Below are 57,383 nucleotides of genomic sequence, written 5' to 3' on the forward strand. Positions count from 1 at the left end.
GCCGATCAAGTACGAGACGATCCTGCGCCTCGCCAAGCACCCGAACATCCTGGCCGTGAAAGACGCCAAGGGCGACTTCTCCGAGGTCAGCCGGGTGCTCAACCAGACCGACCTCATGTACTTCTCGGGCGACGACGCCAACGCGCTGCCGCACCTCTCGATCGGGGCGACCGGCCTCATCGGCGTGACGGCGAACATCGCCCCCGCGCCGTACCGCACCATCGTCGACGCCGTGAACCGCGGCGACCTCGCCGCCGCGACCGCCGCGCACCAGCAGCTCGAACCGCTCGTGCGCGCCGTCATGACGCACGTGCCCGGAACCGTCGCGGCGAAGTACATCCTGCACGGCCTCGGCCGCATCTCGAGCCCGCGGGTGCGCCTGCCGCTCGTCGGTCCCGAAGAGTGGGAGGCCGCGCTCATCGAAGACGAGATCGACCACGTGCGCGGCATCCCGGGCGTCGACTTCCGCAACTTCCGACCCGACCGCAACGCCGCCGCAGGCGGCGCGCTGCCGAAGGTCGCAGGCACCACCCGCTAGACGAGCGGATGTCGCGACGCGCCGCCGTGCGCGCCGACCTCCGCCCCGAGACATCCGCCGGTCACAGGGCCGGCACCGAACTGAACACCGAACGTGAAGGAGGGCACATGCCCGACGTCATCATCGAACCGAGCCCGCTCGACGCGGGAACGCTTCGCATCATCCCCATCGGCGGCCTCGGCGAGGTCGGCCGCAACATGACGAGCTACGAGATCGACGGCAAGATCCTCATCGTCGACTGCGGCGTGCTCTTCCCCGAGGAGCACCAGCCGGGCGTGGACCTGATCCTGCCCGACTTCGGGTTCCTCAGGGAGCGCCTCGACGACATCGTCGGCGTCGTGCTCACGCACGGCCACGAAGACCACATCGGCGGCGTGCCGTACCTGCTGCGCCTGCGCGCCGACATCCCCCTGATCGGATCGCAGCTGACGCTCGCGCTCGTCGAGGCGAAGCTCAAGGAGCACCGCATCAAGCCGTACAGCCTGACGGTGCGCGAGGGTCAGGACGAGCAGATCGGCCCGTTCGACCTCGAGTTCATCGCGGTCAACCACTCGATCCCCGACGCGCTCGCCGTCGCGATCCACACCGACGCCGGCACCGTGCTCGCCACCGGCGACTTCAAGATGGACCAGCTGCCGCTCGACGGCCGGCTCACCGACCTGCGCGAGTTCGCCCGCCTCGGTGAGGAGGGCGTCGACCTGTTCATGGTCGATTCCACCAACGCGGACGTCCCGGGCTTCACGCCCCTCGAACGCGCCATCGGACCCGTGCTCGACGAGGTCATCGCGCGGGCTCCCCGCCGGGTGATCGTGGCCAGCTTCTCGAGCCACGTGCACCGGGTGCAGCAGGTGCTCGACGCCGCGCACCAGAACGGACGCCGCGTGGCGCTCCTCGGCCGCAGCATGGTGCGCAACATGACCATCGCGGCCGAGCTCGGCTATCTCAAGGTGCCCGAGGGCGTGCTCGTCGACTACAAGAAGGCCGGCGACATCCCCGACGACAAGATCGTCTACATGTCGACGGGGTCGCAGGGCGAGCCGATGGCGGTGCTGAGCCGCATGGCCAACCGCGACCACCAGATCGAGGTCGGCGAGGGCGACACGGTCATCCTCGCCTCGAGCCAGATCCCGGGCAACGAGAACGCGATCTACCGCGTGATCGACGGCCTCACCAAGCTCGGCGCGAACGTCGTGCACAAGGGCAACGCCAAGGTGCACGTCTCGGGCCACGCGGCCGCGGGCGAGCTCCTCTACTGCTACAACATCCTGAAGCCGAGGAACGTGCTGCCGATCCACGGCGAGTACCGGCACCTGTTCGCGAACGCGAAGCTCGCGCAGGACACGGGCATCCCCGAGGCGAACACGTTCATCGGCGAGAACGGCACGGTCTACGACCTGCGCGACGGCGACATGCGCGTGGTCGGCCAGCTCGACCTCGGCTTCGTCTACGTCGACGGCTCGACCGTCGGCGAGATCACCGACGCCGACCTCAAGGACCGTCGCATCCTGGGCGAAGAGGGCTTCATCTCGGTCATCGTCGTGGTGGATGCCACGACGGGCCGCATCATCGTCGGCCCCGAGATCCACGCCCGCGGGTTCGCCGAAGACGATTCCGTGTTCGAGGACGTGAAGCCGAAGATCTCCGCGGCGCTGCTCGAGGCCGCGCAGAGCGGCGTGCGCGATTCGCACGCGCTCCAGCAGATCGTGCGCCGCACGGTGGGCACCTGGGTGAACCGCCGTCTGCGTCGGCGCCCGATGCTCGTGCCGCTCGTCATCGAGGCGTAGCCGAGACCGTCGCGCGGAGCACCGAGGCGTCGCGCGCGCCGCATGTGCAGTTCGGGGGCGGGCCGGGACATCCCCGACCCGCCCCTGAATCATCCCCGAGACGGATTCCGTCGGCGGCATGCGCGCCGATAGCATCGGGCGACCCTTCCGAACCCTACCGATGGAGGCGCAGCCGTGGGCGTCTGGCGCAAGTGGATCTTCCCGATCCTCCGCATGGTCCTGGTGGCGGCGATCGCCGTCGCACTCGTGAAGCTCGCGTTCTTCCCCGACGCCCCGCAGTCCGAGTCTTCGCTGCAACCCACGGGCACGATCGAGGAGCCCCAGGTACAGGTCGCCCGCGCCTCGATCCGCAACGACGTGGTGCTCGCGGGCACGGTGTCTCCCGATCCGGCGATCGCCGTCAAGGCGACGGCGAACGGCACCGTCGACGAGGTGTTCGCCAAGCCCGGCCAGCAGGTGGGGGCGGGCGACGTGCTCTTCGACGTGAAGGTCGAAGACGAGCCGGTCGAGAAGACCACGACGGGGCCCGACGGGCAGCCGATCGTGACGATGGGCGAGCCGACCCACCACTTCGAGCAGGTGCTCGCCCCGATCGCGGGCACGCTGACGGGGTTCGACGTGCTGCCCGAGCAGCCGGTGACCGTCGGACAGGCCGCGGGCCGGGTCGCGCCGCCCTCGTTCCAGGTCACCGCTCCGCTCAGCCCCGAGCAGCAGTACCGGCTCACGCAGCTCCCGGCCGAGGCCGAGGTGGTCATCGCGGGCGGCCCCGTGCCGTTCGCGTGCACGGGGCTCACGATCACGACGACGGATGCCGCGGCATCCGGTGATGCCGATGACACCGCCGGTGCAGGCGCGAGTTCGAGTGCGGGCGCGACCGTGCGGTGCGCCGTGCCCGGTGACGTGAAGGTCTTCTCGGGCCTCACCGCGCAGGTGACGATCGCCGCCGGGAGCGCCGACGACGTGCTGACGGTGCCGACGACCGCGGTCGAGGGCGGTTCGGAGTCAGGAGTCGTGTGGCTGGTGGGCGACGACGGCGAGGGCGCCGAGCACCCGGTGAAGCTGGGCCTGACCGACGGGGCGAACGTCGAGATCGTCGAGGGACTCGCCGAGGGCGACGCCGTACTGCAGTTCGTGCCGGGGGCGCCGGCGCAGCCCGACTGCTCGATCGACCCGATGGCCTGCAACGACCTGGTGATGGGCGCCGGCAAGTGACGTTGATCAGCCTCGAGGCGGTCGGTCGCACGGTCGAGTTGCCCGATGCGCCGCCGCTCCAGATCCTCTCGGCGGTCGATCTCGTGATCGACGACGGCGACCGGGTGTCGGTCGTCGGGCGGTCGGGCTCGGGCAAGTCGACGCTGCTGAACCTGTTGGGCCTGCTCGATCGGCCGACGCAGGGCGAGATCCGCTTCGACGGGGCCGACGTGCGACGGCTCTCCGACGGGCGGCTCGCGCGGCTCCGCGGCGCGTCGATCGGGTTCGTGTTCCAGCAGTTCAACCTGCTGCCTGGCCGTACCGCGATCGAGAACGTGATGACCCCGCTGCTGTACGACCGCGGTACGGCGTTCTGGCGGCGCGAGCGGCTCGCGACGGCGATGCTCGAGCGCGTCGGGCTCGGCGCGCGCGCGACCTCGATGCCCGATCGCATGTCGGGCGGCGAGCAGCAGCGCGTCGCGATCGCGCGGGCGCTCGTTCGGCGCCCGAGGCTGATCCTGGCCGACGAGCCCACGGGCGCGCTCGACCTCGAGACCGGCGCCGTCGTGATGGAGCTCATGGAGGAGGTCGCACGCGAGACCGGTGCGGCGCTCGTGACGATCACGCACGATCCGGCGATCGCGCGTCGCGCGGTGCGGCACCTGCGGCTCGAGGCGGGGCGCTTGGTTCCGCTCGACGGGGCGGATGCCGCGGGCGGCGAGCCCGAGGCATCCGGAACCGAGTCGGCGCGCGAGCCCGAGGCATCCGGAACCGACTCGATGCGCGAGCCCGAGGAGGTGCGCGCGTGATGCCGTGGTTCGGGCGCACGTTCACGGGCATCGTGTCGACGTTCGTCGAGTCGGCCGAAGAGCTGCGCATCCATCGCACGCGCGTGCTGCTCTCGCTCGTGGGCGTGGCGATCGCCGTGTTCGCGCTCACGACCGTGCTCGGTGCTGCGGCCGTCGCCCAGCAGGCGCTCAACGAGAGCAACGAGCGCAACTCGGGTCGCCCGGCGATGCTGAGCGCGAACGTGTACTCGACGTCGACGGACGGTGCGGTCGTCGACCAGCAGAGCACCACCGCGGCCTGGCGCGACGTCGTCGCCCGCCACGGGATCGAGTACGAGTCGCGCGTCGGATACGGCGCGCTCACCGCGCAGTTCGTCGACGGGGTGACCCAGGTCGACTCCACCGTCGTCGACGCCGACTACGGCATCATGCACCGCACTCCCATGCAGGAGGGCGCATGGTTCGACGAGGGCGACGCCGATCGGCTCGCCCCGGCGCTCGTGGTGAACGTGCCCTTCTGGCAGAGCCTCGGGTCGCCCGCGCTCGCGACGCATCCGACGGTCGAACTCCGCGCAACCGACGGGCCGGTCACGGCGGTCGTCATCGGGGTCGTGCGCACGTCGGACTACGAGACGTATCCGCGTTCGTTCGTGCTCGCCGACGCGGTCGAACGGCTCGGACTGGTGGGGCCGAACGAGAACGGCTACCAGTACGAGGCCTGGGTGCCGGTCGAGGTCGGCGACGCGCTCGCCGAGCGGCTGCGCGCCGAGCTGCAGTCCGCGGTGCCCGGCGCCCAGGCCGATGTCTACCGGCAGGACTCCCTCTCGTGGGGCGGCGACGACCCATTGCTCGTGCTGAAGCTCGTGGTCGCGGGCGTCGCCGTGGTGATCCTGCTGCTCGGCGCGCTCGGACTCGTGACGATCTCGCTCGTGACGGTGAAGTACCGCATCCGCGAGATCGGCATCCGGCGCAGCTTCGGCGCCACGAGCGGGCGCGTGTTCTTCTCCGTGATGATGGAGAGCGTGGTCGGCACCGCCGTTGCGGGCGGCATCGGCGTCGCGCTCGCGATCGTGGCCGTGAAGAGCCCGCTCTTCGAGCAGCTGGTCGGGCAGGGCATGGTCGAGGACTTCCCGCCGTTCCCGATCGAGGCGGCCCTCATCGGCATCGGCTCGTCCGTGCTCGTCGGGGCGCTCGCGGGCCTGCTGCCGGCGCTCACCGCGGTGCGGGTCCGCGTGATCGACGCGATCCGGTTCTGAGCCGAGCCGTGCCTCCGTGCGGCGGGCCGGTGCGGGCCGCCCGCGCGCGGCACAGGGAGCGGGGGCCGCGAAACATGCCCGAAACGGGTGTGGCCTAGCATCCGGCCATGGCGGACTTCACGATTCGCCCGGCTGTCGTGAGCGACGGATCCTTCCTCGCCGACATGGTGGTCGAGGCGGCGAACTGGCGGGCGGACGCGATCCGCCCGCGACCGGCGGTGCTGAGCGATCCGGTCTATCGCAACTACATCGCGGGCTGGCAGCGCCCGGCCGATCGCGGATTCGTGGCGGTCGACGAGCAGGAGCGCCCGATCGGCGCCGCGTGGTTCCGGCTGCTCGCAGCGGACGTGCCGGCGCACGGCTTCGTCGCGGCGGGCGTGCCCGAGCTGATCATCGGCGTGCGGCCCGTGTGGCGGGCGCAGGGCGTGGGTCGTGCGCTGATCCGGGCGCTGACGGATGTCGCGCGCGCCGCGGGGTACGCACGCCTCGCGTTAAGCGTGGAGCACGGCAACTTCGCCGAGGGCCTGTACCGCAGCGAGGGATTCGCCGTGGTCGCCTCCCGAGGCAACCGGGACACGATGGTCCGCCTGCTCGGGTGAGCAGCGACAGGCCGCGGATCGCGGACACTCGCGGCCTCCTGGCGGGCATCGTCGGCGGTCGGCCCTAACGTAGACGCATGGCAACGAGCACCAGGTCGAACGGGCGCGCCTCCGGCACGCCTGCGCGCGCGGGTTCGAGGTCGACGAGTGCCAAGGCGTCGAGCGCGAAGACCGCGCCGACGAAGAAGCTGCCCGCCACGACCACGCGCGCGACCTCAGCGAAGGCGGCGGCCGCGGCATCCGATCGTCCGAACGTCCTCGTGCGCATGTGGATGGGGCTGGCCCACGTCACCGGCGGTGGGGCACGCGCGCTCGGCCCCGAGACGCTCAGCAAAGAGGAGCGCCGCGACGGCCTGCCGTTCTTCCTTGTGCTGCTCGCGGTCGCGGGTGCCGTGGTCGAGTGGTTCTTCATCAACGAACCCGTGGCGCAGGCGTTCGACACGTGGACCTTCGGCGGGCTCTTCGGGAGGGTCGCGTTCGCCCTTCCCGTGATCCTGCTCGTCTTCGCGGTGTGGCTGTTCCGGCACCCGAGCTCGGTGCACGACAACACGCGCATCGGCATCGGACTCTCGCTCCTGTTGCTCTCGATCTCGGCGCTCTGCCACCTCTTCGGCGGGCGACCTGCGCCGAGCGAGGGCATGCCCGTGCTCGCGCGCGCTGGCGGCATCCTCGGGTGGATGCTCGCCGAGCCGCTCGCCATGCTCATCACGCAGCCGGGTGCGGTCGCCGTGGTGATCGTGCTCCTGCTGCTGTCGCTGCTCATCATCACCAAGACCCCGCCGAACCGCATCCCAGCGCGCTTCCGCGAGCTCTACAGCTGGCTCTTCGGGGCCCCCGAGCCCGACGACGGCGAGGCGGCGACCGCGGAGCGCACCGCCGAGAAGCCCAAGCGAGGCCGCAAGGCGGTGCCGGTCGAACTCGACGGGCTCGAGTCGCTCGACACCGACGGCGACGGCGACGCCGAAGGCGGCAAGTCCGGCCTGCTGCCGTGGTGGCGTCGCAACGACTCCAACCGCGAGGTCGACCCCGAGTTCGAGGCGCCAGGCGCCGACGGCCTGACCGCGGTGTTCGGCGAGGCCGCCGGGGCCGGTGCGTTCGACTCGCCCATCGACGGCGCGGGCGGCGGCACGGCCTACGGCGCAGAGGTGCTCGACGACCTGCAGCGTGCCGAGACCGCCCTCCGCGGGTTCACCGGCGAGGTCCATCCCGGCGGAACGGGGCTCAAAGACGACGACGCCGGTGCGACGGGCGTGCTCTCGGGGCTCGAGGCTGCGGCGCTCGGCGTCGCCGGCGGCGCCGGCAGTGCCCCTGCGGCATCCGATGTGCCCGCGATCGGCGAGGCCGAAGCCGAGCACGACCTGCCCGATCGCCCCTACAACCTGCCCGCTGCGTCGACCCTCGCCGCCGGAGCGCCCGCGAAGTCGCGCTCGGCCGCCAACGACGAGGTCGTGCGTCAGATCACGGGAGTGCTCGACCAGTTCGGCGTCGACGCCAAGGTCACCGGCTTCAGCCGAGGCCCCACGGTCACCCAGTACGAGATCGAGCTGGGGCCGGGCGTCAAGGTCGAACGCGTCATCGCGCTCTCGAAGAACCTCGCCTACGCCGTGGCGTCGAACGAGGTGCGCATCCTCTCGCCGATCCCGGGCAAGAGCGCGATCGGCGTCGAGATCCCGAACGCCGACCGCGAGATCGTCACGCTGGGCGACATCCTGCGTTCCGGTGCCGCAGCGCACGCGAAGCACCCGATGACCATCGGCGTCGGCAAGGACGTCGGCGGCGGGCACGTCGTGGCGAACCTCGCGAAGATGCCCCACCTGCTCGTCGCCGGATCGACCGGGTCTGGCAAGTCGAGCTTCGTGAACTCCATGATCACCTCGCTGCTGATGCGCGCGAAGCCCTCCGACGTGCGCATGGTGCTCATCGACCCGAAGCGCGTCGAGCTCGCGCCCTACGCCGGGGTCCCGCACCTCATCACCCCCATCATCACGAACCCGAAGAAGGCGGCCGAGGCGCTGCAGTGGGTCGTGAAGGAGATGGACATGCGCTACGACGACCTCGCGTCGTTCGGGTTCCGTCACATCGACGACTTCAACAAGGCCGTCGTGAACAACGAGATCGTGCTGCCGCCGGGCAGCGAGCGCAAGCTGAAGCCGTACCCCTACCTGCTCGTCGTGGTCGACGAGCTCGCCGACCTCATGATGGTCGCGCCGCGCGATGTCGAGGACTCGATCGTGCGCATCACCCAGCTCGCCCGTGCGTCGGGCATCCACCTCGTGCTGGCCACGCAGCGGCCGTCGGTCGACGTCGTCACCGGGCTCATCAAGGCCAACGTGCCGTCGCGGCTGGCGTTCGCGGTCACGAGCGTCACCGACTCGCGCGTCATCCTCGACCAGCCTGGGGCCGACAAGCTCATCGGTCAGGGCGACGGCCTGTTCCTGCCGATGGGCGCCTCCAAGCCCGTCCGCGTGCAGGGCGCGTGGGTCAGCGAGGCCGAGATCGAGAAGGTCGTCACGCACGTCACGAGGCAGGCCCGCCCCGACTACCGGCAGGACGTCGCGGCCGCGGTCGAGCGCAAGGAGATCGACGCCGACATCGGCGACGACCTCGAGCTCCTGCTCGCGGCCGCCGAGCTCGTCGTCTCGACGCAGTTCGGGTCGACGTCGATGCTGCAGCGCAAGCTGCGCGTCGGCTTCGCCAAGGCGGGGCGTCTCATGGACCTGCTGGAGTCGCGCGAGATCGTCGGCCCCTCCGAGGGCTCGAAGGCGCGCGACCTGCTCGTGACGGCCGACCAGTTGCCGGGCGTGCTCGCGCGGCTGCGCGGCGAGGAGCCCGCAAGCGGGAACACGACCGCGCCGGCCGCTGCGGCTGCGGCACCCGCTGCGGCACCGGCGCAGCCTGCCGAGGGCTTCGACCCAGACGATCGTTACGACGACGACCCCGTCGATCGGGCGACCCGAGGGCTGCCTGAGGTCGACGGCGACTCCGACGAAGACGCCTGGGGCCTGACCGGCCGCGATTGAGCCTGCTCGGATGCGCGATCGACTGCGCGTTCGACGGTGCGCTCGGGTGCGGGTCGCCCGGCAGGGCGCCACGCTGCGCGGCGGCATCCGGCTATCCTTGCCCGTATGACCTCCTCCGCCGGAAGCCCTTCGCGATCGGCGAACTGGAACCTGCCGAACGCGATCACGATCGTCCGCATCCTGCTCGCGCCGCTCTTCTTCTGGATGCTCCTGGTCGACGACGGAGCCGACGGCGCGCTGCGCTGGTGGGCTGCTGCGCTCTTCATCGTGGCGATCGCGACCGACGGCATCGACGGGCACATCGCGCGTTCGCGCGGCCTCGTGACCGACCTCGGCAAGATCCTCGACCCGATCGCCGACAAGCTCCTCACGAGCGGTGCCCTGATCTGCCTGTCGATCCTCGGCGAGCTGCCGTGGTGGGTCACGGCCATCATCGTGATCCGCGAGGTCGGCATCACGATCTGGCGGCTCGTCGAGCTGCGTCGCGGCAACGTCGTGCCCGCGTCATCCGGCGGCAAGCTGAAGACGCTCGTGCAGGCCGTCGCCATCTCGTTCGCGCTCGTGCCGCTCTGGACGGTGTTCGGCGAGTGGATCCATTGGGTCAACGGCGTGCTCATGACGGCGGCCGTCGTGCTGACCGTCTGGTCGGGCCTGCTCTACGTCCGCGACGCCATCCGCCTCGCGCGGGCCGACCGCACCGAGGGCTGACGCCTTGGGCGAGCGGAGGCCGGTTGCGGGCGCCGACCCGACCGCAGAGCTCATCGCGCTCCTCGCCGCTCGCGGGCTCTCGATCGCGGTCGCCGAATCGCTCACCGGCGGCCTCGTCGTGGCCGAGCTCACCCGGATCCCCGGTGCGTCCGCCGTCGTGCGCGGGGGAGTGGTCGCCTACGCGACGCCCGTGAAGCACTCGCTGCTGGAGGTGCCGGCCGAGCTCCTGGCGCGTGAGGGCGCCGTGCACCCGGAGGTCGCCCGGCGAATGGCCGACGGTGTCCGCAGCGCCCTCGCCGTCGACGGCGAGCCCGCCGCGATCGGGGTCTCGACGACCGGCGTCGCCGGTCCCGATCCGCAGGACGGCCGGGCACCGGGCACGGTCTTCATCGGCGTGGCGGTCGGCGACCGCGTCGAGGCCTTCGAGCTCGATCTGCACGGGGACCGCGACGAGATCCGCCGTGCGACGGTCGAGGCGGCGGTGGTCGCCGTGCTCGCCTCGGTGCTCGCAGAGGCGTAGCAGACGTCGTGCGACGATGCGAGGTCGTCGGCGAACGGCCCGCGCACGAGGCTCGGTCGCGAACTTCGCATCGCAGGAATACGCCACGTGAAGACCCTGTTACATCCTGCAGGTTCACAAGAAAGCCCCAGTGTGCGACGCTAAGTTGGAAGCACAGAGTTTCAGGTAGACTGACGCTCCCGTTTCCGGCTCTCGCGGAGTCGCAGGCAGATTGAAGGAGGTTCCCGATGGTTCTGGTTCGACAGGAGATCGGCGATGTGTTGAGGGACTTCCGACTGCAGAAGGGCCGCACGCTTCGTCAGGTCGCGTCCAAGGCCAGCGTCGCGCTCGGCTACCTCAGCGAGGTGGAGCGCGGCCAGAAGGAGGCGTCGTCCGAGATCCTCGCGTCCGTCGCCGAAGCGCTCGACACGCCCATCTCGGTGATCATGCACGAGGTCGGAGACCGCCTCGCGGTGCTCGAGAGCCTCTCGGTCGTGCCCGACAGCCTTCCCGACGAGCTCGTCGCAGAGTTCGACGCGGGCCTCATGGTGCGCTGACCCACGAATCCACATGCCGAGCGGCCGGTCGCGAGACCGGCCGCTCGTGCGTTCCCCCACGGTGGTGCGCACGCGCGTGCCCGCCCTCCGCCATTCCAGGAGATGCATGAAGCTCAGCGAGTTCCAGTTCGCGGTCGATCAGGAGTTCGGTTCGGCCTACGGCGCGGTCATCGTCAACGACCTGGCGCTCTCGGGCGTCGGCGGGCGCACGGCCCGTGAGGCCCTGTCCGACGGGGTGGCCGCGCGCACGGTCTGGCTCGCGCTCTGCGATGCAGCCGACGTGCCCGAGGAGCGGCGTCACGGCGTCGGGCGCCCGACCCCCGGAGACCTCTCGCGCGGGTGAACACGTGTTCGACACGCGGCGCGGCGTTCGAACATCCGTTCGGGTTCGGAGGTAGGCTCCTCAACAGCAGGAGGAACGACGCTGCTCTCCACATCGGCCACGACCATCGTGACGGATGTCGGTGGCCGGCCATACGGTCGATGCGTCGGAACACACCGCAACCGCCTTGTCGCCAGACGCGAGGGTCACGGCCCGCACGAGCAACGACAGCCTAGAGGCAGCCGCATCACCCACCGAAGGAGCCCCACATGCCATCCGCAGTAGACCGCGAGAAAGCCCTCGAGACCGCACTCGCCCAGATCGACCGCCAGTTCGGCAAGGGCTCGGTGATGCGGCTCGGCAGCGAAGACCGCGCTCCGGTCGAGGTCATCCCCACGGGCTCCATCGCCCTCGACGTGGCGCTCGGCGTCGGCGGCCTGCCCCGCGGCCGCATCATCGAGATCTACGGTCCCGAGTCCTCGGGCAAGACCACGCTCACGCTGCACGCGATCGCCAACGCCCAGCGCGCGGGCGGCATCGCCGCGTTCGTCGACGCCGAGCACGCGCTCGACCCCGAGTACGCCAAGAAGCTGGGCGTCGACATCGACGCGCTCCTCGTCTCGCAGCCCGACACGGGCGAGCAGGCCCTCGAGATCGCCGACATGCTCGTGCGTTCGGGTTCCATCGACCTGATCGTGATCGACTCGGTCGCGGCGCTCGTGCCGCGCGCCGAGATCGAGGGCGAGATGGGCGACTCCCATGTCGGCCTGCAGGCCCGCCTCATGTCGCAGGCGCTCCGCAAGCTCACGGGTGGCCTCAACCAGACGAACACCACGATGATCTTCATCAACCAGCTGCGGGAGAAGATTGGCGTGTTCTTCGGCAGCCCCGAGACCACCGCGGGCGGCAAGGCGCTGAAGTTCTATGCGTCGGTCCGCCTCGACATCCGTCGTATCGAGACCCTGAAAGACGGCACCGAGGCGGTCGGCAACCGCACGCGCGTCAAGGTCGTCAAGAACAAGATGGCGCCGCCCTTCAAGCAGGCCGAGTTCGACATCCTCTACGGTGTCGGCATCTCCCGCGAGGGCAGCCTCATCGACTACGGCGTCGATCAGGGCATCGTCAAGAAGTCCGGTGCCTGGTACACGTACGACGGCGACCAGCTCGGTCAGGGTAAAGAGAACGCCCGCAACTTCCTGCTGTCCAACCCCGACATCGCGGCCGACATCGAGAAGAAGATCCTCGTCAAGCTCGGCATCGGCAAGGCCGGCGCAGAGGCCGCCGGCGCAGCACCGGCCAACGTCGAGCCGATCGCGCCCAAGCAGGCACGCAAGGGCGCCTGAGCGGGCACGACATGACGAACGAGACCGGGGTGGGGAGCCGTGATGACTGACGCGTCGGAGCACCTCGCCCCGGTCTCGTACCTTCCGTGGGCGGTTCCCGGCGTGACCGGGGCCGACCAGGGCGAGCCCGATCAGGGTGCGGGCGAGCGTGCCCCCGAGCGATCCACCGCCGAGCGCGACGGCGCCGGTGGGGGCGCCGGTGACGGTGGCGGCATGGTCAGCGATTTCGGTCGTCCTCGACGGTCCGGTCGCGGCGAGCCGAACGCGCGATTCGGCGCGGCCGGCTCGCGCCGCGCAGCTTCCGACGTCGGCGCGACCGATGCCGACGCAGGCGGGTCCGGCGCGTTCGATGCCGACGTCGAACGCGAGGAGCGCGAGCTCGAGTCAGGAGCGCAGCGCGACGAACGCATCGATCGCCTCGTCGTCTCGAGGCTGCGACGCTCGGCCCTCTCGATCTCCGAGGTGCGAGGAGTGCTCGTCGAGCACGGGCTGCACGACATCGAGGTCGAGGAGTGGATCGAGCGGTACGAGCGGCTCGGGTACCTCGATGATGCGAGGCTCGCCGAGCAACTCGTGCACGTGAATGCGACGCGCAAGGGCCGGGGCAGCGGCGCGATCCTGCAGGAGCTCTCGCGGCGCGGCATCGAAGCCCAGGCCGCACGGCACGCCGTCGCCGATCTCGACCCCGAGACCGAGCTCGACAACGCCCGCACGACGGCCGAGCGGAGAGCGCGCCAGCTCCGCGGGCTCGACCGTCAGACGGCCGAACGACGGCTCTCGGCGTTCCTGCAGCGCCGTGGATACGGCGGCGAGGTCGTGCGGCAGGTCGTGACGGAGGTTCTCGCAGCCGACGGCTCGTAAACTGGTGCGATCATGAGCACCATTCACGAGCCCGCGATCGCCGATTCCGTCGAGGCAACGCTGCCCGCCGACGATGCCGTCAGCCCGCGCACCTACGAGGTGCGCACCTACGGCTGCCAGATGAACGTGCACGACTCCGAACGACTCTCGGGCTCGCTCGAAGCCGCGGGCTACGTGCCGGCCGACGGTGCCGAGCCCGACATCGTGGTCATCAACACCTGCGCCGTGCGCGAGAACGCCGACAACAAGCTCTACGGCAACCTCGGCCACCTCGCGGGCATCAAGCGTCGCCATGCGGGCATGCAGATCGCCGTCGGCGGCTGCCTGGCGCAGAAGGACAAGAACGTCATCCTCGAGAAGGCGCCGTGGGTCGACGTGGTGTTCGGCACGCACAACATGGGGTCGCTCCCGAGCCTGCTCGAGCGGGCTCGGCACAACGACGAGGCGCAGCTCGAGATCCTCGACGCGCTCGAGGTGTTCCCGTCGACGCTGCCCACCAAGCGCGACTCGACGTACAGCGGCTGGGTGTCGATCTCGGTCGGGTGCAACAACACGTGCACCTTCTGCATCGTGCCCGCGCTCCGTGGCAAGGAGAAGGACCGTCGTCCGGGCGAGGTGCTCGCGGAGGTGCAGGCGCTCGTCGACGACGGTGCCATGGAAGTCACGCTCCTGGGCCAGAACGTCAACTCCTACGGCGTCGAGTTCGGCGACCGGCAGGCGTTCGGCAAGCTGCTCCGCGCGGCGGGCGAGATCGACGGGCTCGAGCGCATCCGCTTCACGAGCCCGCATCCGGCGGCGTTCACCGACGACGTGATCGACGCCATGGCCGAGACGCCCGCGGTCATGCCGCAGTTGCACATGCCCCTCCAGTCGGGCTCCGACCGCATCCTCAAGGCCATGCGCCGCTCGTACCGTTCCGAGAAGTTCCTCGGCATCCTCGATCGCGTGCGCGCGAAGATTCCGAACGCGGCGATCTCGACCGACATCATCGTCGGGTTCCCCGGCGAGACCGAAGAGGACTTCCTCGAGACGATGCGCGTCGTCGAGGCCGCGCGATTCGCCTCCGCATTCACGTTCCAGTACTCCATCCGCCCTGGCACGCCTGCGGCGACCATGGACGAGCAGGTGCCGAAGCAGGTCGTGCAGGAGCGCTACGAGCGCCTCGTGGCCCTGCAGGAGCGCATCTCGTGGGAGGAGAACCAGAAGCTCGTCGGTCGCAGGGTCGAGGTGCTCGTCTCCACGGGCGACGGCAAGAAGGACGCAGAGACGCATCGCCTCAGCGGCCGCGCCGAAGACAGCCGACTCGTGCACTTCGAGGTCCCGGAGGGCAGCGAGCAGCCGCGCCCGGGCGACGTCGTGAGCGTCACGATCACGCAGGCGGCACCGTTCCACCTGATCGCCGACTCGACCGACGGCGCACCGCTCGCGATCCGTCGCACCCGCTCGGGCGACGCATGGGACCGCGCACAGGCCGAGAGCTGCGGCGTTCCCGCCGCACCTGGCGCCGGCACGTCGAGCGGCGGCACGGCTCGGGTCTCCCTCGGGCTGCCCTCGGTACGCGTGCTGCCCGCCACGAGCGAGCCGCTCATCAAGCCCGGGTTCGGCACGTTCCCCATCTACGATGTCGACGACGACCTCCGCTGAGCGCGGCAGGGCAGGGCAGGGCAGGGCAGGGCGGGTCAGGCATGACGCTCATCGCGATCGTCGGCGCGACCGGCACGGGCAAGTCCGACTTCGCCCTCGACCTCGCCGACGCGCTCGGACGCGTCGGGCGTACGGCAGAGGTCGTCAACGCCGACGCCATGCAGCTCTACCGCGGCATGGACATCGGCACGGCGAAACTGCCGCCAGACGAGCGCCGCGGTGTGGCGCACCACCTGCTCGACGTGCTCGACGTCACCGACGAGGCATCCGTCGCCGCGTACCAGCGCGATGCACGCGCCGCCGTCGACGACGTCATCGCGCGGGGCGGCGTGGCGCTGCTCGTGGGCGGATCGGGCCTCTACGTCTCGTCGGTGATCCACGACTTCCGGTTCCCGGGCACGGACGCCGCGATCAGGGCGCGCCTCGAGGCCGAGCTCATCGAGTTGGGCCCCGGCCTGCTCCACCAGCGGCTCCGCGACCTCGACGCCGAGACCGCGGCCGGGGTCGATGCGGCGAACGGTCGTCGTATCGTGCGCGCGCTCGAGGTCATCGAGGTGACGGGCGAGTCGAAGGCCGCGCGCCTGCCCGACGAGCCCGTGCCGTGGCGAGCGCATCGCATCGTGCACCTGCGCACCGAGCGCGCGACGCTCGTCGAGCGCCTCGACGAGCGCGCGGCACGCATGTGGCACGACGGCCTCGTCGACGAGGTGCGCGACCTCGTCCCGCTCGGCCTCGAACGCGGCGTGACCGCACGACGGGCGATCGGCTACGCCCAGGCACTCGCCGAACTGCAGGGCCGGATGTCGCGGGCCGACGCGATCGCCGAGACGCAGCAGCTCACGCGGACGTACGCGAGACGGCAGGTCGGGTGGTTCCGGAGGTACCGCGATGCGGTCGAGCTCGACGCCGCCGACCCGGTCGCGAGAGGCAGCCAGTTGGCCCTCCAGGCGGCCATAGACTGAGCAGATGTCCTTCGACCTGCGCTTCACCAAGGGCCACGGCACCGGCAACGACTTCGTGCTGTTCTCCGACCCCGACGGCGACACGGTGCTCTCGCCCGCGCAGATCGCGGCGGTGTGCGATCGCCACTTCGGCGTCGGCGCCGACGGCCTGATCCGCGCGGTGCGGTCCGAGAACCTCGGCGACGGCGCCGCCGCGCTCGACGAAGACGGCGAGGCCGTCTGGTTCATGGACTACTGGAACGCCGACGGCTCGGCCTCCGAGATGTGCGGCAACGGCGTGCGCGTGTTCACGAGGTTCCTCATCGACCAGGGCCTCGTCGACCTCGCGCCGGGCGAGCAGATCGCGATCGGCACGCGTGCCGGAGTGCGGCGCGTGAGCGCGGCCGAGAATGGCTTCGAGGTCGACATGGGCCTATGGCGTCGTACGGGCGGCGAGCCGCTCGTGCGGGCCAAGGGGCTGCCGGTCGCGCGTCCGGGCCTCGGCATCGACGTCGGCAACCCGCATGTCGTCGTGGCGCTGGCCGACGACGACGAGCTCGCGGGGCTCGACCTCGCGTACCTGCCCATCCTCGATCCGGTGCCCGAGGCGGGCGCGAACGTCGAGTTCGTCGTTCCGGCCGAGCCGCTCGTCGAGGCGGGCGTCGGTCGCATCCGCATGCGCGTGCACGAGCGGGGCTCCGGAGAGACGCTCTCGTGCGGCACGGGCGCGGTCGCCTCGGCGCTGGCCGTGCGGTACTGGGCGGGGGCCGGTGCGCCCGACGCCTGGCGCGTCCAGGTGCCGGGCGGGGTCGTCGGAGTGCGCATGTTCGAAGCGGCCGACGGCGAGCACGTCGCCCTGTCGGGGCCGGCCGAACTCGTCTTCGACGGGGTGCTGGCGCTCGCCTGAGCCTCGAGGCATCGCGATCCGACCTCACCGGCCGTTGACGCGCCGGTCGATCGGATGGCGCGGCGTGCCGTCTGCGTGCGCGCGCCGTCAGGCGGTTCGGCGCTCCGCCGCGAGCACGCGGAAGCCCTTGGAGTTCGCCGCGCGCTCGACGTCGAGCCCGAGGTCGTCGCCGAGCCAGCGCTGCAGCGACTCGGCGCCGAGGTGCTTGGCCACGACCAGCCAGGCGGTGGCGTCGTCGGCGAGGCGGGGGAGCCACCGCTCGAGCATGGCGTGCAGTTCCTGCTTGCCGACGCGGATCGGCGGGTTCGACCAGATCGTGCCGAACACGATGTCGGTGGGAACATCCGCCGGCAGCACGGCGTTGACGTTGGTGAGGCCGAGGCGTGCAGCGTTGCCGCGCACGAGTTCGAGCGCGCGTTCGTTGACGTCGACGGCCCAGACCGTGGCATCCGGTGCCCGAAGCGCGAGCGACAGCGCGATGGGGCCCCATCCGGCGCCGAGGTCGAGCAGGTGGCCGGTCGCGGGCGGTTCGGGAACCGAGTCGAGGAGCACCCTGGTGCCCTGGTCGAGGTGCTCGGGGCTGAACACGCCGGCGGCGGTCGCGAGCTCGAGGTCGCGACCGGCGAGGCGGACGCGGATGGTGCGGGTGCTGGCGTTGCTCCGGGGTGTCGCGGAGAAGTAGTGGTCGGAGCCCATCCCAGCACGGTAGCGCACCCCGCATGGGTGCCCGCCGCACGGCGGAGCAGAAGGACGAAGAGCGAAGTAGGGTTGACAGAATGAACGAAGCCGAAGACCGCCCCACCGACGACGCCGTCGACCGGGTGCTGCGTACCGCGGACGCATCCGCGAGCGTGGCCCGCTTCGGTTCCGGCGATGCGACCGCCATCATGCGAACGGATGCCGCGGGCGTCTCGTCGACCGACGGCGACCAGTTCGAGCGCGAAGACCGGGCGGCGCTGCGACGCGTCGCCGGACTGTCGACCGAGCTCGAGGACGTCACCGAGGTCGAGTACCGCCAGTTGCGGCTCGAGAACGTCGTGCTCATCGGCGTGTACTCGCAGGGCTCCCAGGCCGATGCCGAGAACTCGATGCGCGAGCTCGCGGCGCTGGCCGAGACCGCCGGAGCGCGAGTGCTCGACGGCCTGCTGCAGCGGCGGCCGCATCCCGATCCCAGCACCTACCTCGGCAAGGGCAAGGCCGAGGAGCTGCGGCACGTCGTCGCGGCCGTCGGAGCAGACACCGTCATCGCGGACACCGAGCTCGCGCCCAGCCAGCGGCGCGCGCTCGAAGACGTCGTGAAGGTCAAGGTGATCGACCGCACGGCGGTGATCCTCGACATCTTCAGCCAGCACGCGAAGAGCCGGGAGGGCAAGGCCCAGGTCGAGCTCGCGCAGCTCGAGTACCTGCTGCCGCGACTGCGCGGCTGGGGCGAGTCGATGTCCCGCCAGGCCGGCGGCCAGGTCGGCGGCGCGGGCGCCGGCATGGGCTCGCGTGGTCCGGGTGAGACGAAGATCGAGCTCGACCGCCGCCGCATCCACTCGCGCATGGCGAAGCTCCGCAAGCAGATCGCGGGCATGAAGCCGGCGCGCGACGCCAAGCGCGCCAATCGCCGTCGCAACGCGATCCCGTCGGTCGCGATCGCCGGGTACACGAACGCCGGCAAGTCGAGCCTGCTGAACCGCATCACCGGTGCCGGCCTCCTCGTCGAGAACGCACTGTTCGCTACCCTCGACGCGACCGTGCGCCGCAACACCACCGCAGACGGCCGCATCTACACGATCGCCGACACCGTCGGATTCGTGCGCAACCTGCCGCACCAGCTCGTCGAGGCGTTCCGATCGACGCTCGAAGAGGTCGGCGACTCCGACCTCATCGTGCACGTCGTCGATGCCGCGCACCCCGACCCGGCAGGGCAGATCGCGACGGTCCGCGACGTCATCGGCGACGTGGGTGCGCGCGACATCCCCGAACTCATCGTGTTCAACAAGGCCGACCTCATCGGACCCGAGGAACGGCTCGTGCTTCGCGGCCTCGCACCCGACGCGGTGTTCGCGTCGGCGCGCACGGGCGAGGGCATCGACGAGGTGCTCGAGGCCATCACGCGCATGCTGCCCGACCCGGCCGTCGAGATCGACCTGCTCGTGCCGTACGACCGCGGCGACATCGTCTCGATGCTGCACGAGTCGGGCCGGGTCATCTCGGTCGAGTACGTCGACGCGGGCACCCGGGTGAAGGCGTTCGCCTCGCCCGAGCAGGCCGCACAGCTCGCGGGGTTCGCCGCGGCATCCGCCGTCGCCTGATCGCGACGCGGGCCGACCCGCCGCGTCACCGAAGGTCACAGGTGCAGCGGATGTCGTGAAACCCGCGTATCGTCGCCCCTGATCGAACGTGATCGGCCCGATGCCGGTCACCTGGAGCGACAGCCGAGCCCGGCACCCGCCCGCGAGACCACCAGCCGTGACGGCCGGGGTGCGCGGCCTGTGTGCCCGTCCCGCCCACGGTTCACGGACCCTGGAGCGAGCATGGCACCGACCGAGCCAGACACCGCGGTGGCGGCGACCCGACGCACGCCGCTGTCGTTCGAGCTGTATCCGCCCCGCACGGATGCCGCGGCCATCGCCCTCGGCCGCACCATCGATCGGCTGGCCGATGTCGACCCGGCGTTCATCTCGGTGACGTTCGGGGCGGGCGGCAGCTCGCGCGACCGCTCGCTCACGGTGCTGCGCTACATCCTCGAGAACACCACGGTCGAGCCCATGGCCCACCTCACGTGCGTCGGCTCGTCGCACGCCGAGGCGAACGAGCTCGTGCGGAAGTTCCAGGACGCCGGCATCCGGAGCTTCCTCGCGCTGCGCGGCGACCCGCCCGCGGGCTCGGATCCCGACGCCCCGCTCGGCGACCTCGCCTCCGCCGCAGAGCTCGTGCAGCTGATCCACCGGGTGCAGCAGGAGCGCGAGCCGTTCGACCAGGTCGCCGTCGAGGGGAACCCGGGCGCGAGCCGCATCCGCGAGCGCACTCGGAAGACCGAGGTCGCGGTCGCGGCGTTCCCGACGGGTCACCCGCAGTCGAGGGACCTCTCGCGCGACGTCGACATCCTCCTCGCGAAGCAGGTCGCGGGCGCGAACCTCGCGATCACGCAGCTGTTCTGGGAGGCGTCCGACTACCTCGGGTTCGTCGAGCGTGCGCGGGCGGCGGGCGTCACCATCCCGATCCTGCCCGGCATCATGCCGACCACGACGTCCAAGCGGCTCGCGCGGCTCACCGAGCTCACGGGCGTGCAGCCGCCGGCCTCGTTCGCCATCGCCCTCGAGGTCGAGCCCGACCCCGCCGCGCAGACCGAGCTCGGCATCGCCTTCGCCGCGCGCCTCGCCGCCGAGGTCATCGCGGGCGGTGCCCCCGGCCTGCACCTCTACACGTACAACCGCCACGAGGCCGTGCTCGACGTCGTCGAGCGACTCGGACTCGGGGCTCCGCATCAGCTCGCCAATGAGAGGAACACCGCACGATGACCGCACGCACCTTCCCGACAGGAACGATCCTCGGCTACCCGCGCATCGGGCGCCGACGCGAGCTCAAGCGCGCGGTGGAGTCGTTCTGGGCGGGCCGGATCGACGCCGCCGAGCTCGAGGCCACGGCCGCAGGACTTCGCGCGTCGACGCGCGAGCGACTCGCCTCCCTCGGCCTCGGCCGCGGCGACTCGTCGATCCCCGAGTCGTTCTCGTTCTACGACCAGGTGCTCGACGCCGCGGTCGCGGTCGGCGCGGTCCCCACGCGGTTCGAGCGACTGCTCGCCGCCGACGGATCGCTCGACCTCGCCGGCTACTTCACCGTCGCCCGCGGCGAGGGCGATGACGCGCCCCTCGAGATGACCAAGTGGTTCGACTCGAACTACCACTACCTGGTGCCCGAGATCTCGCCGTCGACGCGCTTCGAGCTGCACGCCGAGCGCATCGTCGCAGAGTTCGTCGAGGCCCGTGAGGCGGGGTACCTCACCCGGCCGGTCATCGTCGGCCCGATCACGTTCCTCCTCCTCGCGAAGGCGGCCGACGACGCACCCGACGGGTTCCGCCCGCTCGACCGCCTCGACGACCTCGTGCCCGTCTACGCCCAGTTGCTCGAACGGCTCGCCGCGGCCGGTGCCGAGTGGGTGCAGCTCGACGAGCCCGCACTCGTGAGCGAGAGCCTCGACGAGCCCCGCGCCCGCGTGATCGCCGCGATCGGCGCCGCCTACGACGTGATCGGTGCCGCCGAGGCCCGCCCCTCGATCTTCGTCGCCGCGCCGTACGGCGCGCTCGACGACGCACTGCCCGCCCTCGTCGCCGCGCCCGTCGAGGCGATCGGCCTCGACCTGGTGCGGGGCGCCCTGCCCGGCGCGCTCGGGCAGCTCGATCCGGCGACGGCCGAGTCGCTCGCCGCGAAGACGCTCGTCGCGGGCGTCGTCGACGGCCACAACATCTGGCGCGGCGACCTCGCGGCCGCGTTCGCCCACGTCGAGGCCGTGCAGTCGCTCTCGGGCTCGGTGGCGGTCTCGACGTCGACCTCGCTGCTCCACGTGCCGCACGACGTCGACGACGAGTCCCGTCTCGACGCGCGTCTCGCGACCTGGCTGGCGTTCGCCGACCAGAAGGTCGCGCAGGTCGCGACGCTCGCGCGCGGCCTCACCGAAGGGCGCGACGCCGTCGAGGCCGAGCTCGCCGCGGCATCCGACGCCCTCGCCGATCGTGCCGGTGCGCCCGGCGTGCGGGTGCCCGCCGTGCGCGAGCGCCTCGCCGCCCTGCGCGCCGGCGACTTCGACCGTGCGGGCTACGACGAGCGCCTGCTCGCGCAGGAGTCGCTCGACCTGCCCGAGCTGCCGACGACGACCATCGGCTCGTTCCCGCAGACCGGGGAGATCCGCCGCGCCAGGGCCGGCCTCGTCGCCGGCACCATCACGGCCTACGCGTATGCGGGCCTCATGCGCGACGAGATCGAGCGCGTCATCCGCCTGCAGGAGGAACTCGGCCTCGACGTGCTCGTGCACGGCGAGCCCGAGCGCAACGACATGGTGCAGTACTTCGCCGAACTGCTCGACGGCTTCGCCGTGACGGAGCACGGCTGGGTGCAGTCCTACGGCTCGCGCTGCACGCGCCCCTCGATCCTCTGGGGCGACGTCTCGCGTCCCGAGGCCATGACCGTCGCGTGGGCCGAGTACGCCCAGTCGCTCACCGGCAAGCACGTCAAGGGCATGCTCACCGGACCCGTCACGATCCTCGCGTGGTCGTTCGTGCGCGACGACCTGCCGCTCGGCGACACCGCGCGGCAGGTCGCGCTCTCGCTGCGCGACGAGATCGCCGACCTCGAGGCCGCCGGCATCCGCATCATCCAGGTCGACGAGCCCGCGCTGCGCGAGCTCCTGCCGCTGAAGCTCGCCGACCAGCCGGCGTACCTCGACTGGTCGGTCGGCTCGTTCCGGCTCGCGACGGCCGGCGCGGCATCCGGCACGCAGGTGCACACGCACCTCTGCTACTCGGAGTTCGGCGTGATCATCGACGCGATCAAGAACCTCGACGCGGACGTCACGTCGATCGAGGCCGCGCGCAGCCGCATGGAGGTCGTCGACGACCTCGCCGGAAGCGGGTTCGACCACGGCATCGGCCCCGGCGTCTACGACATCCACTCGCCGCGCGTGCCGAGCGTCGAAGAGGTGAGCTCGCTCCTCGAGCGCGCGGTGGGCGCGATCCCGGCGAACCGGCTCTGGGTGAACCCCGACTGCGGTCTGAAGACGCGCGGCTACGACGAGACCGTGGCCTCGCTCGAGCACATCATCGCGGCCACCGAGGCCGTGCGCGCCTCGCTCAGCGTCGCGACGGTCTAGCTCGACCGGCCCCGGCCGGACCTTGCAGGGGCGGATGTCGCGTGCGCGCGGCATCCGCCCCTCGCCGTCAGCCCGGCGGGCGCGTAGCCTCTGGGCCATGCGCCCGCTCAAGTACTCGATCAACGTCACGCTCGACGGCTGCGTCGACCACCGGGTCGGACTGGTCGACGAGGAACTGCACCGTCGCTCGGCCGACCTGCTCGCGCAGGCCGACGTGCTGCTCTTCGGACGGATCACCTACCTCATGATGGAGGGGGCGTGGCGGCTGCCGGGCGACCCGGGCAAGCCCGAGTGGACGGAGCCGTTCGCGCGGGTGATCGACGCGATGCCGAAGGTCGTCGTCTCGAGCACGCTCGACTCGGTCGACTGGAACGCGGTGCTCGTGCGGAGCGGGCTCGAAGACGCCGTGCGGGCGCTCAAGCAGCAGCCCGGCGGGACGATCCTCACCGGAGGCGTGACGCTGCCGACGGAGCTGGCGCGGCTCGGGCTCATCGACGAGTACGAGTTCGTCGTGCACCCGCGGGTCGTCGGCCACGGACCGGCGCTGCTCGCCGGGCTCGACGAGCCGCTCGACCTCGAGCTCGTGGGTCGGGAGGAGTACCGCTCGGGCGTCGTGGCCATGCAGTACGTGCCGAAGCGGGCCGTCGCAGGGTAGCGCGGCCTCAGACGGCCCGGAGCACCGCGACGATCTTGCCGAGCACCTCGGCGGCGTCGCCCAGGATCGGCTCGAACGCGCTGTTGCGAGGGAGCAGCCACGTGTGGCCGTCGCGCTGCCGGAAGACCTTGACGGTCGCCTCGCCGTCGAGCATGGCCGCGACGATCTCGCCGTTCTCGGCCGTGCGCTGCGAACGCACGACCACCCAGTCGCCGTCGCAGATCGCGGCATCGATCATCGAGTCGCCGACGACCTTCAGCATGAACAGCTCGCCCTTGCCCACGAGCTGGCGGGGGAGCGGGAACACCTCGTCGATCTGCTGCTCGGCGGTGATGGGCACGCCTGCGGCGATGCGGCCGACGAGCGGCACCATGGCGGCGTCGCCGACGGCTGCCGACCCGCCCGCCGTCGGCGTGCGCGACTCGGTGCCGGGCAGCTCGATCAGCACCTCGAGCGCCCTGGGGCGGTTCGGGTCGCGGCGCAGGTAGCCGGCGAGCTCGAGCTGGTTGAGCTGATGGGTGACGCTCGACAGCGACGACAGCCCGACCGCGTCGCCGATCTCGCGCATGCTGGGCGGATAGCCGCGGCCGGCGACCGACCGCTGGATGACCTCGAGGATCGCGATCTGCTTCGCGCTGAGGCTCTTGCGCCGGCGACTGCGGCCGGACTCGCGCAGGTCGTCGAGTTCGGTGCTCATCGTCGTCGCTCCTAACGGTCACCCGGTCTCGCGAACGGATGTCGGTGGTGTCTGTTCGACTGTCGTCGGACATTCGAAACTGTATCCGCCCCGCAGGGGCGCGGCAAACATCTGTTCGAGTGTGTCGCGAGATCCGGGGCCGATGTCCGTTCGATTCGGATGCTTGCGATGTTCGAAATTCGAAGATATATTCGGAACAGAGTTTCGCATCCGGCCCTCCCGGCCGAGGGTCGGGTGCGAATCATCCACAGGAGGTGCGAGATGAGTGCAGTGCTGGTAGCCGGTCCGTTCGGTTCGTACACCGACCGCGTGGTCGCCGCAGATGTCGCGATCGAGTCGTCCGTCGTGCGCAGCCGGCTGCGGCTCACGCGCCGCGGTCGCGCGGTGTTCACGGTGTTGGCCGCTCTTCCCCTCGTGCTTCTGGTGATCTCGTTCGTGCTCGGCAGTGGCGGGGCCGCCGCAGACGTCGACGGAGTCGGCGCAGGCGCCTCGAGCCTCGCCTACCTGACCGTCGCCGACGGGGAGTCGCTCTGGAGCATCGCCGAGTCACTCGCTCCGCAGGGCGATCCCCGCGAGCTGATCGACGAGATCGTGCGCCTCAACGGCCTCGACGACACGGTCGTGCAGCCCGGTCAGCGTCTCGCGCTGCCCGCCCAGCCCTGAGTCGGTCAGGGCTCCGCCGCATCGACGCACGGTGTCACCGCGGGGAGCCGAGCCGATGCCGCTCGCTAGCATGGATCAGGTGACCGAACTCGACGACCTGCCCATCCGCGACGACCTCCGCGGCCGCTCACCGTACGGTGCACCGCAGAAGAGCGTGCCGGTCGCGCTCAACGTCAACGAGAACACGCATCCGATCCCCGAGGCCGTCGCCCACGACATCGTCGCCCGCGTCGCCGCTGCGATCCTGCACCTGAACCGCTACCCCGATCGAGAGTTCACCGACCTCCGTCGTGCGTTCGCCGCTTACCTCGGCCACGGGCTCGACGCGTCGAACATCTGGGCCGCGAACGGCTCCAACGAGGTGCTGCAGCACGTGCTGCAGGCGTTCGGCGGCCCTGGGCGCTCCGCGCTCGGCTTCGCCCCGACGTATTCCATGTACGGCCTGCTCTCGGCGGGCACCGGCACGTCGTGGATCGCGGCGCCGCGCGACGCCGAGTTCGAGCTCACGCCCGAGACCGCCGTCGCCGCCGTGCGCGAGCACGATCCCGACATCGTGCTGCTCTGCGCGCCCAACAACCCGACCGGCACCCCGCTCTCGATCGAGACGATCTCGGCCGTCGCCGACGCCGCACGAGGCATCGTCGTCGTCGACGAGGCGTACCACGAGTTCGCCGACCCCGGCACGCCGAGCGCCCTCACGCTGCTCGAGGGGCGTCCGCGCCTCATCGTGTCGCGCACCATGAGCAAGGCCTTCGCTTTCGCGGGCGCGCGCGTCGGGTACCTCGCGGCCGACCCGGCAGTGGTCGACGCCCTTCGCCTCGTGCGCCTGCCGTACCACCTCTCCGCGCTCACGCAGGCGGCGGCGCTCGGCGCACTCGCCCACTCCGACGAGATGCTCGCCATGGTCGACGAGATCCGCGGCCAGCGCGAGCGCATCGTGGCCGAGCTCGGCCGGCTCGGCTTCACCCCGTACCGCAGCGGTGCGAACTTCGTGCTCTTCGGCGGCGTCGACGACCCGCACGGGGTGTTCGAGGCGCTGCTCGAGCGCGGCATCCTGATCCGCGACATCGGACTGCCCGGATGCCTGCGCGTGACCGCCGGAACCGAGACCGAGACGACCGCGTTCCTCGAGGCGATCGCCGCGTTCGCGCCGACGGCCGCGGCCTGAGCACGGCCGACCCCCGTCGGCCCGGCCGACCGCGACGGCGCCGAACAGGCACGAAGCCGCTGAATAGGATGGACGCATGACCACTTCGAACGCATCGCGCACCGCGCGCGTGCAGCGCGAGACGAGCGAGTCGAGCATCGACCTCTCGATCGACCTCGACGGCACGGGCGCGAGCGACATCGAGACCTCGGTGCCGTTCTACGACCACCTGCTCACCGCGTTCGCGAAGCACTCGCTCACCGACCTCACCGTGCGCGCCAAGGGCGACATCCACATCGACGTGCACCACACGGTCGAAGACGTCGGCATCGTGCTCGGCCAGGCGATCCGCGAGGCGCTCGGCGACAAGCGCGGCATCTCGCGCTACGGCGACGCGCTCGTGCCCCTCGACGAGGCGCTCGTGCAGGCCGTCGTCGACATCTCCGGCCGCCCGTACCTCGTGCACACCGGCGAGCCGGCGGGCTTCGAGTACCACCTCATCGGCGGGCACTTCACGGGGTCGATGGTGCGCCACGTCTTTGAAGCCATCACGTTCAACGCGGGCCTCACGGTGCACGTCAACGTGCTCGGCGGCCGTGACGCGCACCACATCGCCGAGGCCGAGTTCAAGGCGTTCGCGCGTGCGTTCCGGCAGGCCAAGGCGTACGACCCGCTCGTGAGCGGCATCCCGTCGACGAAGGGCGCGCTGTGACCCGCACGCGCCGCGTGGTCGTGTTCGACTACGGCTCGGGCAACGTGCACTCGGCCGCCAAGGCCATCGAGCGCGCGGGCGCCGAGGTCGAGATCACGTCCGATCGCACGGCGGCGCTCGAGGCCGACGGGCTGCTCGTGCCGGGTGTCGGCGCGTTCGAGGCCGTCATGCGCCAACTCCGCGCAGTGCGCGGCGACGAGATCATCGATCGCCGTCTCGCAGGCGGACGCCACGTGCTGGGCATCTGCGTGGGCATGCAGGTGCTGTTCGAGCGCGGCGTCGAGCGCGGCACCGACACCGAGGGGCTCGGCGAGTGGCCGGGGGTCGTCACCGAACTGCCCGCGCCCGTGCTGCCGCACATGGGCTGGAACACCGTGACGCCCGACGAGGGCTCGGTGCTCTTCGACGGCATCGCCGACGAGCGCTTCTACTTCGTGCACTCCTACGCCGCGCAGCACTGGACCCTCGACGTCATGCCGCCGTTCCCGAAGCCGCGCCTCACGTGGGCCGAGCACGGCGGACCGTTCCTCGCCGCGGTCGAGAACGGCCCGCTCTCCGCGACGCAGTTCCACCCCGAGAAGTCGGCCGATGCCGGCATCCGATTGCTGTCGAACTGGCTCGGATCGCTCGGCTGAGCGCCGCGCCGCGTCACACGGTCCGACCGCTCCCGGCGGTGCGGACTAAGCTTCTGTGACTGTGCAGATGCCGCATTCTGAGGCATCCGATTCCGAGGACAGTGATGAGTGAGTTCAACAAGACCCCCCGTCTCGTGCTGCTGCCGGCAGTCGACGTCGCGGGAGGCAAGGCCGTACGCCTGACGCAGGGCGAAGCCGGCACCGAGAAGAACTACGGCGACCCGATCGACGCGGCCGTCGACTGGGCCGATCAGGGCGCCGAGTGGATCCACCTCGTCGACCTCGACGCGGCGTTCGGGCGCGGCTCGAACGGCGGCATCCTGAAGAAGGCGATCCGCCAGGTGCGCGGGCGCGTGAACGTCGAGCTCTCCGGCGGCATCCGCGACGACGAGTCCCTCGAGCACGCGCTCGAGATCGGCGCGAAGCGCATCAACCTCGGCACGGCAGCGCTCGAGAACCCCGAGTGGGCGGCATCCGTCATCGCCCAGTACGGCGAGGCCATCGCAGTCGGGCTCGACGTGCGCGGCACCACGCTCGCCGCGCGCGGCTGGACGAAGGACGGCGGCGACCTGTGGCAGGTCATGGACCGCCTCGAAGAGGCCGGCGCCGCGCGCTACGTGGTCACCGACGTCACCAAGGACGGCACGCTGCAGGGCCCGAACCTCGACCTGCTCCGCCAGGTCATGGAACGCACGCACCGCCCGGTCGTGGCATCCGGCGGCATCTCGAGCCTCGACGACATCGCGGCGCTCCGCGAACTCGTGCCGCTCGGCCTCGAGGGCGCGATCGTCGGCAAGGCGCTGTACGCGGGCGCGTTCACGCTGCCCGAGGCGCTGGATGTCGCATCCCACTGAGCCTGACCACGGCCGCGACGAAGGCCGCGACGGCGCCCGCGGCGACCGGCACGACGGCGGTCGCGGCGTGAGTGCCGCCGACGGCGCGACGCCTTCGGCGCCCGACCATCGGACGCCGGGCGGCCGTGCCGATTCGGCCGGCACGCCTTGGGCGGGCCGTTCGTTCGAGCAGAACGCGCACTCGCAGGACGACGGCAGCGCGCCGCCGCACCTCACGGCCGCGATCGCGCGATTCCGAGCAGGCGACGGCGGGCCGACCGATGTCGTGCAGGCCTTCGCCACCTCGAGACTGCTCATCCCGCTGCTCGCGCAGCTCGGCGACGGCGGTACCGAGATCGGCGAGCACGGCCACGCGATCGAGAAGAGCCAGGAGCTCTCGATCGTGACCGTGCAGGGCCCCGACGGTCGCGCCGTGCTTCCCGTGTTCAGCTCCGTCGAGGCGATGCAGCGGTGGAACCCGGTCGCACGGCCGGTGCCGGCCGACGGCGTGCGCGTCGCGCTGGCCGCGGCCGACGACGGGACCGACCGGGTCATCCTCGACCCGGGCTCCGAGACGGAGTTCGGCCTGCGCCGCGCGGCGGTCTGGGCGGTGGCGCAAGGCCACGACTGGCGTCCGGCCGGAGAGTCGGAGTCGGTCCGCGACGCGTTCGCGCGCTCGATCGCCACCGAGCTCGCCGTGCTCGGCGTCGAGCTCGTCGACGGCGATCCGGCCGCGCGACTCGTCGGCCCCGAACTCGTCGTCGAGCTCGAGCTGGTCGCCGGGCTCGAGCGGGCGGAGCTCGATGCGGTGCTCGCGCGACTCGCGCAGCGCTGGGCGGCCGACGACGTCATCGCGACGGGCGTCGATTCGCTGAAGGTGCGGTTGCGCACGACGGCCTGACGCGGCATCCGCTCGCCCGAGCCCGCCACGCGTACTCGCCACGCGCGGTCGCCACGCGTACTCGCCGCGCGCGGTTGTCGGGCGCGGTTGCCGTGCGCCGCCCGCGGGTGGAGAATCGCGCCGAGGTGAGCGATGATGCCCGGATCCGAATTCTCCGAACCGCTCGAGGCCGCAGCGAGACTCGCGCACGGCTGGCTCGACGGGGTTCCCACGCGTTCGATCGTGGCGCGCGCCGACGTCGAGCAGGTGAAGGACGCGCTGGGCCGCGAGCTCGCCGTCGAGGGCGTCGACCCGGTCGAGGTCGTCGAGGCCCTGAACGCCGCCGTCGAACCCGGACTGATCGCCATGCAGTCGCCCCGCTTCTTCGGCTGGGTGATCGGCGGCACGGCGCCCGCGGCCCTCGCGGCCGACTGGCTCGTGGGCGCCTGGGACCAGAACGCCGCGCTCCGCGAGGTGACGCCCGGCGTGAACGGAGCCGAGGAGCTGGCCGGGGAGTGGCTCTGCGACCTGCTCGGGCTCCCGGAGGGAACGGTCGCCGGCTTCACGACGGGGGCGACGACCGCGAACCTCGTCGCGCTCGCGGCCGCGCGCCACGCGGTGCTCGACCGCGTCGGGTGGGACGACGCGGTCGACGGCATCCAGGGGGCGCCGCGCATCCGGGTCTTCGCGGGCGACGAGCACCACCCCTCGGTCGATGTCGCGCTGCGCTGGCTCGGGCTCGGCAGGCCGGTCGACGTCGCGACGGACGATCAGGGCCGCATCCTGCCCGAAGCGCTCGAGGAGGCGCTCTCGGCGGGCGATCCGGAGGGCGGCGGTGCGGCCGACGCAGGCCCCGCGATCGTCTGCCTGCAGGCGGGCAACATCCACTCAGGGGCGTCCGACCCCTTCGAGGCGTGCGTCGGCATCGCCCACGCGGCGGGGGCGTGGGCGCACGTCGACGGCGCATTCGGGCTGTGGGCCGCCGCGAGCGAGCGGCTCCGGCATCTCGTCGCGGGCGTCGAGCACGCCGACTCGTGGGCGACCGACGCGCACAAGACGCTCAACGTGCCGTACGACGCGGGCATCGTCGCGGTGGCCGATCCCGCGCCGCTCGTCGCGGCGATGACGATGCACGCCGCGTACCTGCCCGCAGCCGAGACGGGCATCGACGCGGCCGACCGGGTGCTGGAGCTCTCGAGGCGCGCACGCGGCGTGCCGACCTACGCGGCGCTGCGCACGCTCGGCCGGGCGGGGGTCGCCGACCTCGTCGACGGTCTCGCCGCCGCTGCGACCGCGCTCGACGATGGGCTGCGGGCGATCGAGGGCGTCGAGGTGCTCAACGAGGTGGTGTTCACGCAGGTGTGCGCCGCGTTCGACGGGCGGGACGTCGGCGCGATCGCGCAGGCGCTCGACGATGACGGCGTCGCCCTGGCGCACCCTTCGAGCTGGCGCGGGCGCGACGTGCTGCGGTTCTCGGTCAGCAATCGGGGCACGGATGCCGCGGCCACGGCCGCGACGCTCGAGGCCGTCCGTCGGGTGCTCGCGCGCTGAGCCCGGCCGCGCGCAGTGGCCCGGACGCCGTGGCTCACCGCGGTGCGCGGGCTGCGTCTCCGCGCCGCGGGATGCCGCGTGTCGGCGGTGGGCGGCAGGATGGAGTGGTGGACGCGCTCGAGGCCTTCTCCGACGCCACGCGAATCTGGTTCGCGGAGTCGTTCCGTGCGCCCACGGCCGTGCAGGCCGCGGCGTGGCAGGCGATCGGGCGCGGGGCGCATGCGCTCGTGGTCGCGCCGACGGGCTCGGGCAAGACGCTCTCGGCGTTCCTCTCGGCCATCGACCGCCTGCACCACGAGCCGACGCCGACCGAGGGGGCGGCGGAACCGGTCCCTCGAGGCACCCGCGTGCTCTACCTCTCGCCGCTGAAGGCGCTCGGCGTCGACGTCGAGCGCAACCTCCGAGCCCCGCTCACGGGCATCGCGCGCGTATCGGAGCGGTTGGGCGTCGAGCCGCCGCACGTGAGCGTCGGCGTGAGGTCGGGCGACACCCCGGCGAACGAGCGACGCGCGCTGCTGCGCACGCCCCCCGACATCCTGATCACGACGCCCGAATCGCTCTTCCTCATGCTCACCTCGCAGGCGCGCGAGACGCTCCGCACGGTCGAGACGGTCATCGTCGACGAGATCCATGCGGTCGCCGCGACCAAGCGGGGCGCCCACCTCGCGCTCTCCCTCGAACGCCTCGACGCACTGCTGCCGAAGCCCGCGCAGCGCATCGGGCTCTCGGCGACCGTGCGGCCCGTCGAAGAGGTCGCGCGATTCCTCTGCGCGAGCGCTCCGGTCGAGGTCGTCGCGCCACCGAGCGAGAAGCGCTTCGACCTGCGCGTCGTGGTGCCCGTCGAGGACATGGCGCAGCTGCCGGCGAACGACGACGCGACGGGCTCGATCTGGCCGCACGTCGAGGAGGCGATCCTCGACCAGGTGCTCGCGCACCGATCGTCGATCGTGTTCGCGAACTCCCGGCGCCTGGCCGAGCGGCTCACCGCCCGGCTCAACGAGCTCGCCCTCGAGGCGTCCGAGCGTGAGGATCTGCTCGTCGCGGCGGCCGCAAACGGCCCGCCCGCGGCGGTCATGGCGCAGTCGGGGCAGACCTCGGGCGCCCCGCAGGTCCTGGCGCGAGCGCATCACGGTTCCGTGAGCAAGGAGCAGCGCGCCGAGATCGAAGACGACCTCAAGAGCGGCCGCCTGCGCTGCGTGGTGGCCACCTCGAGCCTCGAGCTCGGCATCGACATGGGCGCGGTCGACCTCGTCGTGCAGGTCGAGTCGCCGCCGTCGGTCTCGAGCGGGCTGCAACGGCTGGGGCGTGCAGGCCACCAGGTCGGCGAGGTGTCGCGCGGCGTGATCTTCCCCAAGCAGCGCGCCGATCTCGTGCATGCGGCCGTCACGAGCGAGCGCATGCTCGCCGGGGCGATCGAGACCATGCGCGTGCCCGCGAACCCGCTCGACATCCTCGCCCAGCAGACCATCGCGGCCGCCGCGGTCGACGAGCTCGACGTCGAGGCCTGGTTCGATGCCGTGCGTCGTGCCGCGCCGTTCGGCGGCCTGCCGCGCTCGGCCTACGAGGCGACGCTCGACCTGCTCGCGGGCCGGTACCCGTCCGATCGGTTCGGCGAACTCCGTCCACGGCTTGTGTGGGACCGCGAGGCCGGCACCCTCGTCGGGCGCCCCGGCGCGCAGCGTCTCGCGGTCACGAGCGGCGGCACGATCCCCGACCGCGGCATGTTCGGCGTGTTCCTCGTCGGCGACGAGTCGGGAGGGCGACGGGTCGGCGAGCTCGATGAGGAGATGGTCTACGAGTCGCGCGTCGGCGACGTGTTCGCGCTCGGAGCCACGAGCTGGCGCATCCAGGAGATCACCTTCGACCGGGTCAACGTCGTCCCGGCGTTCGGGCAGCCGGGCCGAGTGCCGTTCTGGAAGGGCGACGGCCTCGGCCGCCCCGCCGAGCTCGGGCGCGCGCTCGGCGCGTTCATGCGCGAGATCTCCGCGGCCGACGAGGTCGATGCGCGCGATCGGGTGACCTCGGCCGGCCTCGACGGGTTCGCGGCGCGTAACCTGGTCACGTTCCTGGCCGATCAGGCGAAGGCCACGGGGCACGTGCCCTCCGACCGCACGCTCGTGGTCGAGCGCACGCGCGACGAGCTCGGCGACTGGCGGGTCATCCTGCACTCGCCGTTCGGCATGCCCGTGCACGCGCCATGGGCGCTCGCCGTGGCCGCGCGGGTGCGCGAGCGGCACGGCATCGACGGCGCCGCGGTCGCGGCCGACGACGGCATCATCGTGCGCATCCCCGACACCGGCGTCGATCCGCCGGGCGCCGACCTGTTCGTGTTCGAGGCAGACGAGCTCGAGCAGCTCGTGACCGAAGAGGTCGGCGGTTCCGCGTTGTTCGCGAGCCGCTTCCGCGAGTGCGCGGCGCGAGCGCTCCTGCTGCCGAACTACCAGCCGGGCCGGCGCTCGCCGCTGTGGCAGCAGCGACAGCGCTCGGCGCAGCTGCTCGAGGTCGCGAGCGCCTTCCCGACCTTCCCGATCATCCTCGAGACCGTGCGCGAGGTGCTCCAAGACGTCTACGACGTGCCGGCCCTGATCGAGCTGGCACGGGATGTCGCGGCACGCCGCGTGCGCCTCGTCGAGACCACGACCGACTCGCCGAGTCCCTTCGCCAGCTCGCTGCTGTTCGGCTACGTGGGCGCCTTCATGTACGAGGGCGACTCGCCGCTCGCCGAACGGCGGGCCGCGGCGCTCGCGATCGACACGGCGCTGCTCGGCGAGCTGCTCGGGAGGGTCGAGCTGCGCGAGCTCCTCGATCCCGGGGTGATCGCGACGACGGAGCGCGAACTGCAGCGGCTCGCCGATGACCGCAAGGTGCGAGGCACCGAGGGGGTCGCCGATGCGCTCCGGTGGCTCGGTCCGCTGACGATCGCCGAACTCGCCGAGCGCGTGCAGCCCGAGACCGATCCCGTCGTCGCCGTCGACGAGCTCGTGGCGGCGCGCCGAACCGTGCGGCTCACCTTCGCGGGTCGTGAGCACGTCGCGGCCATCGAAGACGTGGGGCGCCTCCGCGATGCGCTCGGCGTGCCCGTGCCGCCCGGGGTCGCCGTCGCGTTCGCCGAGCACGTCGGCGATCCGCTCGGCGACCTCGTGAGCCGGTACGCGCGCACCCACGGGCCGTTCGCCGCCGACGAGGTCGCCGATCGCTTCGGCATCGGCGTCGCGGTGGCGAAGGGCGCACTCCGGCGCCTCGCCGACGAGCGGCGCGTCGTCGAGGGGGAGTTCCGTCCGAACGGCACCTCGACCGAGTGGTGCGACGCCGAGGTGCTCCGCAAGATCCGCCGGCGCTCCCTCGCCGCCCTGCGACACGAGGTCGAGCCGGTGCCGCAGCCGGTGCTGGCGCGGTTCCTGCCCGAGTGGCAGCACGTCGGGCGACCGCTGCGCGGCATCGACGGCGTGCTCTCGGTCGTCGAGCAGCTCGAAGGCGCCCGCCTGCCTGCCTCGTCGTGGGAGTCGCTGGTGCTGCCGGCTCGGGTCTCCGACTACAGCCCCGCGATGCTCGACGAGCTCATGGCGACGGGCGAGGTGGTCTGGTCGGGTTCCGGTTCGCTCGCGGGCGACGACGGCTGGATCACGCTGCACCTGGCGGAGTCCGCGCCGCTGACGCTCGACCCGCCGGTCGGCGTCGAGACCACGGCCCTGCAGCGCGAGGTGCTCGTGGCGCTCGGATCGGGCGGTGCGTACTTCTTCCGTCAACTCTCCGACGCGGTGGGTCGTTTCGGGGCGCTCGATGCGCCCGTCGTCGACGAGGAGCTCGTCGAAGCCCTGTGGGGCCTCGCGTGGGCGGGACTCGTCACCAACGACACCTTCGCGCCGGTCCGCTCGCTCATCGCGGGCGGGCGCAGCGCGCACCGAACGACGAGGCCCACGCCTCGCTCGCGCATGATGCGGGGCCGGTCGATGCCGCGGGCCTCGTCCGCAGTGATGCGCTCGGGGCCGCCCTCGGTCGCCGGCCGCTGGTCGATCCTGCCGGTGCCCGACGCCGACGCGACGCGCCGAGCGCACGCCCTGGCCGAGACGATGCTCGACCGGCACGGCCTCGTGACCCGGGGCACGGTGGTGGCCGAGGGCGTGCTGGGGGGCTTCGCGCTGCTCTACCGCACACTCAGCGGCTTCGAGGAGTCGGGCCGGGCGCGGCGCGGCTATTTCGTCGAGGGACTCGGCGCCGCGCAGTTCGCCGGCCCGGGCGCCGTCGACCGCCTGCGCGGGTTCGCCGACCGCGACGAGCGCCCGAGCGAGACGCCGAAGGTGTTCGTGCTCGCGGCGACCGATCCGGCGAACGCCTACGGTGCCGCGCTGCCGTGGCCCGATCCGCCCGGCGAGAGCTCGCATCGCGCCGCTCGCAAGGCCGGAGCCCTGGTCGTGGTCGCCGACGGCGACCTCGTCGCGTACGTCGAGCGCGGTGGCAAGACGATGCTGGCCTACGCCGACGATGCAGACGTGCTGCGCTCGGCGGCCGAGGCGATCGCCACTCTGGTGCGCACGGGGCGGGTGCGCCGGCTCGCCGTCGAGAGCGTCAACGGCGCGTTCGTACTGGGCACTCCCTTCGGCGGCGCCCTGCGGGCCTCCGGCTTCGGCGAGACCCCGAGAGGGCTCAGGCTCGATGCCAGAGGGTGACACCGTCTTCCGCGCGGCCTCCCGGTTGCACGCGGCGCTCGCCGGATCCGAGCTCGTGCGCTCCGACTTCAGGGTGCCGCGGTTCGCGGCGGCCGACCTCTCGGGCGAGCGCGTCGACGAGGTCGTGAGTCGTGGCAAGCACCTGCTCATCCGCACGGGGGAGTGGAGCATCCACTCGCATCTCAAGATGGAGGGCGAGTGGCGCATCCTGCGGTCCGGCGAACGATGGCCGAAGCCCGCGCACCTCGCCCGCGTCGTGCTCGAGACGCCCACGACGACGGCGATCGGCTTCGAGCTCGGACTCGTCGAGGTGCTCGCCCGCGACGACGAGGCCGAAGCGCTCGCGTACCTCGGACCCGACCTGCTCGGCGCCGACTGGGACGCCGACGAAGCCGTGCGGCGCATCGCGGAGCACCCAGAGACCCCGATCGCCGTCGCGCTGCTCGACCAGCGCAACCTCGCCGGCCTCGGCAACGTCTACGTCACCGAGCTGTGCTTCCTCCGCGGCCTCCGACCGCAGTGCGAAGCGGCGACCGTGCCCGACCTCCCTGCCGTCGTCGACCTCGGCCGCCGACTCATCGTGGCCAACCGCGACCGCGTCGCGCGCGTCACGACGGGCGTCGATCGCCGAGGGCAGCGGCTCTGGGTCTACGGGCGGGCCGGCGAGCCGTGCCGTCGCTGCGGCACGCGCATCGAACGAGGCGAGCTCGGCCGCTCGGAGCTCGAGGAGCGCGTGAGCTTCTGGTGCCCGAGCTGCCAGCAGTGAGTCCGCGAGACGACGAAGGGGGCCGCCGCACCGCGGCGACCCCCGGTCGCGTTCGATCGGACTCCGGTCAGTTGACCGGGCCGGTCCACTTCTCGCCGGGTCCCTGGCCGATGGCGTCGGGGATGACGGATGCCTCGCGGAACGCCAGCTGCAGCGAACGCAGTCCGTCGCGGAGCGACCGAGCGTGCATGTCGCTGATCTCGGGGGCCCCTGCCGTGATGAGGCCCGCGAGCGCGTTGATGAGCTTGCGCGCCTCGTCGAGGTCGATCTGCGATGCGGGGTCGTCGGCCAGGCCGACCTTCACGGCGGCGGCGCTCATGAGGTGCACGGCCGCGGTGGTGATGATCTCGACGGCGGGCACATCGGCGATGTCCCGGGTCGCGTCGTCGACGGCGTCGACGAGCTCGCGCTGGTCTGCCTCGGCCTCGTGGCCTTCGAAATGACCGTCGACGTGACCCTCGTGGGCCTCGCCGGCGAACGTGGACTCGTCTGAATTCTTGCTCACAGACATCCTCTGCTAGACTCGTTCGGTCCGGAGCACTGCTCCGGTCTGCCGGGGCTCGTCCCCGGTACGGCTGGGCTTGTCCCAGTACGAAAGTGGAGATTCTCCCACCCGCGCTCACCGCTTCATCAAGGTTACCGGGTTGTTTGCCCTCCGCTTCATCGCTCGAAAAGGCATGGAGCAGACGCCGAAAGGCACAGGGGGCCGCAGAGTTGCACGGTGTGATTCCGTGGAGCATGCGTGGATCTTCGCTCTCGAAACGATGGGCGACATCCGGTCTCCCATCGAGTGAAGAAGCTTGAGTAGAGGAGTACCCGCATCAGCGATCCCCGTACCAATGACCGTATCCGCGTTCCCGAGGTCCGCCTCGTGGGTCCTGGCGGAGAGCAGGTCGGCGTCGTGAAGATCGAGGTGGCCCTGCGGCTCGCGCAGGAAGCCGACCTCGACCTCGTCGAGGTCGCTCCGAACTCCAAGCCGCCGGTCGCCAAGATCATGGACTACGGCAAGTTCAAGTACGAGGCTGCGCAGAAGGCGAAAGAGGCCCGGCGCAACCAGGCGAACACGATCCTCAAAGAGGTCCGGTTCCGTCTCAAGATCGACAAGCACGACTACGAGACCAAGATGAAGCGCGCCATCGGCTTCCTGAAGACCGGCGACAAGGTCAAGGCCATGATCCTGTTCCGCGGCCGCGAGCAGTCGCGCCCCGAGATGGGCGTCCGCCTGCTGCAGCGCTTCGCCGAAGACGTCGCCGAGTTCGGCACGGTCGAGCACAACCCCACGATCGACGGCCGCAACATGGTCATGGTGATCGCCCCTCTCAAGAACAAGTCCGAGGCCAAGGCCGAGGCGAATGCACAGCGTGCTGCGGCGAAGTCGCGCCCGTCGGCGGATGCCGACGGCGAGGCCGAGACGCAGACGGCCGACGCCGCAGAGGCGTAGGCCAGACACCCACGTCCGCCACGAGTTGGCGGCAGAACCAAGGAGACACACGAGATGCCGAAGCAGAAGACCCACTCCGGGTCCAAGAAGCGCTTCAAGATCACCGGCAGCGGCAAGATCAAGAAGCAGCAGGCCGGAATGCGCCACAACCTCGAGGTCAAGGCCTCGAAGCGCAAGGCCCGTCTGAACCAGGACAAGGTCGTGTCGGCCCCCGACGCCAAGGTCATCAAGAAGCTTCTCGGCCACTGAGCCGCGAGACCCGTTAAGGAAGAAACAGAGCAATGGCAAGAGTGAAGAGGGCGGTCAACGCCCACAAGAAGCGTCGCGTCATCCTCGAGCGCGCCGAGGGTTACCGCGGCCAGCGTTCGCGTCTGTACCGCAAGGCCAAGGAGCAGGTCACCCACTCCCTCGTCTACTCGTACAACGACCGCCGCAAGAAGAAGGGCGACTTCCGTCGTCTCTGGATCCAGCGGATCAACGCGGCCTCGCGTGCGAACGGCCTGACCTACAACCGCCTCATCCAGGGCCTCGGCCTTGCGGGCATCGAGGTCGACCGCCGCATCCTCGCCGAGCTCGCCGTGAACGAGCCCGCGACCTTCGCCGCACTCGTCGAGTCGGCCAAGAAGGCCCTCCCGGCCGACACCTCGGCCCCGAAGACCGCCGCGTAAGCAGCAGCTTCGACCACGTCGAACGGCCCGGCGCTCCCTGCATCATGCAGGGCGGCGCCGGGCCGTTCCGCGTTCCCGCCATAGAATCGCATCATGCTCGAGAACCCCCGCTCTCCCCGTGTCCGGTCGGTCGCGAAGCTCGCGAAGAAGGCGTCGCGCACCGAGAGCGGGCTGTTCCTGCTCGAGGGACCTCAGGCGGTCTCCGAGGCGCTGTCGTTCCGCCCCGAGCTCGTCCTCGAGCTGTTCGCGACCCCGACGGCGCTCGATCGGCATCCCGAGATCGCCGATGCGGCCGTCGAGGCCGACGTCGAGGTCGAGTACGTCACCGAAGAGGTCCTCGAGTCGATGGCCGACACGGTGACCCCGCAGGGCTTCGTCGCCGTGTGCCGGCAGTTCCCGACCGCGGTCAAAGACGTCTTCGCGGCCGCCCCCAAGCTCATCGCGATCCTCGAGGAGGTGCGCGATCCCGGCAATGCCGGCACGATCGTCAGGGCAGCGGATGCCGCGGGCGCCGACGCGGTCGTCTTCACGGGTCGCGCGGTCGACCTGTACAACCCCAAGGTCGTGCGCAGCTCGACCGGATCCATCTTCCACGTGCCGGTCGCCGTCGGTGCCGACCTGGCCGACGTGCTCGTACGCGCCAGGGCCGCCGGCCTCACGGTGCTGGCGGCCGACGTCAAGGGCGAGGACCTGCTCGCGGCGCGGACCGAGGGCATCCTCGCGAAGCCGACGGCATGGCTGTTCGGCAACGAGGCGCATGGGCTCGCCGATGAGCAACTGGAGCTCGCGGACCGCGTCGTCACGGTGCCCATCTACGGGCATGCCGAGTCGATGAATCTCGCGACCGCGGCATCCGTCTGCCTGTACGAGAGCGCCTTCGCGCACCGCAGCAGCTGAGCCCGGTGCCGGTCACGAAAAGGTAACCAACGCCGGGCCCCCCTGTGCGGGTGGTGACGGACCCCCTAGTTTGGGGGGTATGGAGCCGACACCGCCAGCGCCGCAGACGTCGAACATCTCCGTGCGTCGAGGCGAGCCCCTGGTGGTCGTCGAGCACGTCGAGAAGCACTTCGGCGAACTGCACGTGCTGAACGACATCAACACGGTCGTGAACCGTGGCGAGGTCGTCGTGGTCATCGGGCCGAGCGGCTCGGGCAAGTCGACGCTCTGCCGGGCGATCAACCGACTCGAGACCATCGACTCCGGCACGATCTCGATCGACGGCGAACGGCTGCCCGAAGAGGGCGCCGCGCTCGCGAAGCTGCGTGCCGACGTCGGCATGGTCTTCCAGTCGTTCAACCTGTTCGCGCACAAGACCGTGCTCGAGAACGTCACGCTCGCGCCGATCCGGGTCAAGCGGATGCCGCGCAAGGCGGCCGAGGCCGAGGCCATGAAGCTGCTCGACCGCGTCGGCGTCGCGAACCAGGCGAAGAAGCTTCCGGCGCAGCTCTCGGGCGGTCAGCAGCAGCGCGTCGCGATCGCGCGTTCGCTCGCGATGAACCCGAAGCTCATCCTCATGGACGAGCCCACGAGCGCGCTCGACCCCGAGATGATCAACGAGGTGCTCGACGTCATGGTCGGCCTCGCGAAGGACGGCATGACGATGATCGTCGTCACCCACGAGATGGGCTTCGCCCGCAAGGCCGCCGATCGGGTGCTGTTCATGGCCGACGGCCGAATCGTCGAGGAGGCGACGCCGTCGGAGTTCTTCGACGCGCCCAAGTCCGACCGGGCGAAGGACTTCCTCTCGAAGATCCTCGACCACTAGCCGCACCACAAGACCTCGGCCGCCACGAGCGGTCAGGACACACCGCACACGAGAAGAGGCAGGAACCCATGAAACGCATGAGGATCGCACTCGTCGCCGCAGCTGCCGCAGCGACGCTCGCACTGGCAGGCTGCACGGGCGGCGGCGACGACGCCGGCTCCGACGAGCCGGCCCCGACGTTCGAGGCGGGCACCACCATGGCCCGGCTGCAGGAGGCCGGCACGATCACGATCGGCACGAAGTTCGACCAGCCGCTCTTCGGCCTGGCCGGCCCGTCCGGAGAGCCGGAGGGCTTCGACGTCGAGATCGGCAAGATCATCGCCTCCGAGCTGGGCATCGCCGAAGACAAGATCGAGTGGGTCGAGACCGTCTCGGCCAACCGCGAGCCGTTCATCGAGAGCGGCCAGGTCGACCTCGTCGTCGCGACGTACACGATCAACGACGCGCGCAAGGAGGTCATCTCGTTCGCCGGGCCGTACTACCTGGCCGGCCAGTCGATCCTCGTGCTCGCGGACAACGACGACATCACGAGCGAAGACGACCTCGTCGGCGAGAAGGTCTGCTCGGTGACGGGTTCGACCCCCGCCGAGAAGCTGGCCGAGATCGGTGCCGAGCCCGTCCTGACCGACACCTACACGAACTGCCTCGAGCCGCTCCGTGCGGGAGAGGTCGTCGCGGTCTCGACCGACAACGTGATCCTCGCAGGCCTGGCTGCCCAGAACGAGGGCGAGTTCAAGGTCGTCGGCGAGCCGTTCACCGAGGAGCCCTACGGCATCGGCGTGAAGCTCGACGACACCGACTTCCGCATGTTCATCAACGACGTGCTCGAGGAGTCCTACGACGACGGACGCTACGAGGAGGCGTGGAACTCCACGGCCGGCACGGTGCTGCCGTTCGTCGACCCGCCCGCCGTCGACCGCTACTGAGTCGCTCGCGGCCCGGACTCGCAGGGTCCGGGCCGCGTCGGCTTCGCACGCAGAACCACCGACCGCAACGAAGAAGGGAACGGTGTGGACGTCGTCTTCGACAACCTGCCGCGCTATCTCGACGGCTTCGGCATGACCGTGCTGCTGCTCGTCGTGAGCGGCCTCGCGGCGCTGGTGCTCGGCACGATCATCGCGGCGATGCGGATCTCGCCGGTCGGCACGCTGCGCGGATTCGCGACCGTGTACACCGAACTCGTGCGCAACACGCCGCTCACGCTCGTGCTCTTCTTCTGCGCGCTGATCCTGCCGTACCTCGGTTCGCGGTTGCCGTACTCGGTCGCCGCGATGATCGGACTCGCCGTCTACACCTCCCCGTTCGTGGCCGAGGCGCTCCGCTCCGGCGTCAACGGCGTGCCGGTCGGCCAGGCCGAGGCCGCACGCAGCCTCGGACTCGGCTTCGGCCAGACGGTCACGCTCGTAATCTTCCCGCAGGCCTTCCGCATGACCATCCCGCCGCTCATCAACGTCTTCATCGCCCTGACGAAGAACACCTCGGTCGCGGGAGGCTTCTTCGTCGTCGAACTCTTCACCGTCGGCAAGGAGCTGGCCAACGCGAACGGCAACGCGGTGATCGCGGTGCTCCTCGGCGTCGCGACGTTCTACCTGCTCATCACGGTGCCGCTCGGCCTGCTCGCCGCGCAACTCGAACGCCGATGGGTGGTGCAGCGATGACCGGCGCGAACGTGCTGTTCGACGCGCCCGGGCCCAAGGCCAGGCGTCGGTCGCTCATCCTCTCGATCGTCGCCGGCGTGCTCGTCGTCGCCGGGCTCGTGTGGATCATCCTCACGCTGAACGCACCGCGCGAGTCGGGCGGCGTGACGCTGCCCGGCATGTTCGACCCGAGTCGGTGGGACATCTACGCAGACCCCGAGGTCTGGGGCTTCATCATCTTCAACGGCGTCTGGGGAACCCTCAGGGCGGCCATCGTGGCCGCGGTGCTGGCGATCATCCTGGGCGTCGTCTTCTCGCTCCTGCGCAGCGCCGAGTCCGCGTGGATCAGGATCCCCACGGCCGTCGTGATCGAGTTCTTCCGCGGCATGCCGGTGCTGCTCATGATGCTGTTCATCCTGCTCGTCGGCTCGACCGGGCAGTACTGGGCCGTCGTCTGGGCGCTCGCCGTGTACAACGGCGCGCTCATCGGCGAGGCGCTCCGCGCCGGACTGGCAGCGCTTCCGCGCGGCCAGCGCGAGGCCGGCCTCAGCCTCGGCATGCGACCGCTGCAGTCGAAGCTCCTCGTCGAGTTCCCGCAGGCGTTCCGGCAGATGCTGCCCATCATCGTCGCGCAGCTCGTCGTGCTGCTGAAGGACACGTCGCTCGGATACATCGTCGGCTACCAGGAACTGCTGCGGGTCACCCTCAACAACCTCTCGAGCTTCTTCGGCAACCGCTACCTCTTCTCGCTGTTCATCGTGACCTGGGTGCTCTACCTGATCATGAACCTCTCGCTGTCGTGGTTCGCGCGCTGGCTGGCCAGGCGAGGTGACCGCCGCCTTCGGCCGGCAGGCGCGGGAGGCGGCGGCGCGATGCCCTCCGACCCCAGCCAGGCGCTGCTCGTCGCCGAGGCGAACGCGGCCGCCCGGCAGTCCGAGGACAACAGCCCACGCTAGCCGGGGCCGCTAGACTCGTTCCTTGTGTCCGAGCCCCGTGAAATCACCGAGCAGTCCGTCGAGTCCGCGGTCGCCGCGGCGCTCGCCGCGATCGCCTCGGCCGGCGATTCCGCCGCGCTGAAGGCCGTCCGCGCCGAGCACACCGGCGAGAAGAGCGAACTCGCCCAGCTGAACGCCGAACTCCGCAACGTCCCCAACGACCAGAAGGCCGCACTCGGCAAGCTCGTCGGCGGCGCGCGCGGTCGCGTGAACCAGGCCTTCGCCGCGCGCGAGTCCGCGATCGTCGCCGCAGAGGCGGCCGCCCAGCTCGAGGCCGAGGCGGTGGATGTCACGGCGCTGCCGTCGCGCTACACCGCCGGCTCGCGGCATCCGCTCTCCCTGCTCGAAGACCGCGTCTGCGACGTGTTCACGGGCATGGGCTGGGAGATCGCCGAAGGGCCCGAGGTCGAGAGCGAGTGGTTCAACTTCGACGCGCTGAACTTCGACGCCGATCACCCGGCGCGCGCGATGCAGGACACGTTCTTCGTCGACCCGCCCGAGGCGCACCTCGTGATGCGCACGCACACGAGCCCCGTGCAGGTGCGCTCGATGCTCGACCGCGAGGTGCCGATCTACGTGCTCGCTCCGGGCCGCGTGTACCGCACCGACGAGTTCGACGCGACGCACCTGCCCGTCTTCATGCAGTTCGAGGGGCTCGCGGTCGACAAGGGCCTCACCATGGCGCACCTCAAGGGCACCCTCGACCACTTCGTGAAGTCGATCTTCGGCGACGAGGCGAAGGTGCGCCTGCGCCCCAGCTACTTCCCGTTCACCGAGCCGTCGGCCGAGCTCGACTTCTGGCACCCCACCTTCAAGACTGGGCCGCGCTGGATCGAGTGGGGCGGCTGCGGCATGGTGCACCCGAACGTACTGCGCTCGGCGGGCATCGACCCCGAGGTGTACACGGGCTTCGCGTTCGGCATGGGCATCGAACGCGGCCTCATGCTCCGCAACGGCGTGCAGGACATGCGCGAGATGGTCGAGGGAGACATCCGGTTCTCCCAGCAGTTCGGAATGGTGGTCTGAAGACATGCGAGTGCCGCTGAGTTGGCTCGCCGAGTACGTCGAGCTCGTCCCCGGGACGACACCCGAGCAGGTGCACGCCGCCCTCGTCGAGGTCGGCCTCGAAGAGGAGGACGTGCACACGTTCGACCTCGTCGGCCCCATCGTCGTCGGTGAGGTGCTCGAGTTCGTCGAGGAGCCGCAGTCGAACGGCAAGACGATCCGCTGGTGCCAGGTGCGCGTCGCGCCCGACGGCGAGACCGCGGCAGACGGCGGCGAGGCCGTGCACGGCATCGTGTGCGGTGCCCGCAACTTCTTCGTGGGCGACAAGGTCGTGGTGACGCTGCCCGGTGCGGTGCTGCCCGGCCCGTTCCCGATCGCGGCGCGCAAGACCTACGGCCACGTCTCCGACGGCATGATCGCCTCGGCGCGCGAGCTCGGCCTCGGAGAGGACCACGACGGCATCCTGCGCCTGTCGACGCTCGGCATCGACGCGCCCGTCGGCACCGATGCGATCAAGCTCCTCGGCCTCGACGACACCGCGGTCGAGCTGAACGTCACGCCCGACCGCGGCTACGCGTTCTCGATCCGCGGCGTGGCCCGCGAGTACGCGCACGCGACGGGTGCGGTCTTCCGCGACCCCGTGCACCAGACGGAGGCGACGGATGCCGCGGCCGGCGGGTTCCCCGTCGTCATCGACGACCAGGCCCCGATCCGCGGCAACATCGCGTCCCAGGCGTTCGCGACCCGCATCGTCCGCGGCGTCGACCCCTCCCGTCCGACGCCCGCGTGGATGATCGCACGACTGAAGCTCGCCGGCATCCGCTCACTCTCGTTGCTCGTCGACATCACGAACTACGTCATGCTCGAGCTCGGCCAGCCGATCCACGGCTACGACCTCGACGCGCTGCGCGGCGGCATCGTCGTGCGTCGCGCGACGGCGGGCGAGCCCTTCACGACCCTCGACGGCAAGGCGCGCACGCTGCACGCCGAGGACATCGTCGTCACCGACGACCGCGGGCCCATCGGCCTCGCGGGCGTCATGGGCGGCGCCGAGACCGAGATGGGCGACACCACGACGAACGTGCTCATCGAGGCCGCGCACTGGGACCCGGTCTCGATCGCCCGCAGCGCCCGTCGGCACAAGCTGCCGAGCGAGGCGGCCAAGCGCTACGAGCGCGGCGTCGACCCCACCATCGGTCCGGTCGCGGTCGCGCGGGTCGCACAGCTCATGGTCGACCTCGCCGGCGGCACGGCCGACGACGGCGGTTCGATCATCCAGACGGTGCCCGAGCGGGCCGCCATCCTGCTGCCCGACGGCTACGTCGAGCGGGTCACGGGCATCTCCTCCTCCGACGACGAGGTGCACGACGCACTCGCCGAGATCGGCGGCACGATCACGCGCGTCGAGGGCGGCTTCTCGGTCGTGCCGCCCGCGTGGCGCCCCGACCTGACCGGCCCCGAGGAGCTCGTCGAAGAGGTGGCCCGCCTGGGCGGCTACGAGCGCATCCCGTCGGTGCTGCCCGTCGCGCCTCCCGGACGAGGGCTCACGCGGTCGCAGCGCATCCGCCGCCGCGTCTCCGACGCGCTGGCCGTCGGGGGAGCGACCGAGGTGCTCTCGTTCCCGTTCGCGAACGAGGCCGACAACGCACTGTACGGCAGTGCCGACGGGTCGCCCGTGGCATCCGTGAAGCTCGCGAACGCCCTCGACACGACGAACGCGCTGCTGCGCCGGTCGCTGCTGCCCGGCCTCATCGGTGCGGCCAAGCGCAACCGCTCGCGCGGCCTCGTCGATCTCGGACTCTTCGAGCAGGGTCTCGTGTTCCTGCCCGTGGCCGGCCGCGACTACGGCACTCGCGAGCTGCCCGTCGGCGCCGAGCTTCCGAGCGACGAGGCGTTGGCCGAGCTGAACGCGGGCATCCCGCCGCAGCCCCGTCACGTCGCCGCGCTGTTCGTGGGGGAGTCCATCACGAAGCAGCCCGGGCAGGTCGCCGTCGCCGCGGGCATCGTCGACGCGCTCGACGCGGTCCGTCGCATCGGCCTCGCGGTCGGCGCCGAGATCGAGGTCGTGCAGGGTTCGCACCACGCGCTGCACCCTGGCCGCACCGCCGAGCTGCGCGTCGCGGGTGCGGCGGTCGGCTTCGCGGGCGAACTGCTGCCCGCGATCGCCGAGGAAGCCGACCTGCCGCGCGTCGTCGCGGTGCTCGAGCTCGACCTCGACGCCGTCATCGAGCACGCGATCGTGCAGCCCGAGGCGCACGCGATCGGCACGTTCCCTGCGGCGACGCAGGACCTCTCGCTCGTGGTCGGCGCCGACGTGCCGGCGGCGGTCGTCGCGGCATCCGTCGTCGAGGGCGCGGGCGAACTGCTCGAGGCGCTGCACCTGGTCGACGACTACCGCAGCCAGGGCGTGCCGGAGGGTTCGAAGAGCCTCACGTTCGCACTGCGGTTCCGGGCGGCAGATCGCACGCTCACCGCGGCCGAGGCGAGCGAGGCCAAGCTCGCCGGCGCGGCGCTCGCGGGCGAGCGCACCGGCGCCGCCATCCGCGACTAGCGGCCGTTTCGAGGGATCGCCGGGTCGGGGCTGACGGATGCCCCGGCCCGGCGATACCCTGAGCCATGGCCGAGACGAAGACCGGGCCGACCGGGGCATCCGTCGCCGAGTTCCTCGACGCCGTCGAACCAGCCGGGCGACGCGAAGACGGACTCGTGCTTCGCGAGCTGTTCGACCGGGTGACCGACACCGACGCGGTCATGTGGGGCCCGTCTATCGTGGGCTACGGGCTGCAGCACTACACGTATGCCTCGGGTCGCGAGGGCGACTGGCCGATCGTCGGCTTCTCGCCGCGCAAGGCGAACGTCTCGCTCTACGGCCTGCAGCTGCCCGGCGGTGAGGAGCTCGTCGAGCGCCTCGGCAAGGTCAAGCTGGGCGTCGACTGCATCTGGGTCGGTCGGCTCTCGAACATCGATCTCGATGTGCTCGTCTCGCTCATCGACCGGTCGTGGATCCACGCGCGAGGCTGAGCCGCGACACCCGCCCGCGCACGCGCACGCTCGGATCGGTCAGGCCTCGCCGTCGGCGCCGGCCACAGCCGTCTTCGCAGACGCGGCCGTCTGCTCGGCCGAGGAGATGATCGACTCGACCCCGAGCATGAACAGCTCGTCGTCCTCGAGCTCGGAGATCTGCAGCCAGAGCGCGGCGATGCGGGGATGCGTGCGCGGGTCGGCCAGGATCGGCCCGTCGAACCAGGGGCGCGGGGCGTCGTCGGGGGTGAGGCGCCCGCCGCGACTGCGGGCGATTCCGGCAGCTGTCGAGAGCACGTGCGAGGCCATGAGGGCGTAGTGGTGCACGATCTCGTCGTCGGCCAGTCCGGCACGGGCGAAGGCGTCGAGCATGAGCTCGACCGCGTCGAGCTCGCCGGGGCCATGGGTGGTGAGGACGACAGCCTCGACACCGATGGCCGGGTGGTCGGCGAAGGCCGACAGGGTCGCACTCGCGAGCTGTCGCAGGCGTTCCTGCCAGTCGGCGGGCTCGGCGACGACCGCCGCGACGGCGCGCGCGTTCAGCTCGTCGAGCAGCGCCTGCATGAGCTGCTCCTTGTTGCGGAAGTGCCTGTAGATCGCGGTCGGATCGGCGCCGAGCCGGCTGCCGAGGTCGCGCACCGAGATGGCGGTGGTGCCGTTTCCGGCGGCGAGTTCGAGCCCGGCGGCCACGATCGTCTCGCGATCGAGGCGTACCTTGCCGGTCGCACGAGGAGCACGGGATCGCGCTGATCCGGTCGTGGTCGTCATCGCGCCTGCCTTCCTGCTCGACGAGGTCTGCACCATCCTGCCATGCGCCGTCCGAGCGGTCGGACGCGGTGCGGGTGCGGCGTGATCCGAGCATAACAACTCGGACAACAGTGATGTCAACACTGTTGACAGCGCGACGGCCGCGCCGTACTGTCGCCACCACATCACTCACGAGAACGGAGGCGGATGTGGCTGTCGACATCCTCTTCACTGGAGGGTCGGTCTTCACCGGAGCCGGCTCGCCCCTGCACGACCACGCCGTCGGTGTCACCGGCGATCGCATCGCGGCGATCGTCCCCGAGGGCGAAGCCGACGCCCTGATCGGGACGGACACCCGCGTCATCGACCTCGGCGGGGCGATGCTCGCCCCCGGTTTCCAGGACGCCCACATCCACCCCGTCGGCGGCGGCGTCGAACTGCTGCAGTGCGACCTCAGCGAGGCGACGGATGCAGCGGACGCCGTCCGGCGCGTGCTCGCCTATGCGACCGCCAACCCCGACGAGGCCTGGGTGCTCGGCGGCGGCTGGTCGATGTCGGACTTCCCGGGGGGAGCGCCGGCGCGCGGCCTGCTCGACGCCGTCGTGCCCGACCGGCCGGTGCTGCTCATGAGCCGCGACCACCACAGCGCATGGGCGAACACCGCGGCGATCGCGCTCGCGGGCATCTCGGCGACGACGCCGGATCCCGCCGACGGACGCATCGAGCGCGAAGCCGACGGCTTCCCGGCCGGCACCTTCCACGAGGGGGCGGGCGATCTTTTCGCAGCGGTCCGACCCGAGACGACCGACGACCTCACCTACCGCGGCCTCCTCCGTGCGCAGGAACTGCTGCTCTCGCTCGGCATCACCGGATGGCAGGACGCTCTCGTCGCCGGCACGATGTCGGGCACGCCGGACCCCACGTCCGCCTACCTGCGTGCGGTCGACGAGGGCCGCCTGCTGGTGCACGTCGTCGGCGCCCAGTGGTGGGAGCGCTCCGCCGGGCTCGAGCAGGTCGAGGTGATGCTGGGCCGTCGTGCGGCGATCGCCGCCGTCGCGCCTGCATCGCGCCTCGACCTCGGCACCGTGAAGATCATGGTCGACGGCGTCGCCGAGAACCAGACCGCTGCGATGCTCGCGCCCTACCGCGACGCCCACGGGCACGCCACCGGCAACAGCGGCCTGTCGTTCGTCGACCCCGAGGCGCTCCGCGAGGCCGTCACGGCGCTCGACGCCGAGGGCATGCAGGTGCATTTCCACGCGCTCGGCGACCGTGCCGTGCGCGAGGCGCTCGACGCCGTCGAGTCGGCGCGCGCCGCGAACGGACGAACCGACGGGCGCCACCACCTCGCCCACCTGCAGGTCGTCGCCGAGGCCGAGACTCCGCGCTTCGCGGAGCTCGACGCCGTCGCGAACCTGCAGGCGCTCTGGGCCGCGCACGAGGAGCAGCTCGACGAGCTCACGCTGCCGTTCCTCGAAGCGGGCGCGGAGGCGCGCCAGTACCCGTTCGGCGACCTCGTGCGCGACGGCGCCAGGCTCGCCGCCGGCAGCGACTGGCCGGTCTCGTCGGCCGACCCGCTCGCCGCGATCCACATCGCGGTGACGCGGGTGGCGCCGGGTGCCGGGGCCGACGTCCCGCCGCTCGGGGGAGCGCACCAGCGCCTCGACCTCGCCACGGCACTGGCCGCCTACACGTCGGGGAGCGCCTACGTGAACCACCGCGACCACGACACCGGTCATGTGCGCGAGGGATACCTGGCCAACCTCGTCGTGATCGAGCCCGACCCGTTCACGCTCGCCGACGCCGAGCTGCACCGCGCCGCGGTGTCCTCGACCTGGATCGAGGGCGATCGCGTCTACCTGCGCGACGCCGCCGTCGAACCGGGTGACCGATCCGCATCATCCGCACCGCCCGTTCCACCAGCACCCTCCGACCAGGCCGAACCGGCCGCCGCCCCCGCAACCTGAGGAGTACAGACATGCCCATCTTCCGATCCCGTCGCGGTCGCAGCCGCGGCGCGCTGCTCGTCGCGGGCCTCGCGGCCGGCGCGCTCGTGCTCACCGCCTGCACGGCCGAGCCCGCGACGAAGAGCGTCGCACCCGACTTCGAGCTCACGACGCAGACGACCGCACCGTCGGGCGACATCGACTCGTTCACGTGGGCGAGCTACGCAGAGCCGTACTCGCTCGACTACGCGTACGCGTTCGACTACGCCGACAATCAGGTGCTCGCGAACGTGTGCGAGTCGCTGCTGCGGCTGAACCCCGACTACTCGCTCTCCCCGGGGCTCGCCGAGTCGTTCTCGCAGCCGACGCCGACGACGTGGGTCTACGAGATCCGCGACGGAGTGACCTTCCATGACGGCACCCCGCTCACGGCAGCCGACGTCGTCGCGTCGATGCAGCGCCACCTCGACCCCGCCGTCGGCTCGTTCTGGTACTCGGTGTACCAGAATGTGGTCTCGATCGAGCAGACCGGCGACCGCGAGGTGACCGTGACCACGGCCATCCCCGACAGCCAGTTCAACCAGGGCATGGGCGGATCGGCCGGCGTGGTCGAGTCGGCGGCGACGCTCGCGGCCGCGGGTGCCGACTACGGCAACTCGACGGGCCTCGTCAACTGCACGGGTCCGTTCGAGCTCACGTCGTGGGAGTCGGGCGAGTCCATCACCCTCACCCGCTACGACGACTACTGGGACGACTCGCTCCGCGCGAAGTCGGGCGAGGTGAAGTTCGTCTTCATGAACGACCCGACCGCGCGAGTGAACGCCATGAAGTCCGGTGACGTCGACGGCAGCTGGATGCTCCCGGTCGACGGCATCCCGCAGCTCCAGCAGACGGCGGGCGAGGTCTCGTTCGGCCTCACGACCGCCGTGAACGACCTCGTGGTGTCGAACCTCGACGGCCCGTTGGGCGACGTCCGCGTGCGCAAGGCGCTGCTCATGGCGCTCGACCGCCAGGGCATCCTCGAGGCCGGCGCGAAGGGCTACGGCGAGGTGTCGAATGCGCTCACGACCGAGTCGGTCTGGGGCGGCGCTTCCGACGCGACCCGCGAGGCCGCGTTCAGCGACCTCGAGGAGTACCCCCACGATGTCGAAGCGGCCAAGAAGCTCGTCGAGGAGGCCGGCGCCACCGGAGAGAAGATCGTCATCGCGACCGCGCCCATCACGAACGAGTTCGCCGTCGTCTCGCAGGCGACCGTCGCCGCAGCGCAGTCGATCGGGCTCGAGGCCGAGATCCAGACCATCACGCCCAACGCGTACACGGCGCTGTTCTCCGACCCCAGTGCACGCGAGGGGATCGACCTCTACCTCACGACGTGGTACCTCTCGAGCCCCGACCCCCTCGAGATGTACGCGATCCTCCGCACCGGCGAGTTCAGCAACTACGGGAACTGGTCGAATGCGGACTTCGACGCGCTCGCGACCGAGGCGGTCGGCACGGCCGACCCCGAGGAGCGCGCCGAGAAGGTCGTCGAGCTCCAGCACATCGCGAACGAAGAACTGCCGTGGCTGCCGCTCTACACGACCCCGATGACCGCGTACCAGGGCGAGCGCATCACGGGCGTCTCACCCTCGATCGCGTTCCTGTACTACCCGTGGGCGGCTGAAATTGGCGCTCGATAGTTCCACCGTCGCGGTCGTCGCCCGTGAGGCGACCACCGCGGGCCCCAGGGGTGGCGGCCGATTCTCGGCCGCCGCCCTGCGCGGGGTCGCCGGCAAGCTCGGCGGCCTCCTGCTGACCCTGTTCCTGGCTTCGCTGCTCGTGTTCTTCTCCCGGTTCCTCGTGCCGGGCGACCCCGTGCGATTCCTGCTCCGGGGCCGCAAGCCGAGTGCGGAGGCCATCGCGCAGGTGACCGCGCAGTACGGTCTCGACCTGCCGCCCTGGCAGCAGTACCTGAACTGGGTCGCGGGCGCACTGCACGGCGACTTCGGCCGCTCGCTGCAGTACCGGCAGGACGTCTCGACCGTGATCGGCGAGCGCCTTCCCGTCACGCTCCTGCTCGTCGTCATGGCCGGTATCCTCATCGCCGTCATCGGCCTCTCGGCGGGGATCGTCGCGGCGCTGAACAAGGGTAGGGTGCTCGACCGCGTCACGCTCATCGGCCTGACGGTGCTCAGCGCCATCCCGTCGTTCGTGGGCTCGATCCTGCTCATCTCGGTGTTCGCCGTGCAGCTCGGCTGGTTCCCCACCTTCGGATCGGGCGAGGGCCTCGGCGACATGGTCTACCACCTGGTGCTCCCGTCGATCGCCCTGGCGATCGTGTTCGTCGTGCTCGTCGGCAAGGTCACCCGGTCGTCGATGGTCGACCAGCTCGGGCGCGAGCACGTCGAGGTCGCCACGAGCCGTGGCCTCCGGCGCGGAACCGTGATTCGTCGGCACGTGTTCCGCAACGCGCTCGGCCCGATCCTCACCGTGAGCGGCGTGCTCGTGGCCGGCCTGCTCGTCGCGTCGACCATCGTAGAGGCCGCATTCGGCCTGTCGGGCATCGGCTCGCTGCTCGTGGCGTCCGTCGACCGTCTCGACTTCCCGGTCGTGCAGGCCATCGTGATGCTCGTCGTCACCGCCTTCGTCGTGGTCAACGCGATCATCGACATCCTCGAACCCGTGATCGACCCCCGATCAGCAGCCGGAGCCGCAGCACGATGATCCCCGCACCAGCCACTTCCCCCGCGCGCTCGCCGCAGATCGACCCCGGTCGACAGGGCCGCCCCGCCCGCGCGGGCCGGACTCCCACGACCGCGGTCAAGGCCCAGCGCCTGCCCCGCCGCCGCTTCGGCAGCCGCACATTCATCGCCGCGCTCGCGGTGCTCGCGATCATGACGCTCGCCGCGATCTTCGCACCGCTCATCGCCCCGTACCCGCCTGACGCGATCGACTTCACCGCCGTCAATGCCGGCCCGAGCGCCGCGCACTGGCTCGGCACCGACGGGCTCGGACGCGATCTGCTCAGCCGCCTGATCTACGGCGCGCGCACGGCCCTCCTCGGCCCGCTGCTCGTCGTGATCGGCTCCACGGTCATCGGCATGCTGCTCGGCCTGCTCGCCGGGTGGCGCGGCGGCTGGATCGACTCCGTGCTCGGCCGCGTGTTCGACGTGCTCTTCGCGTTCCCGTCGCTGCTGCTCGCGATCCTCGCGGTCGCGCTGTTCGGCAAGGGCCTCGTCGCCCCGGTGATCGCCATGAGCATCGCCTACGCGCCGTTCGTCGCGCGGCTCACGAGGGCGCTCGTGAAGGGCGAGCGCACCCGTCCGTACATCGCCGCCTACCGGGTCGCGGGCTTCGGCGGGGCGTTCATCGCACTGCGCCGGGTGCTGCCGAACGTCATGCCGATCGTGGGCGCCCAGTCGACCCTGAACTTCGGGTACGTGCTCGCCGAGCTCGCGGGCCTGTCGTTCCTCGGTCTCGGCGTACAGCCGCCGACGCCCGACTGGGGCGCGATGATCAACGAGGCACAGGCCGGCATCATCGGCGGGGCGTTCCTGCCCGCACTGGTGCCCGCGGTCGCGGTCGTCGTCGCGGTCGTCGCCGTCAACATCGTCGGGGAAGAGCTCTCCGACCGCATCGGAGGAGGGGTGCCGGCATGAGCCTGCTCACCATCGAGGATCTGACACTCGACCTGGCCGACGGCCGGCGCCTGCTGGACGGCATCTCGCTCGGCGTCGCTCCCGGGGAGACCCTCGGCCTGGTCGGCGAGTCCGGCTCGGGCAAGTCGCTCACCGCTCGTACGGTGCTGGGCCTCACGCCCTCGCAGTCGCGTCTCGGCGGGCGGGTCGAGCTCGATGGCCGCGACCTCGTCGGCGCGAGCGCGCGCGAGGTGCTCGACCTGCGACGGCACGCGGCGGCGATGATCTTCCAGGACCCGCGCGCCGGCATCAATCCGATGCGCACGATCGGCGACCACATGACCGAGACCCTCCGACTGTGCGACGGCCTGTCGGCGGGTGCCGCGGAGCAGCGCGCGCTCGAACTCCTCGAGGCCGTGCGCCTGCCGCGGCCCGAAGAGCACCTGAAGCAGTATCCGCACGAGTTCTCGGGCGGCATGCTGCAGCGCGTGATGATCGCCGGCGCGCTCACGAGCTCGCCGAAGCTGCTCGTCTGCGACGAGCCGACGACGGCACTGGATGTCACCACGCAGGCCGAGATCATCCGGGTCCTCGTCGAGCAACGCGAACGCCGCGGCATGGGCATGCTCTTCATCACGCACGATCTCAACCTCGCAGCGTCCCTCTGCGATCGTGTGGTCGTGATGAACGCCGGGCGAATCGTGGAGCAGGGGTCCGCCGTGCAGGTGTTCACCGCACCTCAGGCGGACTACACGCGGCGGCTCGTGGCGGCGACGCCGACGATCGCGCCCACCGCGGCCGAGGCATCGGAGCACGCGCTCGTCGTGGAGCCCGCGCTCGCCGTGACGCCGCAGGCGGCCCCGCCGTCGACCGACACCGAGACGACGGATGCCGCGGCGGCCCCGCTGCTCGTCGCGGACGGCCTCTCGAAGACCTACCACCGGCGGGGCAAGCCGCCCGTCGTCGCGGTCGCCGAGGCATCCTTCGCTCTGGTCGCCGGCGAGTCGCTCGCGATCGTGGGCGAGTCGGGGTCGGGCAAGTCGACGCTGGCGCGAATGATCGTCGGCCTCGAGCCGAGCGACGGCGGTGCGCTGCGCATCGCCGGCCGCGACCGCACGGCCATCCCGCGCGGCCGCGCCGCGCGGCTCGCGCACGCGCGCAGCGTGCAGATGGTCTTCCAGGACCCGTACCTGTCGCTCGACCCGCGGTTGACCGCCGGACGCGCGATCGGCGACGCCCTGCGCCTGCACACGGGATGCAGCGCCGCCGAGGCGCGCACGCGCGCGATCGACCTGCTCGAACAGGTCGGACTCGGTGCGGCCCACGCCGATGCACGACCGCGCATGCTCTCGGGCGGGCAGCGCCAGCGCGTCGCGATCGCCCGCGCCCTCGCGATCGAGCCCGACGTGCTCGTCATGGACGAGGCGACGAGCGCGCTCGACGTGTCGGTGCAGGCGCAGGTGCTCGACCTCGTCGCCCGCATCCGGCGAGAGCGTGGCCTCACGGTGCTGTTCATCAGCCACGACCTCGCGGTCGTGCGACGGGTCTGCGAGCGCACGCTCGTCATGCGGCGCGGCGAGATCGTCGAGCAGGGCGACACTGCCGAGCTGCTCGATGCCCCGAAGCATCCGTACACGCAGCTGCTCCTCGACTCGGTGCCCCGCCCCGTGGCCGAGCACGCGTAGTCGGCTCGGGCCGCCGGCGCACCGCGCGCCGGGAGCGCGGCGCCGATCGCACTCCACGCGTCATCGTGACGACGCGGGTTTGCGACCGGCGCCGCGCCGCGGCTATGGTCGACCCATGTCCACCACCCGGTTCGCCCTCATCGCACGCGTCGCGCGTGCCGAGGTCGTGCGCAACCGGCGTCGTGGCGAGCGCCGAATGTCGGCGACCCCTGCGGAGGCCTGAGGCCTGACGCGGGGCGTCGCCGGAACATCGCCCCGCTCGTTCAGACCTTAAGGTGGATTCCATGACGTACTCCGTCGCCGTCTCCGGCGCGTCCGGCTATGCCGGAGGCGAGCTCCTCCGGTTGCTCGCAGATCATCCCGAGTTCGAGGTCCGCACCGTCACGGCGCACTCGAACGCCGGCCAGTCCCTCGTGTCTGTGCAGCCGCACCTGCGCTCGTACACGCACCTGACGTTGAAGGAGACGAGCGCAGCGACGCTCGGCGGGCACGACCTCGTGTTCCTGGCGCTGCCGCACGGCACGTCTGGCGCGGTCGCCGCCGAACTCTCGCCCGACACGCTCGTCGTCGACTGCGGCGCCGACCACCGGCTCGAGTCGAGCGCCGACTGGGCCGCCTTCTACGGCGGCGAGCACCACGGCGCCTGGAGCTACGGGGTCCCCGAGCTGCCGCGCCTGTCGGGCACGCAGCGTGAACGCCTCACGGGCGCTCGCCGCATCGCAGCGCCCGGCTGCAACGCGTCGACCGTGGCCCTCTCGCTCGCCCCCGGCATCCGTGCAGGAGTCATCGAAGATCGCGACCTCGTGTCGGTGCTCGCGGTCGGGCCGTCGGGCGCGGGCAAGAGCCCCAAGGTGAACCTGCTCGCGTCCGAACTGCTCGGCTCGGCGAACCCCTACGCGGTCGGCGGCGGCCACCGGCACATCCCCGAGATCCAGCAGGCGCTGCGCTGGGCCGGCGCTGCCGATCCGACCATCTCGTTCACGCCCGTGCTGGTGCCGATGAGCCGCGGCATCCTCGCGACGTCGACGGCCCGCATCGTGCCAGGAACGGATGCCGCGGCGGTGCGTGCCGCGTGGGAGGACGCCTATGCGGGCGAGCGCTTCGTGCAGCTGCTGCCCGAGGGCTCGTTCCCGCGCACGTCCGATGTCGTGGGCGCAAACACGGCGCTCATCGGGCTCGCGATCGACGAGGCCGCGGGCCGCGTGGTCGTCGTGGCCGCGGTCGACAATCTCGTCAAGGGCACCGCGGGTGCCGCCATCCAGTCCGCGAACATCGCCCTCGGCCTCGCCGAGTACACCGGCCTTCCCATGAACGGAGTCGCCCCGTGACCGTCACCGCCCCCGCAGGCTTCGAGGCCGCGGGCATCGCCGCCGGCATCAAGCGCTCCGGCGCCCTCGACCTCGCGCTCATCGTCAACCGCGGGCCGTCCGCAGCCGCGGCCGCGGTGTTCACCTCGAACCGCGCGAAGGCGAACCCGATCCTCTGGTCGCAGCAGGTCATCCTCGACGGCGTCGTGTCGGCCATCGTGCTGAACTCGGGCGGCGCGAACTGCTTCACGGGCCCCGAGGGGTTCCAGGTCACGCACCGCACGGCCGAGGCCGCGGCCTCCGCCCTGGGCGTCGCCGCAGGAGACGTGCTCGTCTGCTCGACCGGGCTCATCGGCGACCAGCTCGACGGCGAGGTGCTCGAAGAGGGCGTGCTCTCCGCGGCGGCGCGACTGGCCGTCGACGGCGGCGACGACGCGGCGCGCGCGATCATGACGACCGACACGAAGCCCAAGACCGTCGTCATCGAGGGCGACGGATGGCGCGTCGGCGGCATCGCCAAGGGTGCGGGCATGCTCGCACCCGGGCTCGCGACCATGCTCGTCGTGCTCACGACCGACGCCGACCTGCCGAGCGCCGAGCTCGACGCGGCGCTGCGCGAGGCCACGCGGGTCACGTTCGACCGGCTCGACTCAGACGGCTGCATGTCGACGAACGACCAGGTCACGCTGCTCGCGTCGGGGACGTCGGGCGTCGTTCCGGATGCCGTGGCGTTCCGTGCCGCGGTCACCGACGCCTGCCGCTCGCTCGCCGAGCAGCTCCAGGCCGACGCCGAGGGCGCGAGCCACGACATCGCCATCGAGGTCCGCGGTGCCGTGACCGAAGACGACGCGGTCGAGGTCGGTCGCTCGGTCGCCCGCAACAACCTCTTCAAGGCGGCGATCTTCGGCAACGACCCGAACTGGGGCAGGGTGCTCGCCGCGATCGGCACCACGCAGGCGCCGTTCGACCCGTACCTCGTCGACGTGTCGATGAACGGGGTCCGCGTGTGCCACGCCGGGCGCCCCGACGCACCGCGCGATGACGTCGACCTGACGCCCCGGTCCACGCACGTGCTCATCGAGCTGCATGCGGGCGAGGCATCCGCCACGATCCTGACGAACGATCTCACGCACGACTACGTGCACGAGAACAGCGCGTACGCGAGCTGAGCATGCAGACGCGCGCAGAAACCGACACCGTCGACGCCGAGTCCTCGGCCTCCGCGAAGGCCCACGTGCTCATCGACGCACTGCCCTGGCTGAAGCGATTCCACGGCGAGACCGTGGTCGTGAAGTTCGGCGGCAACGCGATGGTCAGCCCCGAACTGCAACGGGCGTTCGCCGAGGACATGGTCTACCTCCGCTACGCCGGCATCAAGCCCGTCGTCGTGCACGGGGGCGGCCCGCAGATCTCGTCGATGCTCGAGCGGCTCGGCATCGAGAGCGAGTTCCGCGGCGGCTACCGGGTCACGACGCCCGAGGCGATGGACGTGGTCCGCATGGTGCTCTCGGGCCAGGTGAATCGCGAGCTG

At 71.2% G+C, this 57,383-nt stretch carries 52 protein-coding genes (2 of these 52 only partly in view); 48 read left to right on the top strand and 4 right to left on the bottom strand.

What is annotated here, in order from left to right:
- The 16 genes from dapA to dapF all read left to right on the top strand — a co-directional run.
- Positions 1-538, top strand: the 3' portion of a protein-coding gene (gene dapA, locus BM342_RS17755) for a 4-hydroxy-tetrahydrodipicolinate synthase (RefSeq protein ID WP_092968466.1). It extends 437 nt beyond the left edge of the window; the window shows 538 of its 975 coding nt (coding positions 438-975); its start codon lies beyond the left edge, outside the window; it ends in the stop codon at positions 536-538.
- Between the two features lie 107 nt (positions 539-645).
- On the top strand, positions 646-2,322 hold the full coding sequence (locus BM342_RS17760; RefSeq protein ID WP_092968873.1) for a ribonuclease J: 1,677 nt from the start codon (positions 646-648) through the stop codon (positions 2,320-2,322).
- 174 nt (positions 2,323-2,496) lie between these two features.
- Positions 2,497-3,534, top strand: coding sequence for an efflux RND transporter periplasmic adaptor subunit (locus BM342_RS17765; protein ID WP_177232247.1), 1,038 nt, complete (start codon positions 2,497-2,499; stop codon positions 3,532-3,534).
- On the top strand, positions 3,531-4,322 hold the full coding sequence (locus tag BM342_RS17770) for an ABC transporter ATP-binding protein (protein WP_092968467.1): 792 nt from the start codon (positions 3,531-3,533) through the stop codon (positions 4,320-4,322). The genes BM342_RS17765 and BM342_RS17770 overlap by 4 nt, the downstream gene beginning before the upstream one ends.
- Positions 4,322-5,557 carry an ABC transporter permease gene (locus tag BM342_RS17775; protein ID WP_092968472.1) on the top strand — a complete coding sequence of 412 codons (1,236 nt, stop codon included), beginning with the start codon at positions 4,322-4,324 and terminating at the stop codon, positions 5,555-5,557. The genes BM342_RS17770 and BM342_RS17775 overlap by 1 nt, the downstream gene beginning before the upstream one ends.
- A 107-nt stretch (positions 5,558-5,664) precedes the next feature.
- Positions 5,665-6,156: a GNAT family N-acetyltransferase gene (locus tag BM342_RS17780; protein ID WP_092968473.1), complete on the top strand. Its 492-nt coding sequence runs from the start codon at positions 5,665-5,667 to the stop codon at positions 6,154-6,156.
- Positions 6,157-6,233: 77 nt separating this feature from the next.
- A complete protein-coding gene (locus BM342_RS17785; RefSeq protein ID WP_092968474.1) occupies positions 6,234-9,176 on the top strand; it encodes a DNA translocase FtsK in 2,943 nt (980 codons plus the stop codon).
- A gap of 105 nt (positions 9,177-9,281) precedes the next feature.
- Positions 9,282-9,884 (top strand): CDP-diacylglycerol--glycerol-3-phosphate 3-phosphatidyltransferase, encoded by a 603-nt coding sequence (gene pgsA, locus BM342_RS17790; protein ID WP_092968475.1) that lies wholly within the window; start codon positions 9,282-9,284, stop codon positions 9,882-9,884.
- Between the two features lie 4 nt (positions 9,885-9,888).
- Positions 9,889-10,404 (top strand): CinA family protein, encoded by a 516-nt coding sequence (locus BM342_RS17795; RefSeq protein ID WP_177232248.1) that lies wholly within the window; start codon positions 9,889-9,891, stop codon positions 10,402-10,404.
- 227 nt (positions 10,405-10,631) lie between these two features.
- Positions 10,632-10,940 carry a helix-turn-helix domain-containing protein gene (locus BM342_RS17800; RefSeq protein WP_092968476.1) on the top strand — a complete coding sequence of 103 codons (309 nt, stop codon included), beginning with the start codon at positions 10,632-10,634 and terminating at the stop codon, positions 10,938-10,940.
- 106 nt (positions 10,941-11,046) lie between these two features.
- The gene (locus tag BM342_RS17805) at positions 11,047-11,283 is read left to right on the top strand and encodes a DUF3046 domain-containing protein (protein ID WP_092968477.1); all 237 of its coding nucleotides are present in this window, start codon (positions 11,047-11,049) and stop codon (positions 11,281-11,283) included.
- Positions 11,284-11,531: 248 nt separating this feature from the next.
- A complete protein-coding gene (gene recA, locus BM342_RS17810; protein ID WP_092968478.1) occupies positions 11,532-12,605 on the top strand; it encodes a recombinase RecA in 1,074 nt (357 codons plus the stop codon).
- 42 nt (positions 12,606-12,647) lie between these two features.
- A complete protein-coding gene (locus BM342_RS17815) occupies positions 12,648-13,466 on the top strand; it encodes a regulatory protein RecX (protein ID WP_092968479.1) in 819 nt (272 codons plus the stop codon).
- 12 nt (positions 13,467-13,478) lie between these two features.
- Positions 13,479-15,110 carry a tRNA (N6-isopentenyl adenosine(37)-C2)-methylthiotransferase MiaB gene (gene miaB, locus BM342_RS17820; RefSeq protein ID WP_092968480.1) on the top strand — a complete coding sequence of 544 codons (1,632 nt, stop codon included), beginning with the start codon at positions 13,479-13,481 and terminating at the stop codon, positions 15,108-15,110.
- A gap of 41 nt (positions 15,111-15,151) precedes the next feature.
- Positions 15,152-16,072, top strand: a complete 921-nt coding sequence (miaA, locus tag BM342_RS17825; RefSeq protein ID WP_092968481.1) for a tRNA (adenosine(37)-N6)-dimethylallyltransferase MiaA — start codon at positions 15,152-15,154, stop codon at positions 16,070-16,072.
- Between the two features lie 4 nt (positions 16,073-16,076).
- Positions 16,077-16,958, top strand: coding sequence for a diaminopimelate epimerase (gene dapF, locus BM342_RS17830; protein ID WP_092968482.1), 882 nt, complete (start codon positions 16,077-16,079; stop codon positions 16,956-16,958).
- 87 nt (positions 16,959-17,045) lie between these two features.
- Here dapF and BM342_RS17835 read toward each other — a convergent pair whose 3' ends face one another.
- Positions 17,046-17,654: a class I SAM-dependent methyltransferase gene (locus BM342_RS17835; protein ID WP_092968483.1), complete on the bottom strand. Its 609-nt coding sequence runs from the start codon at positions 17,652-17,654 to the stop codon at positions 17,046-17,048.
- 80 nt (positions 17,655-17,734) lie between these two features.
- On the opposite strand from BM342_RS17835, the gene hflX reads away from it, so the two are divergent.
- From hflX to BM342_RS17855, 4 genes are all read left to right on the top strand, one after another.
- Positions 17,735-19,258 (top strand): GTPase HflX, encoded by a 1,524-nt coding sequence (hflX, locus tag BM342_RS17840; protein WP_092968484.1) that lies wholly within the window; start codon positions 17,735-17,737, stop codon positions 19,256-19,258.
- A gap of 222 nt (positions 19,259-19,480) precedes the next feature.
- Positions 19,481-20,467 (top strand): methylenetetrahydrofolate reductase, encoded by a 987-nt coding sequence (locus BM342_RS17845; RefSeq protein WP_092968485.1) that lies wholly within the window; start codon positions 19,481-19,483, stop codon positions 20,465-20,467.
- Complete coding sequence (metE, locus tag BM342_RS17850; protein WP_092968486.1) at positions 20,464-22,812, top strand: 5-methyltetrahydropteroyltriglutamate--homocysteine S-methyltransferase; 2,349 nt, start codon at positions 20,464-20,466, stop codon at positions 22,810-22,812. Before BM342_RS17845 ends, metE begins: the two co-directional genes overlap by 4 nt.
- Before the next feature lie 97 nt (positions 22,813-22,909).
- The gene (locus BM342_RS17855; RefSeq protein ID WP_092968487.1) at positions 22,910-23,467 is read left to right on the top strand and encodes a dihydrofolate reductase family protein; all 558 of its coding nucleotides are present in this window, start codon (positions 22,910-22,912) and stop codon (positions 23,465-23,467) included.
- Positions 23,468-23,474: 7 nt separating this feature from the next.
- On the opposite strand, the gene lexA is transcribed toward BM342_RS17855, so the two are convergent.
- A complete protein-coding gene (gene lexA / locus BM342_RS17860) occupies positions 23,475-24,164 on the bottom strand; it encodes a transcriptional repressor LexA (protein WP_092968488.1) in 690 nt (229 codons plus the stop codon).
- A 261-nt stretch (positions 24,165-24,425) separates the two neighbouring features.
- Between lexA and BM342_RS17865 the strand changes: the two genes are divergently transcribed.
- From BM342_RS17865 to BM342_RS17905, 9 genes are all read left to right on the top strand, one after another.
- Positions 24,426-24,827, top strand: coding sequence for a LysM peptidoglycan-binding domain-containing protein (locus BM342_RS17865; RefSeq protein WP_092968489.1), 402 nt, complete (start codon positions 24,426-24,428; stop codon positions 24,825-24,827).
- 70 nt (positions 24,828-24,897) lie between these two features.
- Positions 24,898-25,995, top strand: coding sequence for a histidinol-phosphate transaminase (locus tag BM342_RS17870; protein WP_092968490.1), 1,098 nt, complete (start codon positions 24,898-24,900; stop codon positions 25,993-25,995).
- 76 nt (positions 25,996-26,071) lie between these two features.
- Positions 26,072-26,686 carry an imidazoleglycerol-phosphate dehydratase HisB gene (hisB, locus tag BM342_RS17875; protein ID WP_092968491.1) on the top strand — a complete coding sequence of 205 codons (615 nt, stop codon included), beginning with the start codon at positions 26,072-26,074 and terminating at the stop codon, positions 26,684-26,686.
- Positions 26,683-27,321, top strand: coding sequence for an imidazole glycerol phosphate synthase subunit HisH (gene hisH / locus BM342_RS17880; protein ID WP_092968492.1), 639 nt, complete (start codon positions 26,683-26,685; stop codon positions 27,319-27,321). Before hisB ends, hisH begins: the two co-directional genes overlap by 4 nt.
- A 104-nt stretch (positions 27,322-27,425) precedes the next feature.
- Complete coding sequence (gene priA / locus BM342_RS17885) at positions 27,426-28,175, top strand: bifunctional 1-(5-phosphoribosyl)-5-((5-phosphoribosylamino)methylideneamino)imidazole-4-carboxamide isomerase/phosphoribosylanthranilate isomerase PriA (protein ID WP_092968494.1); 750 nt, start codon at positions 27,426-27,428, stop codon at positions 28,173-28,175.
- On the top strand, positions 28,159-29,055 hold the full coding sequence (locus tag BM342_RS17890; protein WP_092968496.1) for an SseB family protein: 897 nt from the start codon (positions 28,159-28,161) through the stop codon (positions 29,053-29,055). The genes priA and BM342_RS17890 overlap by 17 nt, the downstream gene beginning before the upstream one ends.
- A gap of 132 nt (positions 29,056-29,187) precedes the next feature.
- Positions 29,188-30,585 (top strand): pyridoxal phosphate-dependent decarboxylase family protein, encoded by a 1,398-nt coding sequence (locus BM342_RS17895; protein ID WP_092968498.1) that lies wholly within the window; start codon positions 29,188-29,190, stop codon positions 30,583-30,585.
- A gap of 104 nt (positions 30,586-30,689) precedes the next feature.
- Entirely contained in the window at positions 30,690-35,252 is a 4,563-nt protein-coding gene (locus tag BM342_RS17900) for an ATP-dependent helicase (RefSeq protein ID WP_092968512.1), read from the top strand.
- Positions 35,239-36,018, top strand: a complete 780-nt coding sequence (locus BM342_RS17905; RefSeq protein ID WP_092968514.1) for a DNA-formamidopyrimidine glycosylase family protein — start codon at positions 35,239-35,241, stop codon at positions 36,016-36,018. Before BM342_RS17900 ends, BM342_RS17905 begins: the two co-directional genes overlap by 14 nt.
- A 67-nt stretch (positions 36,019-36,085) precedes the next feature.
- Here BM342_RS17905 and BM342_RS17910 read toward each other — a convergent pair whose 3' ends face one another.
- The gene (locus tag BM342_RS17910; protein ID WP_092968877.1) at positions 36,086-36,388 is read right to left on the bottom strand and encodes a DUF1844 domain-containing protein; all 303 of its coding nucleotides are present in this window, start codon (positions 36,386-36,388) and stop codon (positions 36,086-36,088) included.
- A gap of 450 nt (positions 36,389-36,838) precedes the next feature.
- Here BM342_RS17910 and infC point away from each other — a divergent pair, with 450 nt between their 5' ends.
- From infC to BM342_RS17965, 11 genes are all read left to right on the top strand, one after another.
- Positions 36,839-37,459 (top strand): translation initiation factor IF-3, encoded by a 621-nt coding sequence (gene infC, locus BM342_RS17915; protein ID WP_092968516.1) that lies wholly within the window; start codon positions 36,839-36,841, stop codon positions 37,457-37,459.
- Between the two features lie 54 nt (positions 37,460-37,513).
- Positions 37,514-37,708 carry a 50S ribosomal protein L35 gene (gene rpmI / locus BM342_RS17920; protein ID WP_092968518.1) on the top strand — a complete coding sequence of 65 codons (195 nt, stop codon included), beginning with the start codon at positions 37,514-37,516 and terminating at the stop codon, positions 37,706-37,708.
- A gap of 32 nt (positions 37,709-37,740) precedes the next feature.
- A complete protein-coding gene (rplT, locus tag BM342_RS17925; protein WP_022890857.1) occupies positions 37,741-38,127 on the top strand; it encodes a 50S ribosomal protein L20 in 387 nt (128 codons plus the stop codon).
- Between the two features lie 93 nt (positions 38,128-38,220).
- Entirely contained in the window at positions 38,221-39,024 is an 804-nt protein-coding gene (locus BM342_RS17930; protein ID WP_092968520.1) for a TrmH family RNA methyltransferase, read from the top strand.
- A gap of 79 nt (positions 39,025-39,103) precedes the next feature.
- Positions 39,104-39,892, top strand: coding sequence for an amino acid ABC transporter ATP-binding protein (locus tag BM342_RS17935; protein ID WP_092968522.1), 789 nt, complete (start codon positions 39,104-39,106; stop codon positions 39,890-39,892).
- Positions 39,893-39,960: 68 nt separating this feature from the next.
- On the top strand, positions 39,961-40,818 hold the full coding sequence (locus BM342_RS17940) for a glutamate ABC transporter substrate-binding protein (RefSeq protein WP_092968524.1): 858 nt from the start codon (positions 39,961-39,963) through the stop codon (positions 40,816-40,818).
- Positions 40,819-40,902: 84 nt separating this feature from the next.
- Positions 40,903-41,550, top strand: a complete 648-nt coding sequence (locus BM342_RS17945) for an amino acid ABC transporter permease (RefSeq protein WP_092968526.1) — start codon at positions 40,903-40,905, stop codon at positions 41,548-41,550.
- Entirely contained in the window at positions 41,547-42,485 is a 939-nt protein-coding gene (locus BM342_RS17950; protein ID WP_092968528.1) for an amino acid ABC transporter permease, read from the top strand. The genes BM342_RS17945 and BM342_RS17950 overlap by 4 nt, the downstream gene beginning before the upstream one ends.
- A 24-nt stretch (positions 42,486-42,509) precedes the next feature.
- Positions 42,510-43,550, top strand: coding sequence for a phenylalanine--tRNA ligase subunit alpha (gene pheS, locus BM342_RS17955; protein ID WP_092968530.1), 1,041 nt, complete (start codon positions 42,510-42,512; stop codon positions 43,548-43,550).
- 4 nt (positions 43,551-43,554) lie between these two features.
- Positions 43,555-46,080 (top strand): phenylalanine--tRNA ligase subunit beta, encoded by a 2,526-nt coding sequence (pheT, locus tag BM342_RS17960; protein ID WP_092968532.1) that lies wholly within the window; start codon positions 43,555-43,557, stop codon positions 46,078-46,080.
- A gap of 65 nt (positions 46,081-46,145) precedes the next feature.
- Entirely contained in the window at positions 46,146-46,550 is a 405-nt protein-coding gene (locus tag BM342_RS17965) for a DUF1801 domain-containing protein (protein WP_092968534.1), read from the top strand.
- A gap of 39 nt (positions 46,551-46,589) precedes the next feature.
- Here the strand turns inward: BM342_RS17965 and BM342_RS17970 are convergent, their stop codons facing one another.
- Complete coding sequence (locus tag BM342_RS17970; RefSeq protein WP_177232249.1) at positions 46,590-47,318, bottom strand: TetR/AcrR family transcriptional regulator; 729 nt, start codon at positions 47,316-47,318, stop codon at positions 46,590-46,592.
- Positions 47,319-47,506: 188 nt separating this feature from the next.
- Here BM342_RS17970 and BM342_RS17975 point away from each other — a divergent pair, with 188 nt between their 5' ends.
- From BM342_RS17975 to argB, 8 genes are all read left to right on the top strand, one after another.
- Entirely contained in the window at positions 47,507-49,264 is a 1,758-nt protein-coding gene (locus BM342_RS17975; protein WP_255368913.1) for an amidohydrolase, read from the top strand.
- An 11-nt stretch (positions 49,265-49,275) separates the two neighbouring features.
- Positions 49,276-50,922, top strand: coding sequence for an ABC transporter substrate-binding protein (locus BM342_RS17980; RefSeq protein WP_092968540.1), 1,647 nt, complete (start codon positions 49,276-49,278; stop codon positions 50,920-50,922).
- Positions 50,909-51,946: an ABC transporter permease gene (locus BM342_RS17985; RefSeq protein ID WP_369823195.1), complete on the top strand. Its 1,038-nt coding sequence runs from the start codon at positions 50,909-50,911 to the stop codon at positions 51,944-51,946. The genes BM342_RS17980 and BM342_RS17985 overlap by 14 nt, the downstream gene beginning before the upstream one ends.
- Positions 51,943-52,881, top strand: coding sequence for an ABC transporter permease (locus BM342_RS17990; protein ID WP_092968542.1), 939 nt, complete (start codon positions 51,943-51,945; stop codon positions 52,879-52,881). The genes BM342_RS17985 and BM342_RS17990 overlap by 4 nt, the downstream gene beginning before the upstream one ends.
- Positions 52,878-54,545, top strand: a complete 1,668-nt coding sequence (locus BM342_RS17995) for a dipeptide ABC transporter ATP-binding protein (protein WP_092968543.1) — start codon at positions 52,878-52,880, stop codon at positions 54,543-54,545. The genes BM342_RS17990 and BM342_RS17995 overlap by 4 nt, the downstream gene beginning before the upstream one ends.
- Before the next feature lie 284 nt (positions 54,546-54,829).
- Positions 54,830-55,873, top strand: coding sequence for an N-acetyl-gamma-glutamyl-phosphate reductase (gene argC, locus BM342_RS18000; protein ID WP_092968544.1), 1,044 nt, complete (start codon positions 54,830-54,832; stop codon positions 55,871-55,873).
- Positions 55,870-57,021 (top strand): bifunctional glutamate N-acetyltransferase/amino-acid acetyltransferase ArgJ, encoded by a 1,152-nt coding sequence (argJ, locus tag BM342_RS18005; RefSeq protein WP_092968545.1) that lies wholly within the window; start codon positions 55,870-55,872, stop codon positions 57,019-57,021. The genes argC and argJ overlap by 4 nt, the downstream gene beginning before the upstream one ends.
- 2 nt (positions 57,022-57,023) lie before the next feature.
- On the top strand, positions 57,024-57,383 hold the beginning of the coding sequence (argB, locus tag BM342_RS18010; RefSeq protein ID WP_092968546.1) for an acetylglutamate kinase. Its footprint extends 552 nt past the window's final position; 360 of the gene's 912 nt are visible here — the first part of the coding sequence; the start codon lies at positions 57,024-57,026; the stop codon falls past the right edge of the window.

The organism is Agromyces sp. CF514 (genome assembly GCF_900113185.1).
In the GTDB taxonomy this organism is placed as follows: Bacteria; Actinomycetota; Actinomycetes; order Actinomycetales; family Microbacteriaceae; genus Agromyces.

What these genes read in the sequence shown, in the direction of transcription:
- BM342_RS17760 (WP_092968873.1), top strand. Translation starts at nt 646, where the DNA reads ATGCCCGACGTCATCATCGAACCGAGCCCGCTCGACGCGGGAACGCTT.
- BM342_RS17775 (WP_092968472.1), top strand. Translation starts at nt 4,322, where the DNA reads ATGCCGTGGTTCGGGCGCACGTTCACGGGCATCGTGTCGACGTTCGTC.
- BM342_RS17780 (WP_092968473.1), top strand. Translation starts at nt 5,665, where the DNA reads ATGGCGGACTTCACGATTCGCCCGGCTGTCGTGAGCGACGGATCCTTC.
- BM342_RS17785 (WP_092968474.1), top strand. Translation starts at nt 6,234, where the DNA reads ATGGCAACGAGCACCAGGTCGAACGGGCGCGCCTCCGGCACGCCTGCG.
- pgsA (WP_092968475.1), top strand. Translation starts at nt 9,282, where the DNA reads ATGACCTCCTCCGCCGGAAGCCCTTCGCGATCGGCGAACTGGAACCTG.
- BM342_RS17800 (WP_092968476.1), top strand. Translation starts at nt 10,632, where the DNA reads ATGGTTCTGGTTCGACAGGAGATCGGCGATGTGTTGAGGGACTTCCGA.
- BM342_RS17805 (WP_092968477.1), top strand. Translation starts at nt 11,047, where the DNA reads ATGAAGCTCAGCGAGTTCCAGTTCGCGGTCGATCAGGAGTTCGGTTCG.
- recA (WP_092968478.1), top strand. Translation starts at nt 11,532, where the DNA reads ATGCCATCCGCAGTAGACCGCGAGAAAGCCCTCGAGACCGCACTCGCC.
- BM342_RS17815 (WP_092968479.1), top strand. Translation starts at nt 12,648, where the DNA reads ATGACTGACGCGTCGGAGCACCTCGCCCCGGTCTCGTACCTTCCGTGG.
- miaB (WP_092968480.1), top strand. Translation starts at nt 13,479, where the DNA reads ATGAGCACCATTCACGAGCCCGCGATCGCCGATTCCGTCGAGGCAACG.
- miaA (WP_092968481.1), top strand. Translation starts at nt 15,152, where the DNA reads ATGACGCTCATCGCGATCGTCGGCGCGACCGGCACGGGCAAGTCCGAC.
- dapF (WP_092968482.1), top strand. Translation starts at nt 16,077, where the DNA reads ATGTCCTTCGACCTGCGCTTCACCAAGGGCCACGGCACCGGCAACGAC.
- BM342_RS17835 (WP_092968483.1), bottom strand. Translation starts at nt 17,654, where the DNA reads ATGGGCTCCGACCACTACTTCTCCGCGACACCCCGGAGCAACGCCAGC.
- hflX (WP_092968484.1), top strand. Translation starts at nt 17,735, where the DNA reads ATGAACGAAGCCGAAGACCGCCCCACCGACGACGCCGTCGACCGGGTG.
- BM342_RS17845 (WP_092968485.1), top strand. Translation starts at nt 19,481, where the DNA reads ATGGCACCGACCGAGCCAGACACCGCGGTGGCGGCGACCCGACGCACG.
- metE (WP_092968486.1), top strand. Translation starts at nt 20,464, where the DNA reads ATGACCGCACGCACCTTCCCGACAGGAACGATCCTCGGCTACCCGCGC.
- BM342_RS17855 (WP_092968487.1), top strand. Translation starts at nt 22,910, where the DNA reads ATGCGCCCGCTCAAGTACTCGATCAACGTCACGCTCGACGGCTGCGTC.
- lexA (WP_092968488.1), bottom strand. Translation starts at nt 24,164, where the DNA reads ATGAGCACCGAACTCGACGACCTGCGCGAGTCCGGCCGCAGTCGCCGG.
- BM342_RS17865 (WP_092968489.1), top strand. Translation starts at nt 24,426, where the DNA reads ATGAGTGCAGTGCTGGTAGCCGGTCCGTTCGGTTCGTACACCGACCGC.
- BM342_RS17870 (WP_092968490.1), top strand. Translation starts at nt 24,898, where the DNA reads ATGGATCAGGTGACCGAACTCGACGACCTGCCCATCCGCGACGACCTC.
- hisB (WP_092968491.1), top strand. Translation starts at nt 26,072, where the DNA reads ATGACCACTTCGAACGCATCGCGCACCGCGCGCGTGCAGCGCGAGACG.
- priA (WP_092968494.1), top strand. Translation starts at nt 27,426, where the DNA reads ATGAGTGAGTTCAACAAGACCCCCCGTCTCGTGCTGCTGCCGGCAGTC.
- BM342_RS17890 (WP_092968496.1), top strand. Translation starts at nt 28,159, where the DNA reads ATGTCGCATCCCACTGAGCCTGACCACGGCCGCGACGAAGGCCGCGAC.
- BM342_RS17895 (WP_092968498.1), top strand. Translation starts at nt 29,188, where the DNA reads ATGATGCCCGGATCCGAATTCTCCGAACCGCTCGAGGCCGCAGCGAGA.
- BM342_RS17905 (WP_092968514.1), top strand. Translation starts at nt 35,239, where the DNA reads ATGCCAGAGGGTGACACCGTCTTCCGCGCGGCCTCCCGGTTGCACGCG.
- rpmI (WP_092968518.1), top strand. Translation starts at nt 37,514, where the DNA reads ATGCCGAAGCAGAAGACCCACTCCGGGTCCAAGAAGCGCTTCAAGATC.
- rplT (WP_022890857.1), top strand. Translation starts at nt 37,741, where the DNA reads ATGGCAAGAGTGAAGAGGGCGGTCAACGCCCACAAGAAGCGTCGCGTC.
- BM342_RS17930 (WP_092968520.1), top strand. Translation starts at nt 38,221, where the DNA reads ATGCTCGAGAACCCCCGCTCTCCCCGTGTCCGGTCGGTCGCGAAGCTC.
- BM342_RS17935 (WP_092968522.1), top strand. Translation starts at nt 39,104, where the DNA reads ATGGAGCCGACACCGCCAGCGCCGCAGACGTCGAACATCTCCGTGCGT.
- BM342_RS17940 (WP_092968524.1), top strand. Translation starts at nt 39,961, where the DNA reads ATGAAACGCATGAGGATCGCACTCGTCGCCGCAGCTGCCGCAGCGACG.
- BM342_RS17950 (WP_092968528.1), top strand. Translation starts at nt 41,547, where the DNA reads ATGACCGGCGCGAACGTGCTGTTCGACGCGCCCGGGCCCAAGGCCAGG.
- pheT (WP_092968532.1), top strand. Translation starts at nt 43,555, where the DNA reads ATGCGAGTGCCGCTGAGTTGGCTCGCCGAGTACGTCGAGCTCGTCCCC.
- BM342_RS17965 (WP_092968534.1), top strand. Translation starts at nt 46,146, where the DNA reads ATGGCCGAGACGAAGACCGGGCCGACCGGGGCATCCGTCGCCGAGTTC.
- BM342_RS17970 (WP_177232249.1), bottom strand. Translation starts at nt 47,318, where the DNA reads ATGACGACCACGACCGGATCAGCGCGATCCCGTGCTCCTCGTGCGACC.
- BM342_RS17980 (WP_092968540.1), top strand. Translation starts at nt 49,276, where the DNA reads ATGCCCATCTTCCGATCCCGTCGCGGTCGCAGCCGCGGCGCGCTGCTC.
- BM342_RS17990 (WP_092968542.1), top strand. Translation starts at nt 51,943, where the DNA reads ATGATCCCCGCACCAGCCACTTCCCCCGCGCGCTCGCCGCAGATCGAC.
- BM342_RS17995 (WP_092968543.1), top strand. Translation starts at nt 52,878, where the DNA reads ATGAGCCTGCTCACCATCGAGGATCTGACACTCGACCTGGCCGACGGC.
- argC (WP_092968544.1), top strand. Translation starts at nt 54,830, where the DNA reads ATGACGTACTCCGTCGCCGTCTCCGGCGCGTCCGGCTATGCCGGAGGC.